The organism is Microtetraspora sp. NBRC 16547 (genome assembly GCF_030268965.1).
Taxonomy (GTDB): domain Bacteria; phylum Actinomycetota; class Actinomycetes; order Streptosporangiales; family Streptosporangiaceae; genus Microtetraspora.
This window is the reverse complement of the sequence record NZ_BSSE01000014.1, coordinates 110,424-163,041: the sequence shown is the minus strand read 5'-3', so window position 1 is coordinate 163,041 and position 52,618 is coordinate 110,424. Positions and strand designations below refer to the sequence as shown.

The following is a 52,618-nucleotide window of genomic DNA, read 5'->3' as shown; positions in this document are numbered from 1 at the left end:
GCTCAGCGATGCCGCCCGCTACCTGTTCGCCTCCGCCATCGTGGTGGTCCTCGGCCTGATCATGGGCTACCGCCCCGACGGCGGCGCGCTGGGCGTGCTCGCCGCGGTCGCCCTGGGCGTCGCCTTCGTGCTCGGCGGCCTGCTCAGCGATGCCGCCCGCTACCTGTTCGCCTCCGCCATCGTGGTGGTCCTCGGCCTGATCATGGGCTACCGCCCCGACGGCGGCGCGCTGGGCGTGCTCGCCGCGGTCGCCCTGGGCGTCGCCTTCGGGCTCTCGCTGTCCCTGCTGTGGGCCGCGGTCGCCCTGGTCATCCACGACCCGGCCGTCGTCATCAGCATCGCCAACGCCGTGCTGATGCCGCTCTCGTTCGCCAGCAACATCTTCGTCCAGCCCAGCACCATGCCCGGCTGGCTCCAGGCCTTCGTCGACGTCAACCCGCTCAGCCACGTCGCGACCGCGGCCCGGGACCTGATGAACGACACCGGCGGCGCCGGCGGCGCGGTCGCCTGGTCCCTCACCGCGACCGCCGTCATCACCCTCGTGTGCGCCCCGATCACGCTCCGCCTCTACAGCAAGCAGGGCTGAGGGGCGATCCAACAGGGATCTGTGCTGAGCCTGACAGGACGGATCGGCACGCTGCGGCATATGAACGTCGACCTTCTTCAGGCAGTCGGCATCCCCCTTGCCTGAGCCTTTCAGCGGAGTTCCCATGCGAGTATCAGCACTTCCGTCCGACCGGAGAGCCAAATGAAATGGGCCGTCCTCGTGTTCTGGATCGGTCTGGTGGTCGTCGGCGGCATGTTCAGCGACAAGTTCAGCAGAACGCCGAGTCGGCCCAGGCCGTCGAACTGGCGAAGAAGTTCACGCCGGACGTCAGCTCGGCGGTCGTTATCTATGAGCGCGCGATGGCGCCGTTTCATCTGGCTACCAGGGCACGCTCGCCGGGCTCGTGGCCGAAGGGCGCAGGGGAGACGCGGTCGAACTCTTCCTGGCCGCGGCCGTGGACATGCCCGCCGAGTACGTGACCCCCATGCGCGAGAGCCCGATCTGGCTGGTCTTCGAAGCCGTCGCGCACACGCTGCCCTACGACGCGGCCGTCATGGGCGACACGATGAGCGGCGACCCGTCGACGCTCAAGAAGTGGGCCTCCGTCACCACGCCCACGATCGTCATCGACGGCGGGGCCAGCCCGGCATGGGCGCGCAACGCCGTACAGGCGCTCGCCGACATCCTCCCGAACGCGCGGCGGCGGACTCTGAACGGCCAGACGCACGACGTGGCCCCGGAGGTCCTGGCACCCGTGCTGGCGGAGTTCTTCACCCGCTGACCTCGCCCGCCGATCCTGAGGACCCCGGACCTCACCTCGGGTGAGGTTCGGGTGAGGTTCGGGGGAAGCGGCGGCGCCGACGTCCGTGGTCGGTCACACCTGGTTCCCGGACAAAGCCAGGCGCAGGCCGAACCCGACCAGAACGGCGCCGGTGACCCGGTCGATGACCCGATGGACCCGCGCTCCCGACAGCCACGCACGCGCCAGATGCGTTCCGAAGATCAGCAGGGTGAACCACGCCATCCCCTCGACGTTGTGCACCAGCGCCAGCAGCAGCCCCGTCAGCAGATGCGGCGCGTCCGCCGGGATGAACTGCGGCAGCATCGCCACATAGAACACGCCGACCTTGGGGTTGAGCAGATTCGTCACCAGGCCGCGCGCCCACGCTCCGCCCGGCCCTGTCACGAGCCCTGTCTCCGGCCCCGTCTCCGGCGAGGTCCCAGGAGCGACGGCTCCACCGGCGGCCTCGGTGCGCCCGGCCTCATCGGTCGTCGTGGTCACCGAATTCGTGGTCACCGCATTGGAAGTCGCGGCCCGGCCGCGCAGCGTGCGCAACACCATGGTCGCACCGAACCAGACGAGATAGGCGGCCCCGGCCAGCCGCAGCACCGTGTACGCCGTCTGCGACGCGGTCAGCAGGGCCGACACTCCCACCGCCGCGCCCGCACCCCACACCAGCACGCCCGTGTTGACGCCCAGCGCGGTCGCGAACGCCTGCCGCCGCCCGCCCGTGATCGCCGACCGGAGGACCAGGGCGGTGTCCAAGCCGGGCACGATCGTCATCAGCCCGGCGACGACGGCGAACGACGCGAGTGCGGAGAACACGGTCATGCGCTACATCCTCGCGAGATCCGTCCGGTGTCGTCCAGTCATGGCCATGTTCGTCCAACGGAACGCCACCGCCGGCTGACTCACCGCTCAGCCGTCCTCGTCCCGGCTGCGATCTCCGACCTCCCGGCTCCGGCGGTCAGCGACGGGCGCCGACCCATCCGCAGACCCATCCGCAGACTCACCCGTCCCGCCGAGCTTCGCCCCATGCGCTCCATCCGCCCCGCCGCGAGGGCCGCGCAGCAGCGGATGCGCCCGCATCGCCACCTCCAGCTCGCCCGGAAGCTCGTCGCGATACCGACCGAGCGTCGACAGGTCACTGTGCCCCAGCACCCGCCGTACCGCGTCCATGTCCGTCCCGTCGGCGAGCAGGTGCGTCGCCGTCGTGTGCCGCAGCCCGTGCGGCGTCACGCTCCGCCGTCGCCCCGGCTCCACCCGCCGCTGCACCCGGTCGATCACCCCCTGCACGTCCCCCCGAGCCAGCCGCCTGCCCCGCCACGACAGCAGCAGCGCCTTCTCCTGACTCGCCGCCCGCACCGCGAGGTAGGCGTCGAACGCCTCGGCGACGTCACGGGGAAGCGGCACGTCCCGCGTCCTGCCACCCTTGCCGAAGATCCGCCAGTAGCGCACACCGTCATTGGTGTAGAAATCCTCGACGTCGGCCCGCACCAGCTCCGACACCCGCGGCCCCACCGTCGCCAACAGCAACACGATCAACGCGTCACGGGCATCGGTCCGCTGATCCCTGCGCCGGGCCGGCTCCTCGGCCGGCGACCGGGCCGCCCCGATCAGCCCCTCGGCCTGCTCCTTCGTCAGCGCCCGCCGCTCGGCCCGCAGACCACCACGCTCCCGCGCCGTGACCGACGCGGCCGCCATCGGATTGAGCTGCACCCACCCCGCCAGCGCCGCATGCTTGAACAGCGCCGACACCGACCGACGGAACCGCCCCTGCGACGCCGCGCTCTGTGTCCCCGCCCCCGTGCCCCCCGTGCCCCCCGTGTTCCTGGTGCCCGCCGCGCCCGGGGACTCCGCCGCGCGGCGGCGCTCGTCCGGCTTGCGGGCGAACGCCAGCAGCACGGCGTCCACGTCCTCGCCCGTGAGATCGTCCAGCACCCGCTCCGGCCCCGCCAGCCGTACGAACGTGGCGACATCCCGCGCGTACAACTCGGCGGTGGCGGGGGACAACGCCCCCGTCGACGTCTTGGCCCGGACCAGCTCCACATAGCGATCCGCGGCCTCCTCCACGGTGAGGCGGTTCAACCGAGCCGGAAGCATGATCCACACCGTATCCGGCCCCACCGACATCCGCGCGGCCGCCCGTACGACTACCCGATCGAGGGATGCGCCCGCCCGGCCCGGCGAAGAGGCTGAGAGATACGCCTTCCGGCACCCGCCGAACGCCGGGAGGACACGGCCACGGCCACGGAAAGAGCACGGGCTGAGCAGGGGAGCGGTGCCGATGGGAGCCGAGCAGCTCAAGGTCGTCCGCACCGGCATCCCCGCCCGCCTGGACCGGCTGCCCTGGTCGCGCTTCCACTGGCGGATCGTCATCGGCCTGGGAACCGTCTGGATCCTCGACGGCATCGAGGTGACCATCGTCGGCACCATCGCACCCCGCATGACAGAACCGGGCAGCGGCATCGACCTGACCGCCGCCGACATCGGCACCGCCGCCGCCGTCTACGTGGCCGGAGCCTGCGTCGGCGCCCTGGTCTTCGGACAGCTCACCGACCGCTACGGACGCAAGAAACTCTTCATGATCACGCTCGCGCTGTACGTCGTCGCGACCGTCGCCACCGCCTTCTCCTTCGCCCCCTGGTACCTGTTCCTGTTCCGCTTCCTCACCGGCATGGGCATCGGAGGAGAGTACGCCGCGATCAACTCGGCCATCGACGAGCTCATCCCGGCACGCAACCGCGGCCAGGTCGACCTCACCATCAACGGCAGCTTCTGGGCCGGATCGGCGCTCGGCAGCGCCGCCGCCCTGGTGCTGCTGTCCAGCCTGTTACCCACCGACATCGGCTGGCGGCTCGCCTTCGGCCTCGGCGGCATGCTCGGCATCGGCATCATGGTCGTACGGCGGCACGTGCCCGAAAGCCCCCGCTGGCTGTTCATCCACGGCCGGGAGAAGGAAGCCGACCACATCGTCGGCACGATCGAGGCCGGCGTCCGCGCGGAGACCGGCCGCGAGCTCGCCCCACCCTACGGGAGCATCACCGTACGGCAGCGCCGGGCGATACCCTTCCGCGAGATCGCCGAGGTCGCGATCAAGCGCTACCCTCGCCGGACGATCCTGGGGCTGGCCCTGTTCATCGGGCAGGCGTTCCTCTACAACGCCGTCACCTTCGACCTCGGCACGATCCTGCACACCTTCTTCGGCGTCGCCTCCGGCGCGGTGCCGTACTTCATGGTGGTCTTCGCGTTCGGGAACTTCCTCGGGCCGCTGCTGCTCGGACGGCTCTTCGACACCGTCGGACGCGTACCGATGATCTCCGGGACCTACCTCGGCTCGGCCGCGCTCGCCGTGGTGCTCGCGCTGCTGCTCATGGACGGCGACCTGACCGCCGTGTCCTTCGTCGCTCTGGTCGCCCTCACATTCTTCGTGGCATCGGCGGGGGCCAGTTCGGCCTACCTCACCGTCAGCGAGATCTTCCCGATGGAGACGAGGGCGCTGGCGATCGCCCTGTTCTACGCCGTCGGCACCGGAATCGGCGGCATCACCGGACCGCTGCTGTTCGGCGGATTCATCGCCACCGGCAATACGACCCTCGTCGCCGTCGGCTTCCTCATCGGCGCCGCCGCCATGGCCCTCGGCGGCATCGCCGAACTCGCCTTCGGCGTACGAGCGGAACAGCAGCCGCTCGAACACATCGCCAAGCCTCTGACCGCCGAATGAGCGCACCCGGGTCCTGGCCATATGTGGCGTTCTTCCAGGTACGGCGCTCGTTCAGCAGTTCAGCAGTTCAGCAGTTCAGCAGTCCGGCAGCGGCGAGCGCACCTGCGGGTGGATAAGCGTTTCACGGACTTTGGGGTGCCGTTAACGAGCAGCGAACGAGGTGACAAGTAACCCGTCAGTAGCTTTCGGATCGAAGGCTGGGCCCAGGAGGGACCTCGTACGGGGGGTTCCCGGCTTGCCGGCGAAGGCGATCGTCGAGGCGTAGGCCACCGCGCGGGCCCCGTCCCACTTCACCTCCGCGCACCAGACCTCGCCGTCTGGCAGCGCCGCCCGCCGCATTAGGAATGCTGGGCTTGCAAGGTCGACCTTCGAAGTATGCTCCTGCCCATCGCGCGTCTGCGCGCAGCCACCGGGCCCTGAAACGCCATGCGCATGGCCCCCTCCGCCGCCCAGGCCCTACCAGCGAAGGTCAGCACATGAAGCTTGAACGGCTCACCGGCGAAGAAACGCTCGTCCGCGCCGCCGAACTCATCGAGATCTACAGCCTCTCGTTCAGCGGCCCACCCTGGTACGAGGACGAGCACGGCACGGCCGGCTTCGCCAACCGGCTGGTCACGGACGCACATCGCCCGGGATTCACAGCGGTGCTTGCCGCGCACGACGGCAACCCCGCAGGATTCGGCACGGCATGGCCGACGCAAGACCCCTTCCCCGCAGGTCGCGCCTACGACCGGGTGCGTGCGGAGGTCGGCGAGCAAGCGGTGAAGCGGCTGGTGGGGGCGTTGGAGGTGGACGAGCTCGCGGTCAGCCCGCACGCCCGCGGACAAGGACTGGCGGGCCGCATTCTCGACCTTCTCTGCGAGGGCGCGCCCGATTGCTGGCTGCTGACGGCGCATGACGCGATCAAGTTCTACGAACGGCTCGGCTGGCAGCGCCTGACCGAACCTGGGGCGACCATCGCGGTGTTCGTCCGCTCGACCTGAAGAGGTGGCGGCGCGGTCAGGCCGATTCCGCGTGGGCGGCCGCCAGCGGGGCGGCCGGCTCCAGGCGCCGGGTCATCCGCCGCTCGAACCACACCGTGACGAACGGCGGCACCGCGCACGCCAGCCCGAGCACCACGGTGCCGCGGCTCCACTGCCCCGAACGCGCGGCGGACAGCACGGCGAGCGCGTAGAGCACGAACAGCACGCCGTGGATCGGCCCGAAGATCCGCACGCCGATCTCGTTGCCGACCACCACGTACTTGAAGAACATGCCGACGAGCAGGCCCGCCCAGGAGAACGCCTCGGCGATCGCGACGGCACGGAACAGGCGGAACGCGGAGGGCATGGGGGCATCACCTTTCACACACGCGGCAGGGGAGGGGATGCCTCGAGCCTACGGGCACCCGGGGCCGCCCCCGCCGCCGGGCCGCCCCGCGAAGCCGACCACTCGGCGACGTCGGCCGCGTCGACGTGGTGCGCCACCTTGCCTCCCATGCTGTGACCGACAACGAAGACCCGCCCCGGATCCACCGCCGGCTGAGCTTGGAGCAGGCGGACGGCGGCCACCGCGTGCGGAACGTACTCGTCCGACATGGTGAACCCGGGCGTGCCCGCCACCCGCTCGCCGCCGGAGGCATCCTCGAGGTCGCCGACGAGCGGCGCGTACGCGGCGCGGTGGAGCGCCGATACCGCCTACGCCAGGACCGAGCGGTGATCGACGCGGAACGGCCGATTCGCTGACGGTCGACGATCACCGGCGCGGGTTCGCCGTGGCGATGGCCGCCCTGCTCGCCGAGTTCAACGCCTATCTGGACCGGGATCGGTCGCGGTCGTGAGCGGCCCGGTGACCATCTACAGGCCGATGCGGCTCTGGCGGAACCGGCGAGCTTCGCGGCCCGTCCAGTGCGGCGGCTCCAGCGCCTTCGCCACGATGCCGCGTCAGGCAACGTTCGCCCCGACGAACCGCGAGTGATGATCTTTGTGATACCTTCGGCGTCGCCGTGCACCACTGCGAATTCAAGGAGGTGAGACCGATCAACACTGCGACAGGTCGGGGCTCCCTCCTTTGCATGGCCTAGGGAGCGCCCGCGCAAGGCATCCCGAAAGGCTTGAAACGCTGATGCGCTTCACCTCCCAGACGTCGTCGAACGGCGTCACCGAGCAGTTCTTCACCCTCGACGAGATCCCCGGCGTGCTGTGGACGCCGGAAGACGCCCGCGGTACTCGTCCCCTGATTCTGCTGGGCCACGGCGGCGGGCAGCACAAGACGGCCCCCGGCGTCGTGTCCCGCGCGCGTCGCTACGCTGCCGAGGGTTTCGCTGTCGTCGCGATCGACGCGCCCAACCACGGCGACCGCCCCAGGGACGAGGAGTTCGGCCGGATCGCGGCCGAGATGCGGGCCGGCATGGCCGCCGGTGAGAATCCGAGCGCGCTGGTCGCCGGCGTGCACAGCTATCTGGCCGGTCAGGCCGTCGCGGACTGGCAGGCGGTCCTGACCGCGGTCCAGCGCCTCGACCAGGTCGGTGTCGGTCCGGTGGGCTACTGCGGCATGTCGATGGGCTGCGGGCTCGGCATCCCGCTCATCGCCGCGGAGCCCCGGATCCGCGCCGCGATGCTGGGCCTGCTCGGCGTGCACGGGCTGGCCGAAGACGCCGCGCGGATCACCGTGCCGGTGCAGTTCCTGGTCCAGTGGGACGACCAGATGGTGCCGCGAGACCAGAGCCTGGCCTTGTTCGACGCCCTGGCCTCGGCTCAGAAGACGCTGCATGCCAACCCCGGCAAGCACGGGGATGTGCCGTCGTGTGAAGTGGACAGCTCACTGAGGTTCTTCGTCCGGCATCTGAGCTGACACGAGATCGCGGGTGCCTGGCGCGCCGACCGGGAGCCGTCCCGGCCGGCGCGTGCGATCCAGACTGTTCGGCACGGCCGAGCGGGTACGGGTGGACACTGCCGACCAACGGCTCCGCGAGGTGGTCGACAGGGCGAACGTCGCCTGACGCGGCACGAGAAGCCGGCGTCCACCTCGCGGCATCGACCGCCGTCGTCGCGGGCGTGCCGGGAGGGCAGCCACCTCGCCCGGCGTGCGGAACGCCGTGTGCGCCATGATGGGCCCGTGGATCTCGAGCCTTACCGGGGTGAGCTGGTGGCGTACTGCTACCGGATGGTCGGCTCGTTCCACGAGGCCGAGGACCTGGTGCAGGAGACGATGCTGCGGGCCTGGAAGGCCCGGGACCGGTACGACCACACGCGCGCGTCCACCCGGACCTGGCTGTATCGGATCGCCACGAACGTCTGCTTGACCGCGCTGGAGGGGCGTGCGCGGCGGCCGTTGCCGTCGGGGTTGGGCGCGCCCAGCCACGACCCCGGGGCACCGCTCACACCGGCCCTCGACGTTCCCTGGCTCCAGCCGTTTCCCGACGCGCGGTTCGACACCGGGACGCGGGCCGACATGCGGCTCGCGCTGGTGGCGGCGATGCAGATCCTGCCTCCGCGGCAGCGGGCGGTGCTCGTGCTCCGTGAGGTATTGGAGTTCAGCGCCGCCGAGGTGGCCGTCCAGCTCGGCACCACGGTCCCGGCCGTCATGCCGAAGCTGGTCGCCTCCCGTACGGTGACCGACACCTCGGCGTGGGCGAACTCCACGGTCATCGACGGCGACCTCGTCGACGTCGTCAAACGCGAGCAGCGTGACGTGATCATCACTGGAAGCCTGAGCGTCGTGCGCGCGCTGATGGCCGAGGACCTGATCGACGAATACCGGCTGCTGACGTTCCCCACGATCCTCGGCACCGGCGAGCGGCTCTTCCCCGCAGGCGGGTCACCCACCTACCTGGAGTGCCTGTCGGCCGAGCGGGTGGGCGCCGCCGTCCTCGCCCGGTACGGGAGGGCGGCACGATGACTGTTCGCTTTCTCGCCCTGTACGAGACACCGACCGATCCTGAGGCGTTCGACCGCCGACGCGGCATGCCTCCAGGAATTCACCGCGGTACGCAGCATGATCTTCACCGTGGATGAAGCATGACGTAGACAAACAGCGGGCTGAGGGCGCGCCGGTCTTCTCCGTTGAGCCACTCGGCCCGCTCACGGTCGCGGAGCTCCGGGCCATCAGGTCAAGACGGAAGGGGGATCGCGAGCGGGGCGCCGGCATGCCACCTGGCGTCGTAATCGCGGTGCGGGGGTCTCCAGCCTCTGCCATCATCGCTCGGTGTCCCGATTTGAAGACCTTGTCGCTGAAGGCGAATCCGTCCCCACCAAGGGCTGGGACTTCTCTTGGTTCACCGGCCGCGCGATTGAAGAACGTCCGTCCTGGGGTTACGCGAAGCTGCTCGCGGACCGGATAGCCAAGGCCGAGGCGGCGCTCGACATCCAGACCGGCGGGGGAGAGGTGCTGGCCTCGGTTCCGGCGGCCCCACCGGTTTTAGCGGCGACGGAATCGTGGCAGCCGAACGTCGGGATCGCCCGGCGCAACCTGGCCAAGTTCGACGCCACGGTCGTCGAGGTCGACGACGAGGCCGACCTGCCGTTCCCGTCGGACCACTTCGACCTGGTGGTCAGCCGTCATCCGGTGATCACCCGCTGGGACGAGGTCCGCCGGGTGCTGCGTCCGAATGGCACGTATCTCTCGCAGCAGGTGGGCTCGGGCTCGGTGCGCGAGCTGACCGAGTTCATGATGGGGGCGCAGGAAGCTCAGGACGCTTCGGTCCACCCGTCTTTGGGGCCGCTGGCGACCACAGCCGGGGCGACCCCGATGGAGGCGACTTTCAGCGCGGAGGCGGCGGGTCTGGAGGTCGTCGACCTTCGTCAGGAAGCACTCCGAATGGAGTTCTACGACATCGCGGCGGTGGTCCACTTCCTCCGCAAGGTGATCTGGATCGTCCCGGACTTCACCGTCGACGCGTACCGCGACCGCCTGGCCGAGCTCCACGATTTCCTCGAGCGTCACGGCCCCTTCGTGGCCTACTCGCAGCGCTTCCTCATCGAGGCTCGGAAGAGCTGAACCTGCTCGGGACGCGGCCGGCGTCGGGGGATACCTCGACTCACCTGACCATGGACGCCCGGACCACGTTGTCCGGGGCGGGGAAGTGCGGTGACGGTCGTTGACCTGGACAGACCTACTGATCAACTCTGGTGAGCGGCCATGAGATTCCTAATCATCGGCGGCAGCGGTTTTCTCGGCGGCGAACTCGCTCGGCAGTGTTCGGCGGCCAGGCATGAGGTGGCCGCGACCTACCTGACCCGACCAGGAGAGACCGCGGGTGTCGAGTGGCTGCCGCTCGATGTGCGCCGATGGGCCATGAGGGGCTCCAGCGTCGGCTGGGTGTGCTCGAAGCCCGCCTCCGTGCACGTACAGCGTGACGCCGTCCTCGGTGGCCGAGCCGCCGGTGGCGACGACCCACTGTCCTGGTCAATCAATGCACGACTGGGGGCCGGCGAAGCCGTCCAGGGCGGCGCGGATTTCCTTGCGCATGGTGTCACTGCCGGTGTGCCCTGAGTCGTCCACAACGACGAGGCGCGCATCAGGCCAAGCCTGGGCCAGCTGCCAGGCGGTCTCCAGCGGCCCACCCAGGTCGAAGCGCCCATGGACGAGCACGCCGGGGATGCCGGCCAGCTTGTGCGCGTTGCGCAGCAGGACGCCCTCCTCCAGCCAGGCGGCGTTCGAAAAGTAGTGCGCGCAGATCCTGACAAAGGCCTGCAGATCAGCGGGCGGCCGGTCACTGTAGGCGTTCGGCTTGCCGTTGACCTCCAAAGAGATCACCGCGTCCTCCCAGGCCGTCCAGTCGTGAGCCGCCTTGGCCCGCACGGCAGGGTCGGGGTCGGACATGAGACGCGCGTAGGCGGCCAGCAGATCGCCATCGCGCTGGTCCTCAGGAACCCCCGCGCGGAAGCGCTGCCATTGTTCGGGAAAGAACCGGCCGACACCGCGAGAGAGCCAGTCGATCTCGGAGCGGCGGGTCATGGTGACGCCGGTGATGACCATCTCCGACACCCGCTCGGGGTGCGCCTCGGCATAGGCGAGCATAAGCGTGGAGCCCCACGACCCGCCGTAGAGCAGCCATCGGTCGACATGGAGATGTTCGCGCAGCCGCTCCATGTCGGCGACAAGATGGTGTGTGGTGTTAGCCGACAGATCAACTTCCGGGTCGCTCGCATGGGGCAGGCTTCGCCCGCAGTTGCGCTGGTCGAACAGGATGATGCGGTAGCGGGCCGGGTCGAAACCACGGCGCTGGCCTGGTGTGCAGCCTGAGCCGGGGCCGCCGTGGACGACGACCGCGGGCTTGCCCTCTGGGTTGCCGCAGACCTCCCAGTAGATGAGATGGCCGTCGCCGGTGTCCAGGCGCCCGCGGTCGTAGGGCTCGATGGGGGAGTACATGATCCGAAAATATAATCATTGGTCAGATGCAGGTTTCCGGCTACGAGAATGGCCCGCGCCCCCAGGAACAGAGTTCCCCACTGAAGTTTCCCCGCAGCCGGATCCGTGACGTGCAGGTCGGTTGACATTCCCCCCGCCCGTCAAGACGGCCGTCCCCGCAATGTGGTCCCCAGAATTACGGATTCCTCAACAAAATGGCCCCGACGCCAACGGGAAACAGCCTGCCAGGCGTCACTTGTCTTCGCCGATCCTGGCCAGGGCCGCGCGGAGACGGGCGGCAAGATCGAGGGCCTGCCGCGCTGACCAGGGGATCACTCCGTTCCCAGTCATCAGAGCGTGGTACTGCTGCTGCTCGTAAGGAGTGCCGGGAGGCAGGGGAGCGATGTGCCAGTGCAGGTGAGTGTTGCCCTGCTGGCTGCCCAGGGATGCGGGGCGCCGCAGAACGGGGGACCGGCGCATCGCAACGAGTACATTCGCGCGTGCGCGGACGGCGCGGACCTCGCCGGTGCTCCACCGGCTGTGGCCGCGGTGATCCGCCGGTACGCACCCGTGGCGGCGATCATGAACGACTTCTACTGGGACCTGTTCGGCACCAGTAGGACGACGCCGTATCCGAGCGAGAAGATCGAACGCGCCATGAGCGCAATGCGCTGATCCCCATCAGACCCGGCAGCACGCACACCAAGGCGACATGCCGCACATCAAGCTCCCGGCACCGTCATGTTGCCGCGCGGAGCCACTTTGGTGAGACGAAATCCCGCGGGGGCCACCTTGATGAGACGGAGGCCAAGTTCGCTGAGGCAGGACAGGCCCCCTTGGCGGAAAGCTGGATAATTCATCCCATACCGGACAGAATTCACCTTCTGTCCGGTATGGGACTTAGTGGGATTTTTCCTGACATTGGAGCGCGAGGCGTGAGCCGGAAACGGCGTCGGCCGTCGCCCTGCGCGAGAAAACGTGTTGCGAGCCGGAAGTCGCCATGACAGTGTTCACGGCAACCCCGGCTCTTTGGAGGTCGAGCATGACGATCATGGTTTCCGGCGAGACTCACGCTTCGACGCGGGAGCCTGTCGCTCTCTGACGCATGACGCGTCCGGCCCCGGTCTTGGGGCCCTTCTCCGGGCGTTGACGAGTCGCCCGTGAAGCGCGGCTCCTCGCGTCGAAGTGATCCGCATGACCGCAGGGATGTCCCTGCCTTCTTGCCCGCATGGCGTCCATGTCCCATGGCGTCATGATTTTGATCACGAGGAGTCTGAGTGTCTTCGCAATCACCCTTCGAGCCTCTGCGTGGGGCCAAGGGCAATCCCACACCGGTGATCCGGCATCGCGACACGGTGCTGCGCCCGGCCGGGCCCTGGACGGAGACCGTCCACGCCCTACTACGACACCTGGAGAATGTCGGCTTCACCGGCAGCCCTCGCCTCGTCGGCGACGGCTACGACGATCAGGGACGCGACGTCGTCACGTACATCGACGGCGAGTTCGTCCACCCGCGCGCCTGGACCGATGAGGGGATCTGGCGGGTCGGCCGCCTGCTACGCGAACTCCACGACGCCACCGCGAGTTTCCGGCCACCGCCGGACGCGGTCTGGCAGTGGTGGCCGTTCCACAGCTCGGCCCCTGAGGCGATCATCAGCCACAGGGACGCGGGGCCGTGGCACACCGTGGCGCGCGACGGTCTGCCGGTCGCCTTCATCGACTGGACGTCCGCCGGGCCGACCGACCGGCTCGACGAGATCGCCGCCACCGCGTGGTGGAACGCACAACTGCACGACGACGACGTTGCCGAGCGGCACCATCTGCTCGGCGCGTCGGCGCGGGCCGCGCAGTTGCGGAACTTCCTGGACGGCTACGGGCTTCCCGCCGCCGAACGGGACGGTTTCGTGTCCCGGATGGTGGAGTACGCCATCCGGGACTGCGCGGCCGAGGCGGTCAAGGGGTGGGTGACGCCCGAGTCCGATGATCCGGCTCCGTTGTGGTCGATGGCCTGGCGGGCCCGGTCGGCGGCGTGGATGCTGCGCCACCGGTCGATGCTCGAGAGTGCCGTCACCGCGCGGAGTTCGTGATTCTCCTGGTCGGGTGTCGTATGCGCGCCTGACCGGGTGAATCACATGGAAGTAAGCCGCCTGGCGCGGCTCGGAGGTGGTCGCCGTCGGCCGTTACGCGCGGCGGGCGGTAGCCACCTCTTCGCGCTGGTCAGGCTTCGTCCTGCATCATGCGGATCCGAGAGGTCGTCCGGCCGTGGAAGGGGCGGAGCGGGGCGTCGAGGCAGGTCAGAGGGCGTTGGTGAACGTCTCGGCTTCGTCCTGTCCCATGCCGGTCTCGCCGCGTACAAGGAAGATCGCCTGTTCGGTGCGGCCGGCGGCCTTCAGCTCGCGCACCCGCGAGGCGAGGTCGCCGCGCGGGGTGGACGGCTCGACGCCGGGGACGGGCCGTCCGGCGTCCAGGGCGTCAACGACGTCCTTGGCTTCCTTGAGGCTGAGCCCGGTTCCGTCTCTGACCGCCTTTACCGCGTGGATCTTCTTGCCATCGGCGCACAGCTCGCGGACGCGTTCCTGGAGGTCGTACGAGATTGGCGGCATGAGCCCCGGCGTCCGCCATGCGAGCCGCGCGCTGGGCCGGGCTCCTGCGCGCGCCGCGACCACGGCGACGATCACCAGCACGATGGCGGCGAGTACGAAGAAGACGACCATCTCGGTTGGTCCCACCATGCCGTGATCGTACGGCCTCGACGGTGCCCCGGAAACCCTCTCCGCATTGCTCGATAATGAACATTATGTCAAGTAAGCCGAAGCCGCCGCAGTCCCCCGGGCTGCTCACGCTGACGCCCTCCGTGAACAGGCGAACGAGCGTCGCCGGTGACTGAGCGAGACTCCAGCCTGGCTTCACCTTCCGCGGGTCCCGTCTCAGCGGAGATGAGACAGCCTCGCTCAGGACGACCATCCTTGGTCACCGCATCTCGCCCGGCACATGATCGCTAGAGTGCTGTCGTCTCGCGGCTGACGCGTCCCACAGGGAGGGATATGATGCCGCCGCCTGATTTGCGGTCCTTCGACCGGTTCGCCCTCGACTACGGCCGCTTCGACAGCCTGCTCTCCGGGCGGGACACACCTGGCTCGCCGGTCTGGGCTTGAAGCGCGAGCGGGCGGGCGGCGCGGTCGTCCCGACGTCGAGACGGCCGCGTTCCTCGACCTGGGCCCGCTCCCCCACGACCGGTCCTGGACGCTCAATGGTCCCATCGCACCCGCTGCGCAGCGGGTGCGATGGGACTCGCCTGCACAGCAGGGCCGGTAGGCGAGTTCCGGGCGTCCGGAGCAGGCGGACGCCGGCCCGTGGTCGCTCAGCTCTTGATCTGGTCGGTGTAGGTCCTCAGCGCATGAGCTGGCTGGCGTCGATCTTTATGTCATATACCTGCCCCGGGATCATGTGTCGGGGGGGGAACGCCCGCCTCGGGATCGCCGCGGCAGCGGGATGGACGGCGCGAGCGGCGCCGAGCCGGGAGGAAAGGCGCCGCACGGTGGCCGGGCCGCGGCTTCCTACGATGAGGAGGGGTATCCGCGTGGTCCAGGGGCGCGGAGAGGGGGATCCCGATGGCTGAGGGACGCTGGCAGTTCTGGATCGACCGGGGCGGCACGTTCACGGACGTCGTCGCACGGCGCCCGGACGGGCGGCTGGTCACGCACAAGCTGCTGTCGGAGAACCCGGCGCGCTATCCGGACGCGGCCGTGGCGGGAATCCGGGCGCTGCTGGGCGTCCCCGGCACGGCGCTGATCTCGGTCGAACTCATCGACACGGTCCGGATGGGGACCACAGTGGCCACCAACGCGCTCCTGGAGCGCACGGGCGAGCGTACGGCGCTGGTCATCACCGAGGGGTTCGGAGACGCGCTGCGCATCGGCTATCAGAACCGCCCGAGGATCTTCGACCGGCACATCGTGCTGCCGGAGATGCTGTACGAGCAGGTGGTCGAGGTGGACGAGCGGATCACCGCCGACGGCACGGTGCTGCGCACGCCCGACCTCGCACGGCTCGCGCCGGCGTTGCGGCGCCTGCGCGAGGAGGGCATCCGCGCGGTGGCCGTGGTCTGCCTGCACAGCCACCTGCACCCGGCGCACGAGCGGGAGATCGGGAGGCTGGCCCGGGAGATCGGCTTCGACCAGGTCTCGTGTTCCAGCGAGGTCAGTCCCCTGATGAAGCTGGTGCCGCGCGGTGACACCACCGTGGTCGACGCGTACCTGTCGCCGGTGCTCGACCGCTACGTGGGGGCGGTGGCGCGGCAACTGCCGGGCGTGCGGCTGATGTTCATGCAGTCGAACGGCGGTCTGGCGGAGGCGGGGCACTTCCGTGGGAAGGACGCGATCCTGTCCGGCCCGGCCGGCGGGATCGTCGGCATGGCCCGCATGTCGCGGCTGGCCGGCTTCGACAAGGTGATCGGCTTTGATATGGGGGGCACCTCGACCGACGTGTCCCACTACGCCGGAGCGTACGAGCGGGTCTTCTCCACCACTGTGGCCGGTGTTCGGCTGCGCGCGCCGATGATCGACATTCACACGGTGGCGGCGGGCGGCGGGTCGATCCTGCGCTTCGACGGTGGACGGTACAGGGTCGGGCCTGACTCGGCGGGAGCCGTCCCCGGTCCGGCCTGCTACCGCAACGGCGGGCCGCTCACGGTCACCGACGCCAACGTCATGCTCGGCCGAATCCAGCCCGCCTGCTTCCCGCGTGTGTTCGGCCCGGAGGGCAACCTGCCACTGGACGCGGATGTTGTGCGGCGGCGGTTCGCCGAACTCGCCGAGGACATCCGCCGCCGGACGGCTGACGATCGCAGCCCGGAGCAGGTCGCCGAGGGGTACCTGCGGGTGGCGGTCGCGAACATCGCCAATGCGGTCAAGCGAATCTCGGTGCAGAAGGGACACGACGTCACGGAGTACGCGCTCACGACGTTCGGGGGCGCGGGCGGGCAGCACGCGTGCGCGGTGGCCGATTCGCTCGGCATCCGTGTCGTGCTGGTGCCGCCGATGGCCGGGGTGCTGTCGGCGCTCGGCATCGGCCTCGCCGACACCACCGTGATGCGGGAGCAGTCGGTGGAGGCGCGCCTGGAACCGGCGGTGTTGGGCCGGCTGGCCCGCGTGGCGGACACGCTGGAGGCGGCCGCGCGCCGGGAGTTGCTGGACGAGCGGATCCCGGCCGAGCGGATCCGGGTGACCCGGCGAGTGCAACTGCGCTACGACGGCACCGACACGGCGGTCCCGGTTGACCTGGCCGGCTTGGAAGCGATGGTGAGCGCTTTCGAGGCCGGGCACCTGCGGACGTACTCGTTTCTGATGGACCGGCCGCTGATCGCCGAGGCGGTCACGGTCGAGGCGGCCGGGCTGTCCGAGCAGCAGGACCTGTCCGTTCTCGGTGACCCTCCGGCGGGAGTGGCGCCGCCGGTGACGGTGCGGCTCCACACCGGCGGGCGGTGGCATGAGGTGCCGTTGCACCGGCGGGAGCGCCTGTGCCCCGGCGACGTGGTGGATGGCCCGGCGATCGTGGCTGAGGCGAACGCGACGACGCTGGTGGACGAGGGCTGGCGGGCGTCGGTGATGCGCTGCGGGCATCTGCTCATGGAGCGGGTCCGGTCCGGCGGGGACTTCTCACGCGCCACGACCGAGGTCGACCCGGTGCTGCTGGAGATCTTCAACAACCTCTTCATGTCGATCGCCGAGCAGATGGGTGCCCGGCTGGGAGCGACCGCCCAGTCGGTGAACATCCGCGAGCGGCAGGACTTCTCCTGCGCGCTGTTCGACCCGGACGGCGATCTGATCGCCAACGCCCCGCACATTCCGGTGCATCTCGGATCGATGGGGGCGAGTGTGAAGGAGGTCGTGCGGCGCCGGGGCTCTGCGCTGAAGCCTGGCGACGTCTACGCGATCAACGATCCGTACCACGGCGGCACCCACCTGCCCGACATCACAGTGATCACCCCCGTCTTCGGCGGCACTCCCCCGGAGATCCTGTTCTTCGTGGCCTCCCGGGGGCACCATGCCGAGATCGGCGGGCTCACTCCTGGCTCCATGCCGGCGAACAGTCGCAGGGTGTGGGAGGAGGGGGTGCTGTTCGACACATGGCTGCTCGCCGAGCACGGCTCCTTCCGGGAGCACGAGACGTGGCGGCTGCTCACCGAGGCGCCGTACCCATCCCGTGCCCCGGCGGTCAACCTGGCGGACCTGCGCGCGCAGATCGCCGCGAACGCCAAGGGCATCGAGGAGGTCGGCAAGATGATCGGCCACTTTGGCCTCGATGTGGTGCAGGCGTACATGCGGCACGTGCAGGACAACGCCGAGAACGCGGTGCGCCAGGTCGTCGACGCGCTCCCGGAGGGTGATTACCGCTACGAGACCGACTCCGGAGCGGTCATCTCGGTACGGGTCGCCGTGGATCGCGTGAGCTGTTCGGCGACGATCGACTTCACCGGCACCTCGCCGCAGCAGGAGACGAACGTCAACGCGCCGTCGGCGGTGGTCAGGGCGGCCGTGCTGTACGTCTTCCGGACGTTGGTGGCCGACGACATCCCGCTGAACGACGGTTGCCTGCGCCCGCTGCGGGTCGTGGTGCCCGAGGGCTCGATGCTGGCGCCGGTGTACCCCGCCCCGGTCGTCGCCGGCAACGTCGAGACGTCACAGGCGATCACCGGAGCGATCTACGCCGCGCTGCGCGTTCAGGCCGAGGGGTCCGGGACGATGAACAATGTCAGCTTCGGCAACGAACGGCACCAGTACTACGAGACCGTCGCCTCCGGATCCGGGGCGGGTGACGGGTTCGACGGGGCGTCTGCGGTGCAGACCCACATGACGAATTCCAGGCTGACCGACCCGGAGGTGTTGGAGTGGCGCTTCCCTGTGCTGGTCGAGCGGTTCGCCGTCCGGCGCGGCAGCGGCGGCGTCGGACGGTGGCGGGGCGGGGATGGCGTCGTCCGTCACATCCGGTTCCGTGAGGCGATGACGGTGAGCACCCTGTCCAGCCACCGCCGTGTGCCGCCGTATGGGATGGCGGGTGGGTCGCCCGGCGCGCTCGGCGTGAATCGGGTGCTCCGGGCGGACGGCGCCGTCGTCCGCCTCGCCGGATTCGATTCGGTCGACGTACGGCCGGGCGACCTGCTGGTGATCGAGACGCCCGGGGGCGGCGGTTACGGCGATCCCGGGGAGCGCCCCGGGACTCGGCGGTGACGGTCGGGCGGCTCAGGGGCGGAGGACGATGCGGCCGGAGGTCTGGCCGTCCTCCAGCATGCGGTGCGCCTCGGCGGCCTGGTCCAGGGGTAGGACCTCGCCGAGGCGTACGCGCAGGCGGCCGGCGGCCAGTAGCCGGTTGACGAGTGCGGCCGCGGCGGCCAGGTCGGCGGTGGTCGCGTTGGAGATCGCGAATCCGAGCAGCCGCGCGTCCCTGGTGTAGAGCGATCCGACGGGGAGTTCGGTGCGTGCGGAGATGCCGGCGGTGAGCAGGATGCGGCCGCCGTGGGCGAGGAGCGGGGTCACTCCGGGGATGTCGTGGTGTCCGGAGGTGTCCCAGTAGAGGTCGATGCCGTCGGGGGCGGCCTTGCCGAGCCGGGTGAGCAGGTGCGGGGTGCGGTAGTCGATGACCTCGGTGGCGCCGAGTTCGTGGCATCGTTCCTCGTCGTCGGGCCGGGCGGTGGCGATGACGCGGGCTCCGGCTGCGGCTGCCATGGTGATGGCGCAGGAGCCGACGGCGCCCGCTCCGCCGCCGATGACGACGGTCTCGCCGGGGTGGATCCGGGCTTCGCGGAAGAGTCCGAGGTAGGCCGTGGCGGCGGGGTGGAGCGCGGCGACGGCTGTGACGGGGTCGATGCCGGGTGGGAGGGGGTAGAGGCGGTCGGCGGGTGTGACGGCGTATTGCGAGAAGGAGCCCTGGCGGCCGCCGTGGCCCAGGCTGTTGCACCACGCCCGGTCGCCTGGGGCGAACGCGGTGACGCCGGGGCCGGTCTCGGTGATGGTGCCGACGAGGTCCCGCCCGATGACGAACGGGAAGGGGGTGGGCGTGTGGTAGAGCCCGGAGCGGATGAACGTGTCGACGTGGTTGGCGGCCACGGTTTCGACCTGGATGAGCACGTCGGTGGGGCCGGGTTGCGGTACGGGGAGCTCGCCCACGTGGATCCGCTCTGCGGGGCCGAGTTCGGTTACGTAGGCGGCCCGCATTTGTCTGGTGCCCATAATTCGAGCGTCTCACGGGCGCGGTGATCTTCTGCGTGTCCCTGTGCTTGTGCCGTATGGGCGGCCGGCACCCCGCGGCCCCGGGGTGCCGGCGGATGACGGATCAGTACTGGTTGGGGCTGATGACCTCGGTGATGATGCCGCCGCTCTTGTTGAACACCCGGACCATCGACGTGTAGGTGCGGCCGGCGATGTACGGCGTCGACACGGCGGTGATACGGCCCAGGGAGCAGCCGCCGCCGGTGCTCTGGACGGTGCTGCCGTTGCTGCGCACGCTGACAGAGGTACGGGAGCAGCCGGAGGGAACTGTGTTGAGGTAGCCGTCAGCCACAACGTTCTTGAGATTGTTCACACTGACGCAGGCTCGTACGGCGCTTCCGTTGCAGCCGCCGCCGGAAACGGCCAGGGCGGGGGTGGCGAGGGTGCTGACCGCGATGCCGGCGATGCCCACGGTCATCGCGGTGGCGAGCGCGAGTCGGATGTTCTTCATCGTTTCTCCTGGATCGTGCCGGATGGTGGGGGGAGGCCGGCGACGGCCGCCGTAGACGATCTTGCGCAGGGAACGTTGACCGTACGCGATCGGTATCCGCACGTGGGTCGAATCAGAGGTGAACAGTGATCTCGTGGTGGGCTCGGGGTCAGCAGATGCGCGGGAGCGGGTCTCCGACGAGGAGGTCGACGATGCGGGTGCCGCCGAAGCAGGTCTTCAGCAGGACGAGGCCGGGCGGGTCGTCGCCGGCCCTTCCGATGATCGCGGCGTCGGAGCCGAGCGGGTGGGCGCGCAGGGCGTTCAGGGCCGCGTCGGCGTGGTCGGCGGCGACGACGGCGACCATGCGGCCTTCGCACGCGACGTAGAGCGGGTCGATGCCCAGGAGCTCGCACGCTCCGCGTACGGCGGGGTGGACGGGGATCGCGTTCTCGTCCAGGACGATGGAGACCTGTGAGGCGGTGGCGATCTCGTTGAGTACGGTGGCCACTCCCCCGCGCGTGGCGTCGCGCAGGCAGCGGACAGCGCCGTGAGCAGCGCCGTGAGCAGGGCCGTCATCGGCACGGTCGCAGGCGGACAGCAGTCGGGCGGTGAGGTCGTGGAGGGGGGCGGTGTCGGAGGTGAGGTGGGCTTCGAGGTCGAGTTCGCCGCGGGCGAGCATGATGGTCATGCCGTGCTCGCCGATGGGGCCGGAGACGATGACGGCGTCTCCGGGGGTGACGGCGGTGGCGCTGAGCGCGGTGTTCCGGTTGAGAGTGCCGACTCCGGCGGTGGTGATGTAGCAGCCGTCTGCCTTGCCGTTCTCGACGACCTTGGTGTCGCCGGTGACGATCCAGACGCCGGCGGCCTGGGCGGCGGCGGCCATGGATGCGGTGATGCGGCGCAGGTCCGCGATGGGGAAGCCTTCTTCGAGGATGAATCCGGCGGACAGGTAGCGAGGGGTGGCGCCGCACATGGCGAGGTCGTTGACGGTGCCGTTGACGGCGAGGTCGCCGATGTCGCCGCCGGGGAAGAACAGTGGCTTGACGACGAAGGAGTCGGTGGTGAGGGCGAGGTCGCCGATGACGGCTCCGTCGCCGAGGGGTTCCAGGAGGGGGTTGCGGAACGATTCCAGGAACACGGCTTCGATGAGGGTGTGGGTGGCCTTGCCTCCGGCGCCGTGCGCGAGGGTGACGAGGTCCTCTCTGATGCGGGCCTTGCCGCGGCGGGCGCGTTCGATCCGTTCCAGTACCTGGTCCTCGCGGGACGGGCGGTGCAGGTGGCCGGCCTCGCGTACGGCGGCCTCCTGTACGGTGGCCTCCTGTGCCGCGGCCTCGCGTACGGCGGTCTCGGCCCAGAGGGCGGTGGCCTCTCCCCCGGGTTGCTCGCCGGGTTCCGGGGTGGTCGTCCTGGTGTGTTCGGTGGTCACCGGCGGGTCGCCTCCTTGACGCGTTCCCGGGAGAAGCGGCCGAAGTTGTAGTAGGCGGCGCAGGCGCCCTCGGAGGAGACCATGCAGGTGCCGATGGGGGTCTCCGGGGTGCAGGCGGTGCCGAAGACCTTGCACTCCCACGGCTTGAGCACGCCTTTGAGGACCTCGCCGCATTGGCAGGCCTTCGGGTCGGCCACGCGTACGCCGGGGATCTGGAAGATCCGTTCGGCGTCGTAGGCAGCGTATTTCTCGGTCATCTTGAGCGCCGAGTGGGAGATGGATCCGAGGCCGCGCCATTCGAAGTAGGGGCGCAACTCCATGACGCGGCTGATGACGTTGAGGGCCTTGGCGTTGCCGTTCCAGGGGACGACGCGGGCGTACTGGTTCTCGACCTGGCTGCGGCCCTCGGCGAGCTGGGTGAGGATCTGGTAGACGGCGCGCAGCACGTCGAGGGGTTCGAACCCGGTGACGACCAGCGGCTTGCCGTAGGTGTGGGCGATGAACTCGTACGGCCGGCAGCCGATGACGGCGGAGACGTGGCCGGGGCCGATGAAGCCGTCCAGGTGCAGGTCGGGTGAGTCGAGGATGGCCTTGATCGCCGGGATGATCGTGACGTGGTTGCAGAAGACCGAGAAGTTGTGGATCCCTTCGGTCTCGGCGCGTAGGACGGTCATGGCGGTCGAGGGTGCGGTGGTCTCGAAGCCGATGGCCATGAAGACGACGCGTTTGCGGGGGTTCTGGCGGGCGATCTTGAGGGCGTCGAGGGGCGAGTAGACCATGCGGATGTCGGCGCCGCGTGCCTTGGCGTCGAGGAAGGAGCCACGTCCTCCGGGGACGCGCATCATGTCGCCGAAGGAGGTCATGATGACGTCGGGCTGCTCGGCGATATGGATGGCGTCGTCGAGCCGTCCCATGGGGATGACGCAGACGGGGCAGCCGGGGCCGTGGATCAGGGTGACGGCGTCGGGGAGGTAGTCCTCGAGGCCGTGTTTGTAGATGGTGTGGGTGTGGCCGCCGCAGACCTCCATGAGCTTGTAGGCGCGGCCGGGGCGGCAGAGGGCGGCCATCTGTGCGGCCAGGGCGCGGGCCTGCCCGGCGTCGCGGTACTCGTCGACGAAACGCATCGGATGTCACCCCTGTTCGATCGTGGATTCGCGGAGGGCGGCGATCTCGTCCTCGTACGGCTCGCCGATGCTCTTGAGGAAGTCGAGCGCGGCGGCGGCCTCCACTTCGTCGATCTTGGACAGGGCGAAGCCGACGTGGATGAGGACCCAGTCGCCCGGCGCGAGGTCCTCGTCTTCGAGCAGGCCGATGTTGATCGCGCGTCGTACGCCGCTGACGTCGACCATGGCGAGCTCAGGAGGGTCCGACAGGATCTCCGCTATCTCGCCGGGGATTCCCAGGCACATTGGTGGCCTCCGCCGTCTGGATGGATTCGAGGATGAGCTCGTCGCCGCCGTCGGTGACGATGTCGATGCCGCCGCAGCCCGCGCAGGTGGCGTAGGCGTCGTCGGACATGGAGACGAGCCGGCAGGTGCGGCAGGTGTGCCTGGCCGGGACGATGACGAGTTCGAGGTGCGCGCCTTCGGCGGGTGAGCCGGCGGAGACCATGGCGAACGCCTGGCTGATCGCGGGTTCGGTGATGCGCAGGAGGGCGCCGGCGCGGACGCGGGCGTGCCGTACGGTCCGGCCCGCGGCGCGTTTCTCGACGGCGTCGAGTATCGCTTCGGCGATCCCGAATTCGTGCACGATGGGTCACCCCGTTCCGGGACGAATGGATTGATTACTGTGCGTAGTCATTCCCGGGTGTGCGGGGGCGCCGTGCACTGATCGGGAAATTTCCGGTCAGGTCCTCTTGATCAGGTGGTGCTCGCGGGCAACGAGGTGCCGAGCGCGTGCTGGGTGAGTTCCCACAGCACGTGGTAGAGCGTGGTCTGCGCCTCCTGGATGCGGTGCACGGACGCTGACGGCACGATGAAGAGGTGGTCGAGCAGGCCGAGCTCGGTGAGCTTGCCGCCGCGGTCGCCGGCCAGGCCGACGGTGAGCATGCCCAGGCGGGAGGCTTCGCGGAACGCCTGGACGACGTTGGCGGAGCCGCCGCTGGTGGACAGGCCGAGGGCGATGTCGCCCGGACGGCCCAGGGCGGCGAGTTGGCGGGCGAAGACCACGTCGAAGCCGACGTCGTTGGACAGGGCGGTGACGACGGCGATGTCGCTGGTGAGCGAGAGCGCGGGCAGCGGCCGGCCGGGGCCCGCGGGGTGGAGGAAGGCGGTGGCGACCTCCTGGGCGTCGGTGCTGCTTCCCCCGTTGCCGAAGGTGAACAGCCGTCCTCCGGAGGCGAAGCGGGTGGCCATCTCCTGGGCGCAGACGATGAGCCGGTCGCCGTCGAGCTCGGCCACCTGGCGGCGTAGCCGTACGATCTCGGCGGCCTTGGCCTCGGTGGAGCGTTGGACTTCGGCGAGTACGGACTCCAGGCGGGCCTGGTCGGGATAGAGGAAGGGGTACAGCCCTCGCATCTCCTCCGACGGTGGTTCGTCAAGGACGGCCACGGTGGGCTCCCTTCATGATGACGGCGATGGCCTCTCCGGCGTGGGTGAGTACGGTGTCGCCGACCGAGGCGTCGACCAGGGCGACGCTGATCTCCTCCGTGCTGATCTCTCCCGTGCCGGTTGCGGTCTCGGCGAGGGCCAGGCCGCTGTGCAGGAGCCGGACGACCGTGGCCGGTGCGGCCTGGTCGGAGCAGGTGACGCAGGCGTCATCGGAGCACTGCGCCGAGTCGCGGGCGGGTACGTCGGCCGGGTCGCTCTCCTGGTCGCCGGCGCGTCCGTCGGTACGGGTGCCGGTGGGGAGGGTGTCAGCGCGGTTGGCGGGGGGGTGTTCCAGGAACAGGTGCGCCAGCTCCCACAGCAGGTGGTAGGTGGTGACGTGGATCTCCTTGACCACGGCCGGGTCGGCGGTGCGGGCGAGCAGGACGTGGTCGGCGACGGTCTCGACGGTCTCGACGGGTTCGGCGGTCTCGGCGGGTTCGGCGGGTTCGGTGTCGCCGAGCAGGGCGACGGTGAGCAACCCGAGGTCGTGGGCGGCGCGAAGGCCGCGCAGCACGTTCGCGCAGCGGCCGTCCCGGGAGACGCCGAGGGCGATGTCGGACGGGGTGGCCCAGCTGGCGAGCTGATGGGCGAAGCTCTCGGCGAGGCCCTCACGGGCGCCGATCGCGGTCATCGTGGGGGCATCGTTGCTCAGTGCCACGGCGGGCAGGGCTCGCTTGCCCACGATGACGGGGTGCATGAACTCGACGGCGATGTGCGCGGCGTCGGCGCCCCCGCCGCCGTTGCCGAAGACGATCAGCTTTCCGCCGCGCCGGAAGCGGTCCGCCATGTCCTGGCAGGCCCGGGCGATCCGCGCCGAGTCCCGTGCGAGCGCGTGGCCCGGGGAGTCCCGTTGGATGAAGGCGTTCCGGAGGGCGAGCTGCATCGTGGTTGCGACAGACATGTGGACGCTCCGTTGTTCCGCGTGGCCGTCAGGCTACGTTCGGTCGTTCCGGCGGAGACGGACCGTGGCGACCGGCCGGGGTAAAGGTCTGCTCACGGGCCGTGGCCTGGTCCGCTGTGCGGGCGTGGCGGCTCGGGCCGCGTGCGGCGCGGGTGGCGAGGATGGCCGTGTGAGCAGCGGGGACCGTACGGACGAGCCGGCGCGGGTCAGGATCCGGGTCGAGGGGATCGTGCAGGGAGTGGGTTTCCGGCCCTATGTGCACTCCCTGGCGCGTCGGCTGGCGCTGTCGGGGTGGGTCGGCAACGACGGCGAGGGCGTGTTCATCGAGGCGGAGGGCGCGGCGGAGGACATCGCGCGGTTCCAGCGTGATCTGCCCAGCCAGGCGCCGCCGCTCGCGGTGATCGACCGGATCTCGGCGACCGTGATCCCCGTGCTCGGCGAGCGAGGCGGGCGGGGGTTCGACATCGCGGGCAGCCGGGGCGGCGGGCGGGCGACGCTGATCTCCCCCGATGTGGCGACGTGCGCGGACTGCCTGTCTGAGCTGTTCGATCCGGCCTGCCGCCGCTATCGGCATCCGTTCGTGAACTGCACGAACTGCGGGCCCCGGTTCACGATCGTCAGGGACGTGCCGTACGACCGGCGGACCACGACGATGGCGTCCTTCCCGATGTGCGACGCGTGCGCGGCCGAGTACCGCGATCCGTACGACCGCAGGTTTCACGCCCAGCCTGTCTGCTGCCTGGACTGCGGCCCGGCTCTGCGGCTGCTGGACCGCCATGGGCGTGCGGTGGAGGGTGATCCCCTCCGGCAGGCGGTCGCGGTGCTGCGGTCGGGAGGCGTCGTGGCGGTCAAGGGGCTGGGGGGTTACCACCTCGCGGTGGATGCGACGGATGCGGCGGCCGTGCGCGTGTTGCGGTCGCGTAAGCACCGGGAGGACAAGCCGTTCGCGGTCATGGTGGCCGATCTGGCCGCCGCGAGGAGGTTGTGCGAGGTCGGCCCGGACGCCGAGCGGCTGCTCACCGGCGCCGCCCGCCCGATCGTGGTCCTGCCGCGCCGGGCGGCTGTGGTGGATCCGCATGGGATCGACCGGACCGGGGTGGGCCTGGACGGGATGGGCGCGGGTGAGGTGGACGCTGTCGCCGTCGAGGTGGCGCCGGGTGAGGACCGCCTGGGGATCATGCTCCCCTACACGCCGCTTCATCATCTGCTCGCCCGGGAGCTGGCTCGGCCGTACGTGCTGACCAGTGGGAACGTCTCCGATGAGCCCATCGCGTACCGGGACGGTGACGCGGTGGACCGGCTGGGCGGGCTGGTGGACGTCTTCCTGACGCACGATCGGGAGATCCACGCGCGCGCGGAGGATTCGGTGATCGTGCTCGCCGGTGGCCGGGAGATCCCGGTGCGCCGATCGCGGGGGTTCGCGCCGGGGCCGCTGCGGCTCCCCCTGACGGCACGGCGTGCGGTGCTCGCGTGCGGCGCGGAGGTGAAGAGCACCTTCTGCCTGGCCAAGGGCGAGCACGCATTCCTGTCGCCGCACATCGGTGACCTGGAGAACTATGAGACGTTGCGCTCGTTCACCGATGGGGTCGCACATTTTCGGCGGCTGTTCGACGTGGCGCCGCGTCTGGTGGCGTACGACGCTCACCCGGAGTACCTGTCGACGAAATACGCGCTGGGCCTGTGCGGGGTGGATCTGGTCGCGGTCCAGCATCACCACGCGCACATCGCGTCCTGCCTGGCCGACGCGGGGGAAGCGGGGCCGGTGATCGGGGTGGCTTTCGACGGCACCGGATACGGTGCCGACGGCACGTTGTGGGGCGGCGAGGTGCTGGTCGCCGACCTGGCCGGGTTCACCCGCGCCGGACACCTGGCGGCGGTGCCGATGCCGGGTGGCGCGGCGGCGGTCAGGCAGCCGTGGCGGATGGCGGCGGCTCATCTGGACGCCGCCTTCGATGGTGCGCCGCCGGAGGGGCTCGCGGTATGGGCCAGGAACGCCTCCCGATGGGACAAGGTGGTGGCGGTGGCCCGGTCGGGGGTGAACTCCCCGCTCACCTCCAGTGTCGGGCGGCTGTTCGACGCCGTGGCGGCGGTGTGCGGGATACGTGACAGCGTCACCTACGAGGGGCAGGCCGCGGTCGCGCTGGAGCGGCTGGCCGACCCGGCGGAAAAGGGCGCGTACCCGGTCCAGGTCGAGGACGCCGCTCCCCTGGTGATCAGGGGCGACGACCTCGTCCGCGGGGTCGTCCGCGACTTGCTTGACGGGGTGGATCCGGCGGTGGTCTCGGCGCGGTTCCACAACGGGCTCGTCGCCGCCACCGTCGCCGTGTGCGTGCTGGTACGCGACGGCGCCGGCCAGGGTTCCGGCCGAGGCGGCGCGGCGGATTCCCGTCCGGGTCCTGGGCCAGGGTGCGGGGTCGGCACCGTGGCGTTGTCGGGTGGTGTCTTCCAGAACGGGCTCCTGCTGGGCCGGCTCGTCAGGGCGCTGGAGGGGCGTGGTTTCCGGGTCCTGACCCATCGCCGCGTACCGCCCAACGATGGGGGCATCAGCTTCGGCCAGGCCGCGGTGGCGGCCGCCCTTGACGCGGTGAGCCCGGACACGGGGACCACGGACACAGCGAGCACGGACACAGCCGGACGATCGGGCATCAGCCGCTCGTGAGGAACGCCTTGTCCCGTCCCTCAGGAGGGATTACTGGCCGGGAGTGACCTTCTTGGGCCAGATGGTGTAGCTCACCGGCCACAGCAGGGCGAACAGCGGCACCTTGGCCGTGCCCAGCATGAACTGCGACAGCGCCTCCGTGCGCGCCGGATCGCCGATCAGCCGGATCATCGCGAGCAGCAGGGCGCAGGTGATGCCGTACGCGGCGGCGATGCGCAGCCATATGCCCCACTCGTAGCGGGCCCGGGCCATCCCGCCCGCCGGAGGCTTCCACGGGCGGGGTCCACCGGCGAAGCGGTGGGAGAACCAGGCGTCGGCCCACTTGATGGTCCGGTGGCCGAACATCACGGAGAACCCCAGGTAGGCGGCGGCGAGCCCGTGCTGCCAGGTGGCGACAGCGCCCCCGCGGATGTCGACCACCGTGGCCACGAGCAGGATGAGATCCAGCAGCGGAACGGCCAGCAGCAGCGTCGCGCCGGTCCGACGCATACGCAGCGCATAACGTGCCAGGAGTCCCAGGGCCAGGAACACCCAGAAGCCCACTTCGCATCCAATGATCACCGCGAGCACCTGCTCACCACCTCCGCGTTCCAGCCTGGGCCGTCGGGGATGTGGGCGGCGTCGTCGGCGATGATGAACGGTCCTACATCCTTCGATGTACGCCGGGGCCGTGCCCGAGGGGGACCGGTGGGGTCGAAGGTCATGGTGGGATGGGGAGATGATGACCCCCACCAGGCAGGACGTGGCGCTGGCGGCCGCCGCGTTCGCCGCGGGCCTGGTCCTGCTCGCGGGAGGGGCCTACACGCACAGGGGTGCGGTGGCGGCGCTTTTCGTGCTCCCTCTGGCCGTGACGTGCCTGGGAGTGGTGCTCCGCAGGCGGGCGCCCGTCCTGGCGCTGGTGCTGGGCGGTGTCGCGCTCATCGGGGACGTCCTGCTCGGCCCCTCGCTGGGGACCGTGCTGATCGTCACGGACAACATCTACGCCGGAGTGCTGTACGGGCCGCGGCCGCTCGGGCGGATCATGCTGTGGATCACCTCGGTCGGGGCGGTCGTGCTCGGCGCGCTCACCGGCCTGGCGATCCAGGACTGGCGGGTGCTGACCGTCGTAGGGATCCAGGCGGCCCTGGTGGGAGTCGTCCCGGTCACGACGGCGATCGTCGTACGCCAGCATCGGGATCAGGCCGTGGCCGAGCGGGCCCGGGCCGATCAGATGGCCCACCTGGCGGAGCTCGACCGGCAGGCCGCCGTGTCCGCTGAGCGCACCCGGATGGCCCGTGAGCTGCACGACATGATCGCCAACCATTTCAGCGCGATCGCCATCCAGTCGAGCGCGATGCTCGCCCGCGCCGATCTGGACGCGGCGGCCACGCGGAAGATCGTGGAGTCGATCAGGGAGAACAGCGTCCAGGGAATGGCGGAGATGCGCACGATGATCGGCTTCCTCAGGCAGGACGGCGAGGAGATCGAGGCCAGGCGGCACCGGCTGTCGGATGTGAAGGCGTTGATCGAGCGGACTGGCTTCCCGGTGGAGCTGTCCGTACGCGGGACACCGCGTGATCTGCCCGCAGCCGTGGACCTCGCGGGTTACCGCATCCTGCAGGAGTCGTTCACGAACGTGCTCAAGCACGGCACCGACCGGGGCGCCCGGGTGCTCGTCGACTACCGGCCGGACCTCGTCTCGCTCACCGTGCTGAGTGACGTCGGCGACCGTCCCTCCGGGCTGCCCGGGGCGGGTGCCGGTCTGGTCGGGATGCGGGAGCGCGCCACGCTGCTCGGCGGGCGGTTCGAGGCCGGGCCGTACGAGAGCGGCTGGCGGGTGCGGGTGGAGCTGCCGACGGATTCGGGCGAACCGTCCGGTCTGTCCTGGCCGCCTGCGCGCACGCGGACGGCGGAGCCGGGTGAAGGGACGCCGAGTAAGCCGAGTAATTCGCTCAGGGATGGGGAGTTGTCGTGATCCGGGTGCTGGTGGCCGACGATCATGCGGCGGTGCGGGCGGGGCTCGTCCTCATCCTGGAGGGCGCGTTCGACATCGAGGTGGTCGGCGAGGCCGGCGACGGGCGGTCGGCGGTGGACATGGCGGTGCGGCTGCGCCCGGACGTCGTCCTGATGGACGTGCGGATGCCCCTCCTGGACGGGATCTCGGCCACCCGCGAGCTGGCCGGCGTGGCGGACGTGCTCATCCTGACGACCTTCGACCTCGACGAGTACGTCTTCGGGGCGTTGCGGGCCGGGGCGGCGGGGTTCCTGCTGAAGAGCACCGATGCGGATTCTCTCGTCGCGGCCGTCCGGCTGGTCGCCCGCGGGGAGGGACTGATCTCGCCGTCCGTCACGCGCAAGCTGATCGCCGCGTTCTCCGGGACTCCGGCCGGTGATCCGGCGGCGCTGGAGTCGCTGACCCCTCGGGAACGCGAGGTGCTGGCCGGTCTGGGCCGGGGACTGTCCAACGCCGAGATCGCCCGGTCGCTCGGCATGGCGGAGGCGACCGCGAAGACTCACGTCAGCCGGGTCCTCGCCAAGCTCGGGCTGCAGAGCAGGGCTCAGGCCGCCGTCTACTGGTTGGGACTCTGACCCCGGGACGGGTTTTCTCGCGGCCGCCTGCCTGCCCATGACACGGCACCGGAGCACTCTCACACCTGTTCCATCTTGCCACTCGGGACTTCGCGGCCGCAGTCAGGAAGGGGCTCGGGCCCGGAGGCGGCGCAGCATCCGGGCATCCTCGAAGCCCACCTCGCGGGCTGCGGTCTCCACTGTCGTGCCGTGGCTGACCAGGTGCTCGGCGCGTTCCAGTCGGAGCGTCTGCTGGTAACGCAGCGGGGTGAGCCCGCCGGTGGCGTGGCTGAACAGCCGGGTCAGGGTGCGTTCGCTCACGCCCACGTGAGCGGCCAGGTATGCGAGCGAGAGTGGTTCGGCGAATCGGGCGTCGATGAGGTCCTGGACGCGGTGGACGGTGTCGTCCAGGTGGGAGCGGTGCCGCAGCATGGCACTGGCTTGCGGCTCGTGGCCGTTGCGCCGGGCGTAGACGACCATGTCCCGCGCCACCTGGGCGGCGAGCGCCGGCCCGTGCCGGACGGCCAGCAGGTGCAGCGCCAGGTCGATGCCGCTGGCGATGCCCGCCGAGGTCACCACCCGGTCGTCGGTGGTGAACAGCACGTCCCGGGCCACGATCGCCCGGGGATGGCGGGCCGCCAGCTCGTCCTGGAGGTGGTGGTGCGTGGTGCACCGGCGCCCGTCCAGCAGCCCCGCCTGGCCCAGCGCCTCAGCTCCTGCGCAGACGCTGGCGACGGTGCCCCCGGCGGCGTGGTGCGCGCGCAGCCGTTCCAGCGTGGCCGGACCAAGCTCCGGCCCGCCACGCAGTGTGGGCGCCCGCCAGCCCGGCACCACGACCAGATCGTCGGGGCCCAGCTCCGGCCACCGGGTGTGCGCGGCCAGCGGCAAGCCCTGGGCGCTGCACACCTGCTCCCGCTCGGCGACGTAGCTGAGCCGGTAGGGCTGCCCGAAGTCCGCCGCCGTACTGAAGACCTGGGCCGGTCCGGCCAGGTCGAGCAGGTGGACTCCGGGCAGCAGGACGAAGACGACCTGGCTCACGCCGCGGACGCTCCCTGCTCTGCCTCCAGCTCGGCCACCGTGGCGATCCGGGCGAACCGGTCGCGGAGGACCGCCTCCGTACGCTCGATGATCGTGGCGGCGCCGAGCTCACCGATCGGATTCGTCGTGGTGGCGTCGGTGACGAAGACCATCCGGTAGCCGAGGTCGCTGCCTACGCGGGTGGTGGTCTCCACGCACTGCTCCGTGCGGATCCCGCAGACCAGCAGCTCACGTACGCCCGCCTCGGTCAGCAGCTGTTGCAGGTTGGTGGTGGTGAAGGCGTTGTGAGAAGTCTTGTACAGTACCGGCTCGCCGGGCTTCGGCTGCTCCAGCGCGTCGAGCAGGCGCACGTGCCCCAGGTCCGGGTCGAACACGTCCCCGCTGCCAGGCTCCACATGCAGCACCCAGACCACCAGGTCGCCGTTGGCGCGGGCGAGGCGGACCAGCCGGTTGACCGGCTCCGCGATCTCCGGGTTGGCGATCTGCGCCCAGATCGGGCGGGCACGGAAGGACTCCTGGACATCGATCACGATCAGCGCTCGGTTCATGCCCCCTATTCTGACCAGCGCCGACGCCGGACTGGCAGGCCCGATCTGGCCCCGTACCGGAACGATCCGGTCAACGGCGTCCCGGGAGGCGTTCTGGCCGGTCAGCTTCTCGTAGAAGGGCAGCGCGGCTTCCAGGTTGTCCACCCGCTGCCGGACGGTGGCCGCCCAGAAGTCCCCCTCCGTTGCGAAGGCGGCGCCGAACTGCTGGTCGCCTGACGTGGCTGTGAGGAACGGCTGGTGAGGCATCTTCCGGCAGAAGTCGGTTATCCCCCATCATCGATGGGCGGCGGGCGCATGGCCACAGATGATTACGGACAGTAACCCCCCTGAGAGGGGGAGGGACCGTGGGACGGGTGGTCATGGCTCGCGTGGTGGCCGTGTCGCTCATGGCGGCCGGCTGCCAGGCCACCTCGGGCGGCGACGGCAGGCCGCCGGTCGCCGCCCCCACCCCGTCGGGATCCCCGTCCGTATTTGTGTCCTCGCCGCGTCCGCCGATGACGCCGCGCCAGTACACGGCCACGGGGAAATTCACCGTCGACCGGGTGGCGGTGACCAGGTCGGACAGCAGTTACGCGGCCGACGGCGTCAACCAGTCCGCGATCCTCGTCTCCAACTCGGGCAAGCTCACCATGAGCAATCCGCAGATCGACAAGAGCGGCGACTCCCCGTCGAACAGCGAGAGCGGCTTCTTCGGCGTCAACGCCGCGGTCCTGGCCCAGTCGGCCGGGGCCGTCGTCATCAAGGGCGGCTCGGTGACGACCGACGGCCAGGGCGCGAGCGGCCTCTTCGCCTACGGTGAGACCTCCTCGGTCTCGATGACCGGGGGCACGATCGAGACGTCCGGCGACAATTCGCACGGCGCGGTGGCGGCGGACAGGGCGAAAGCCACCCTCGCGAGGGTGAAGGTCACGACATCGGGCGCCCACTCCGCCGCGGTGACGGCCGCCCGAGGGGGCGGGGTCGTCACCGTGATAGGCGGCGAGCTGTCCACGTCCGGCCGCCTGTCCCCGGGCGCGTACAGCATGGGCACCGTCACGTGCACCGGGGCTCGCCTCGTTGCCACGCAGGGTGAGGGAGTCGTGGTCGACGGGGCGAGCTCGATCTCCATGAAGGACTGTCTCGTACGGGGCGCGATCGGCGCCCGGCTGTACCGGCTCGGCGGCCGGCACCAGGGGCCGGGCCTGCTGACCGTGGACGGCGGGAGGCTGGTGGCCGACAACGGCGCGACGTTCCTGGTGACCGGCACGACGGCGACGATCACCGTGAAGAGGGGCGCCCGGGTCCAGAACACCGGGCGGCTGCTCGACGCCACCCGGCTCGGGCGGGCGACCCTCGTGGTGGAGGGCACCGGTCTCACCGGCGACGTCGTCACCGACAAGACCAGCGTGGCGTCGGTCGAACTGCGCGCCCGCGCGAGGCTCACCGGGCGGATCTCCAGGGCTGCACTCGCGCTCGGCCGCTCCAGCGGATGGAACGTGACCGACGATTCCACGCTCACCGAGCTCACCGGTGCGGCGGTCAAAGGCGGGGCCGTCGAGAACATCACGGGAAACGGGAACGACGTCCACTACGACCCCCGCCTCCCCGCCAACGGCCCCCTGGCGGGCCGGACCTACTCCCTCACGAAGGGAGGGCGGCTGCTCCCCCGGCGTTGACTCCCCACCCCGCTCCTGGCCCTCGCGTCCGGCGACGGCCGCAAGGGCGTGGTTGTTCGAGGTGCCGGGGTCGGCGAAGCTCGCGAAGTTCCAGTTCGGGCGGGGCTCGCGTCCCGATCCATGTGGGCGCCACTCAGCCCCTGGTTACTACCGAAGTGGCTTAGTGGTCGGCGTTCGAAGTCCTTCGGGGGTTGACGTGAGGTCAGGTGGAGGCGGGTTGAAGGAGGGTTTCGGCTGCGGTGGTGCGGGCGTAGAGGACGGAGCGGCCGACGCGGTGAGCGCTGACCAGGCCGGCTTTGCGTAGCGCGGTGAGGTATTGGGATACCCCGGCCGGGGAGAGTCCGGTGCGGTGGGCCAACTGGGTGGTGGAGGCCGGGGTCTCCAGTTCGGCCAGAAGTAGGGCCCGCGAGCGGCCGAGTACGGCGGAGAGAGTATCGGTCCGGGGAGCGGGCCGGGCCTGCCAGAGCGAGCCGGTACCGCGCGCCGGGTAGGCGAGCTGCGGTGGACCCGGGGGCGTCGTTCGGGTGCGCAGTCCTGGTCCGGTGAAAACCGAGGGGATCAGTAGCAGTCCCGGGCCCGCCGTCGTGCGGGTCAGCGGCTGCTTTCGTCCGGTCATCCGCAGCGCGTTGTCGTCCCAGCTCACGGATGTGTGCAGGTCGTTGAGGAGGCGGCCCGCGCCGTGCTCGGCGGCCAGGCGGGCGCGGTAGAGGATGTCCGCGTCCAGAACTGCCCGGATGCGCGCCCAGTAGGGGGCGAGCGCCAACTCCCAGTAGGTTTCGATCTCTTCAATGACCTTGGCTAGGCGACCGGGCGGGTCGGCGTGCAGGGTGCGCAGTCGGGGGCCGAGGGTTCCCTGATGGCGGGCCAGGTGGTCGAGGTCCTGGCGGACCCGCTCGGCAAGGGAGGCCCGGATCGCGTCCCACTCCTCTCCCGGTGCGGGGGTCGGTCCGGCGGGGGCGGGGTTGAGGAAGTCGGGGACATAGCCGATAGACGGGATCGGGATCAGCTCGGCCAGCCAGCCCCGGTCCAGCCCGGCGGCCACCAGACGCGGCCGCACCTGCTCGACCCAGGGCCGGTGGATCGGATGCGCGATGCCCGCCCTCAGCAGTCGGAAGCTGGGCGCGACCTCCCACATCGGCGAGACCGCGAACCGCACCCGCGCCAGATCTCCCGCCGAGAACGCCAGCTCTGCCAGGACGACCACTCCCCATTCGATTCAAGCATGTCTTAATCAATGGCAGGACACCCTATCGTGCGCACATCATCGCGCCATGACCTCACAGACGACCACCGCAGCGGCGTCCGGCACCTGGACGCTCGGCGACCGCACCGTCAACCGGATCGGCTTCGGCGCGATGCGCCTGACCCAGCACGGCGAAGCCTTCGCAGCCGACGCCCTCCCACGCGACCGCGACCAGGCGATCAGCGTGCTGCGCCGCGCGCTCGACCTGGGCGTGAACCACATTGACACCGCCGCGTTCTACTTCTCGCCCCTGCGCTCGGCCAACGAACTGATCAACCGGGCACTGGCCCCCTACCCGCACGACCTGGTCATCACCACCAAGGTCGGACCGGGCCGCGACCCCTCGGGCCGGTGGCTGCCGCACGCCGCCCCCGGGCAACTGCGCGGCCAGGTCGAGGAGAACCTGCGCCAACTCGGCCGCGACCACCTCGACGTGGTGAACCTGCGCATCGTCGGCACCGACTCCATCGCCGAACGCTTCGGCGCACTCGCCGAACTGCGCACCGCCGGACTCATCCGTCACCTGGGCCTGTCCAACATCCGCCCCCACCACCTGGCCGAGGCCCAGGCCATCGCCCCGGTGGTCTGCGTCCAGAACATGTACGGCCTCGGCGCATCACCCGAGCAGCAGGAGCTCCTGGACCACTGCGGCGAGCAGCACATCGCGTTCGTGCCGTTCTACGCGATCGCCGGCACCGGACGCACCGCTGGCGCGATCACCGACCACAGCCGGGAAGTGCACGCGATCGCCCGCGCCCACGGCGTGAGCGCGGCCCAGATCCGGCTGGCCTGGACGCTGCACCAGGGCTCCCACGTCCTGGCCATCCCCGGCACCGGTGATCTCGACCACCTCGCCCAGAACGTCGCTGCCGGCTCTCTGCGCCTGTCGCAGGAAGAACTCGCCGCGCTGGACCCCTCCACCACGGGACGGCCTGAGTAAGACCCCCATGGCATCGTGATCCACTTCTGCTGATCGGCTTGTTTGCCTTGCCTGTTCCTGCCGCCCGGCTCATCGTCCTCACTGCCGCCGAGCGGCAGCGGTTGAAGAAGGCGGCCTACGGTCACAAGACTCCGCACCAGTCCAGGGTCCGGTCACGGATCGTGCTCCTGGCGGTCCGGGGCAGGTCCAACGCCCGGATCGCGGCCGAGGTGGGCGTGCACGTGGACACCGTGCGCACAGCCGTTCCAATGGAGGTTCACCACCTCCGACCTGGACGATCTGCTGGCCCGGCTCGACCGACACACATCCGCCGACCGACACCAAGAATCCTCCATCGCCCTGGCAGCCTGATCAACCCCCGAAGGACTTCGAACGCCGACCACTTAGGCTTCGGCGGGCCCGGCCACCGCCGAGGCCGAACAGGTGCTGCGGCGCTTCACCCGCGGTGGACCCAAGCACCCCACCTACCAGGCCCTTGCTCAAGCGTGATTCACGATGCGACGTACTGGTCGTGCTTGGCATACAGCTCAGTCCATTCCTCCTCGGTGAGCTGGCGGCCGGAAGCGACGATTTCGGCGAGTTCCTGGAAGTACGCCTCCCGGGGTGCACCCGGCGTGAACAGCACCAGCATGGAAGCAGGTGCATCGGAATTGTTACTGAAAGCGTGGATCCCGCCCGGCGGCACGTACAGGAAGTCGCCCGGTGTCGCGTCCAGCCATCGCTCGCCGTTGTACAGCGAGACGGTGCCCTCCAGGACGAAGAACGACTCGGAAATGGTCCTGTGAAAATGGGCGCCGGGGCCGTTTGGGATCGCGGCCATGTCCCAGCGGTAGAGACCGAATTGGCCATCCGTGCTGGCCCCAGTGGCCAGATAGCCGACCCGGGACTTGACTCCGATCGTGAGGTCGGGTGGTGCGTCGGCCGACCGGAAGGTTGCGCTGGCGATCCCGTGATCCTTCAAGTATCGCGGCGGCGGATAAGACATCGTTACGGGCTCCTAGCGGTGGATCGATCTGAGCGGCATGACCCTGGACGACGAAGTGGCTCCGTCGGGAGATCCAATTCCTGCCTGTCTAATTGAGCCAAGATCCGGCGTGCTCCGGTGCAGCCGAAGTCCAAGGGGTTGCTGTAGTCCTGGGGAAATTTTGGTCGGATTTCGCCTGCGATGATTCAGCCCCCTATGAGTGAAGGTATCGGTTCGCTTACGGTGTGGACTCCGAGGTATGCGCGTCCGCCAGGGCCTCGTGGGCGGTGGAGCGGCCGATCTTCAATGTGCGGGCGGCCTCGGTGACGCTGACGCCGTCGGCGACCAGGCTGCGCAGCGTGGGCCAGCACGGTGGGGGCGATCAAATGGGGCCGGCCGACCCTCGCACCCACCCGCCTGGCTGGCGCTCGGCCAAGCCGTGCTCGGCGAGCGTGCGGAGCCCGGTGGAGACGGCGGTCGCAGAGATCCCGGCGAGCTGGCCGATGTCCCCGGTGCGGGTCGGCTCGCCGGTGAGCTGCTCGTACAGGAGGGGTGCGACCGGAATACGGCGGACGCGGCCCGTTTCCGCCGTATCCCGGTGGCACCCCCGCGACGTCCTGCGGGGCCTGCAACGCCGCGCCGCCGCCACCGACCCCGCGCAACGCGAAAGTGAACACAGCTTTGCCCGCCGGCGTCATCGACCGCGCCCCACGACAGGTACACGAACCGGCCGTCCGGCCTGCCCTGCACAAACGGGCCCCGAAGATCCCATCCGGGCTCCCTGCGGGTCGCGGTCACCTCCAGCTCCCAGACCGCCGAGGGGGCATACGACACCCAGCTGACGTCGTGGCGTAACCACGTGGACGTCGACGTGATCGGCGAGATCGACACCGCCGAGAAGCCGATGAACCAGGCCGACGTCAACTGCCGGGTGAACTAATGTGAGGACGTCGCAGCTGCGAGACAAAGGGAGAACACAGCGTGCCGGAGCGCGACGTCACAGCACAGCCGGGCATGGTGCCCGCGGACCGTCGGACGGCGGGCACCATGTTCGCCGCCCTCTACGGCAAGCTGGTCCCGCACCCCTGGCACGATCCTGAGCACGACGCTTACCAATTGTTCTACCAGCGGTCGCTCGCCATGGGCTGGCTCGACGAGGCAGCCGTGGTGGGAGGGGACGACAGGCTCGGCGCCTCCGGCCTGTGGGGCATGAACGACGCCGGGTGGAACCACCCCCTTGCCGCTCCCGGGGCGGGGCTGATCTCGTGGTTCCAGGTGGAGGCAAGCGCGGTGGCCGGTGACCGGCCGCTTCCCGTGCAGCCGTTCCTGCGGTGCGCTATGGACGCGACGGCACGGGCCGGCACGCCGCACCTCTCCGCGATACAGATCCTCATACCGGTTCAGGGTCTCGACGCTTCCACTCGTCCGCCGTACGCGGCCGTACCGTCGATGCTGACAATCGATTGGTTCGCCGAGTGCGACCCGGGGGCGAGGACACCAGTGGAGGTCGGCGTCAACAGCGGCCGGGACCCGTCGATCCCCGCTGTCGCGGGATGGCTCACCGACCGCCTCGGTCACCTAGAGCAGGACGTTTTCGTTTACGGGTCTCACGATGTCACCGGCCGGGATGACGTCCTTCCTCCGCCGTTCGATGACGGTTTCTGGAACGGTCCGCCCCTGCACGGCGTGGTGCTGCGCGGGGCGCTCTCCGAGTGGTCGTGTGACGCGGTCGGGTGGCTGGCAGAGGTCATCGCCGACTCCGCCGCCCACCTCGGTGTCCGTTCACCACTGCTGATCACGATCACGCGAGCCCTCCCTCCGGAGGCAGGCCTGATCGAGAGCGTGCAGGGCCGGGGAACGTTCGCCACTCGGCACCGCGGCGAAGGTACCGGCGACTGAAAGGAGCGGGCGATGAGCTACACGGCCCAGCGATCTCAGTTCAACCAGCATCACTGAGCTGGGCGAACGGGCTTAGCGTACGTTTTCGTTCCCCCACACTCTGAGCCCCGACTCAGGGGCGCGGTGGCTCAGGCGAGCTCGTAGTCCAGGACGAAGGTGTGCTTGCCGTCCTCCACTTCGATCCTGCCCTCGCCGCGCAGGCCGGTGAGTTCGCCGGTGCCCGAGGTGGGGACGATCAGCCAGCGCATCCACTGGACGTCGTTCTCGCTGCCGGCGCTGTGTTGCAGGACGAAGGTGCCCTTGCGTCCGCCCAGCGTGCCCTCGACATGCTCGATCCCGGTGTACGCCGCGGGACCCGCATCGGTCGCGACGGTGAGGATCTCGGTGGTGCTGGTCCCCTCGATGTCGCCCTGGAAGGTCTTGGTGATGCGCACCCGGCTGATCGTCGCGCCCTCACGCTGGTCCGTGGCCATCTCGTCCCAGCCGGTGATGTCGAATGTGCCGGTCGCGTGCGTGGTCATCGTGGTCATCTCGCTCATGGAAGTCGGTGAAGCCTGGACACCCGAGAGCCTGCCGGTCATACCTGTCACCCTCTGTCAGGTAGGCGGAGTCACCTTTCACGAGCCGGCTGGACGCGCGGTGTCGTCGTAGGCCACCCCGGAGATGGCGAATATCCGTACGCGCTGAGCCGGCAGGCCGATGTCAGCGGCTGCCTGGGGCAGGGGTGAGCCGGTCGCGGAGGTCGTCGACGTCGGAGACGAACCAGAGATGCGTGCCTCGGTTGCTTTCTCGGACGAAGTCCCGCAGCGCGGTGCTGGTGGCGGTGTGCCGGGAGATGTCGCCGATGACGGCGATGCCGATCCGGTAGTTGACGAACTTCTGGACGATCTCGCCGGCGACGCGGGTGCGCAGCCGGAAGAAGTCGTCCTCGAAGCGGTCGGCCGGGACGGCGACCCACGAGGCGCCGTGGTGGAATGCCTCGCCGATGAGGTCGACCGCGTCGCGTTCGTCGCGCAGCGGCTCACCGTCGGCGTCGCACACGAGGACAGGTATGCCGTTGATGTGCTGGAGGATGTCAGGCATGAGGGCGTGCTTCTTTCGGTGAGCGCAGGAAGTCGAGGATGACCAGCGTCGGCATCCGCAGGCCGCGCAGGGCGTCGTCGCCGAGCACCGGCAGCTTCTCCAGGAACGCGCGGTATCGCTGCACGAGGATGCGCGCGCCATCGGCGGAGGTGTAGATGTCGTTCACTGTCGTTCCTCGGTCAAAGCCGTGATGATCTTGAGGAGTTGTGCGGTGCTGTCCAGGCCGCCCAGGATGATGATTTTCAGGCTGGCCCGTTCCTCGTCGTAGACGGTCTCGACGCGCAGGCGTTCGCCGGCGGGCGGAGGGGCCGCGGCGGCGGCTATGACCGTGTTGGTCAGGCGGATCGTCTCCTCGGGGCTGATCGCGTCGATCTGCACGATGCTGGAAACCTCGGTGTGGCGACTGGTCCGGACGGGCGAGGGAGCCGGCATGCCGGTGAACGCCTCCAGGTCCTCGCGCGTGATCCGGTATTGCTTGCCGATCCGGGTCGCCTTCAGCCGACCGTCGCGGACATACGCGCGCACAGTCTTCACGTGCAAGCCCAGCAACTCCGCCACCTGGTCCACCGAGTACGGCTGTTGCGACACGGGACTCCCCTCCGAAGCGCAGTCGCGATTCTTCCGCGATAACTTTCCCTATTACTCCCAAAACTACCATCCAACAAGGAGAGATAGATAACGATAGGGAATGCATCACAGAGCTGCGGTGGAGGTGGAACGCGACCTGGTCCAGGGCGATGCCTGGGACCGCCCGGCGCGTTTTCGGGCACCATGGGCGCCACCACGGCGCCCTTGATCACCCGCGGCCGGTCGTCCCGTCGGTGGCCCTCGACAACGGGTTCGAGTCGCCGGCGTGATGTCACGGGTGCTCTCGCTGCCATGTTCGATGGGAAGACGCCCGGCGAGGGACGCCTTCTCTCCTGGAGTGAGGAATTTCCTCCGATCTCGTCAAGGAGGTACCGCCGGGGCGGGCGCTGGCACATGATCTGTGTCATGCGTTTTCCGCGATTGCTCCCCCGGACCGATCATGAGCCGATGCCGTCGGCGCTCGCCCGCCGCGCGGTTCGCGGAACGTTCCCCGAATGCTGACATCTCCGTTTCCGGCGCACGGTGACGGGAAGGCGGCCGACCGGGTGTTCGGCTCGACCGCCACCACCCCGCGCCAGGCGCGTGCCTTCGCCCGGAGCCAGCTCGCCACGTGGGAGCTGCCGCAGCTGGCCGACACGGTCGAGCTGCTCACGTCCGAGCTGGTCACCAACGCCATCCGAGCCACGGAGGCGGTGTCCAGCCTGCCGGTGGCCTCGTCGGTGTTCCCCGTCGCCCTGCGGATGATCGCGCTGCGGCTGCTGCTGTCCTCCGACAGCCTCGTGATCGAGGTCTGGGACGTCAGCACCCAGATGCCGGCCACCGAGCGGACCGACTCCCCGGACAAGTTGCGGGAGGGCGGCCGCGGGCTGGCGCTGGTCGGAGCGCTGTCCACGATGTGGGGACACCGCACCGCTCCCGACCGCGGCAAGATCGTCTGGTGCGAGGTGGCCATTCCCGCCGCCCGCACCCCCGCCCCGCCCGTGCGCGGGCCGAGGGCGGCCCTTCCCCGGCGCCTGCGTCACCCGGGCATCGCCGACCGCGCCGACGGGCCGGACGCGCGGACGCTCCAAGGCGTGCTCGACGGCCTGCGCGGGCTCGACTGATCCCGGCCGCCGACCAGTGGCGGACGACGCCCACTGGGAGGCATGACGGCACATCACGGAGGCGTCACGGCCGGGAATGTCAAGGTGTCCACCAAACCCGTGCAGGGACCTGGCCACGATCCGCGGCCCGAGTGTTAGCCGCGCGTCCCGGGGGCACAGTGGGCCTCTGTGGGGAGCGGCCCCAAGGAGCGGCCGCGAGGCCCGCTGGGACACCGCCGGGAGGCGACCATGGATGCTCGGATCACGTTGCGGGTGGACGGCCGGGACAGATCGTTGACGGTCGACACCCGCACCACTCTGCTCGACGCGCTGCGCGACCACCTGTCGGTCACATCTCCGAAGAAGGGCTGTGACCACGGGCAGTGCGGTTCGTGCACCGTGTTGCTCGACGGGCGGCGGGTGGTCAGCTGCCTGACGTTCGCGGTGGCACACGACGGCGCCGACGTCACCACAGCCGAGGGACTGGTCCAGGAGGGCGAGCCGCACCCGGTGCAGCGGGCCTTCCTCGAGGAGGACGGCTTCCAGTGCGGTTTCTGCACGCCCGGGCAGATCTGTTCCGCGGTCGGCATGCTGGAAGAGGTCAAGGCCGGGCATCCCAGCCGCGTCACCGACGACCTCACCGGCCCGGTCACGCTCGACGACGAGGAGATCCGGGAACGGCTGAGCGGCAACCTGTGCCGCTGCGGCGCGTACGTCAACATCGTCGCGGCCCTTCGCGAGGAGGCGGACTCGTGATCCCCTTCGAGTATCTGCGGGCCGGTGATCCCGCCGAGGCCGTCGCGGCCGTGGCCGGGCGGCCCGGCGCGGCCTTCCTCGGCGGCGGCACCAACCTGGTGGACCACATGAAGCTCGGCGTCGCCCGGCCGGACCTCCTGGTCGACGTGTCGCGGCTGCCGTTGGACCGGGTGGAGGAGACAGGCAGCGGCCTTCGGATCGGCGCCGCCGTACGCAACAGCGACCTGGCCGCGCATCCGCTGGTGCGCGAGCGCTACCCGGTGCTGGCGCGGGCTCTGCTGTCCGGCGCCTCCGGGCAGTTGCGCAACGCCGCCACCACCGCGGGGAACCTCCTGCAACGGACCCGCTGCCCCTATTTCCAGGACGTCACCACGCCGTGCAACAAGCGGGATCCCGGCTCCGGATGCTCGGCGATCGGCGGCTACACCCGCTACCACGCCATCCTCGGAGCGTCCGAGCACTGCGTCGCGGTGCACCCGTCCGACATGGCGGTGGCGATGCTGGCGCTGGACGCCGTGGTGATCGTGCTCGGCCCCGCGGGCGAGCGCGCGCTGCCACTGGCGGACCTCCACCGGCTTCCCGGCGACACGCCGCAGCGTGACACGGTGCTGGAGCACGGCGAGCTGATCACGGCCGTCGAGCTGCCGGACCTTCCGTTCGCGCGCCGCTCGGCCTACCGGAAGGTGCGCGACCGCGTCTCCTACAGTTTCGCGCTGGTCTCCGTGGCGGCGTGCCTCGACCTCGACGGCGGCGCCGTCCGCGACGTACGGCTGGCGCTGGGCGGCGTGGCGCACAAGCCGTGGCGTGCCGCGCTGGCCGAGGAGGCGCTGCTGGGCGCGACGGTCACCGAGGAGGCCTTCCGCCGGGCCGCCGAAGCCGAACTCGCCGCCGCGCGGCCGCTGCACGGCAACGAGTTCAAGGTGCCGATGGTCCGCAACGCCATCGTCGCGACGCTGCGCGACCTCGCCGAGGAGGGACGATGACCGCCGAGGAGACCGCCGAGGAGACCGCCGAGGAGACCGCCCAGGTGAGCGCACAGGGCCGAGCGGTGGGCACGCCGTCGCCGCGCGTCGACGGCCGGGCCAAGGTGACCGGGAGCGCGGCGTACGCCTACGACCGGCCGGTGGACGATCCGGTGTACGCGCACCCGTTGCAGGCCACGATCGCGCGCGGCCGCGTCATCGCGATCGACACGGTGGCGGCGGCCGGCGTCGACGGCGTCCTGGCCGTGGTCACCCACCGTGACGCCGCCCGCCTGGCCGACACCGAGGACGCCGAGCTGTCCGTCCTGCAGTCCGACGCGGTCGCGTTCCGCGGGCAGTTCATCGGGGTGGTGCTCGGCGAGACGCCCGAGATCGCCCGGTACGCCGCCGGTCTGGTGCGGGTGGAGTACGAGGAGGAGCCCCACGACACGGAGCTGCGGGCCGACCGAACCGATCTTTACCGGCCGGAACGGGTCAACGAGGGGTTCGCCACCGACACCGACGAAGGCGACGTGGACGCCGCGATGGAGGCGGCGGCGGTGACGGTCGACCAGATCTACACCACGCCGATGGAGCACAACAACCCGATGGAGCCGCACACCACCGTGGCGGTGTGGGATCCGGGCGGCGGCTTCCTCGGCGACGCGCGGCTGTCGCTGTTCGACTCGACGCAGAGCGTGCACGCCGTACGGTCGACGCTCGCGCGGGTCTTCGGCCTGCGGCCGGATCAGGTGCGGGTGATGTCGCCGTATGTGGGCGGGGGCTTCGGATCCAAGGGGATGCCGCACGCGCACAACGTGCTCGCGGTGCTGGGCGCGCGGGCCGTGCCGGGGCGCCCGGTCAAGCTGGCGCTGACCCGCCACCAGATGTTCTCGCTGGCCGGCCACCGCACGCCCACGATCCAGCGCGTACGGCTGGGCGCCGACGAGGGCGGACGGCTGACGGCCGTCGCGCACGAGGCGGTGGAGCACACCTCGAGGATCAAGGAGTACGCGGAGCAGACCGCGGCCGGGACGCGGATGATGTACGCGGCGCCGAACCGGCGGACGGCGCACCGGCTGGCCGCGCTGGATGTGCCCGTTCCGTCGTGGATGCGCGCGCCGGGCGAGGCGCCGGGGTTCTTCGGCCTGGAGGTGGCGATGGACGAGCTCGCCGTGGCCTGCGGGCTGGATCCGGTCGAGCTGCGGGTGCGCAACGAGCCCGAGGTCGACCCGGAGTCCGGCAGGCCGTGGTCGGGCCGTCACCTGGTGCGCTGCCTGCGCGAGGGGGCGGTCCGCTTCGGCTGGGAAGGCCGACCGGCAGTGCCCGGCACGCGCAGGGAGGGGCGCGAGTTGGTGGGCTTGGGGGTGGCGAGCTCGACCTACCCGTACTACCGGATCCCCGGCTCGCGGGCCGTGGTGGCCTACGACGGACGCGGCCGCTATACGGTGCGCATCGGCGCGGCCGACATCGGCACCGGTGCGTGGACGGTCCTGACGCAGATCGCGGCCGACGCGCTGGGATGTCCTCTCGGCGCGGTGAGTGTGGAGATCGGGGACAGCGACCTGCCCCGGGCCACCGTCGCGGGTGGGTCCTCGGGCACCGCGAGCTGGGGTTCGACGATCGTGGCCGCGTGCCGCGCCTTCCGCCACGCGTACGGAGAGGACCCGCCGCGGGGTGCGGAGGCAGGTGGGGAGATGCCTCGGGACCCGGACGCGAAGCGGTTCTCGATGCACTCCTTCGGCGCGCAGTTCGCCGAGGTCAGGGTGGATGCCGACACCGGCGAGATCCGGGTGCCGCGGATGCTCGGGGTGTTCTCGGTGGGGCGCGTCATCAATCCCCGCACCGCGCGCTCGCAGTTCATCGGGGGGATGACGATGGGGTTGTCGATGGCGCTGCACGAGCGCAGCGTCCTGGACCACCGCACCGGGCACGTGATCAACCACGACTTCGCGGAGTATCACATCGCCACCAGCGCCGACGTGATGGACGTCGACGCCGTCTGGCTGGACGAGGAGGACGTCCACGCCGGTCCGCTGGGGGCCAGGGGCATCGGCGAGATCGGCATCGTCGGCGCTCCGGCGGCGATCGCCAACGCGGTTCACAACGCCACCGGGATCCGCGTACGGGATCTCCCCATCACACCGGACCTGCTCCTGCACTGAACCCGAGCCGCGGGAACTCGGCGACATCCGGCCCGACGTCGAGGTGCACTCGTGGGTCCCGCAGCGGGCGCTACGGGCGGCCCTGAACGACCTGGTCACCGACCCGGAGGTCGCCCGCCGCTCGGCACTGCTGCGCGCCGACACACGGGCCGAGGGCGGCATCCCGCGTGCCGCCGACCTCATCGAGAACATGCTGCCCTGAGCCTTGCCCGCCACCGCGGCGCCCACAGGCTCGGTGGGCGCCGGCTGGCACGCCAACCCGAACACGGCGCGCTCAGCACAACTCCTGGATGCGGACCAGGTTGCCCGCAGGGTCGCGGAAAGCGCAGTCGCGCACCCCGTACGGCTGCTCGGTCGGCTCCTGGACGACCTCGGCGCCGCTGGCCTCCACCTTCTCGAAGGTGCCGTTGAGATCGGAGGTGGCCAGCAGGATCCAGCCGTAGGTGCCCTTGGCCATCATCTCGGCGATGGTGCGGCGCTCGTCGTCGGTGATGCCGGGGTCGGCGGCCGGCGGCGCCAGGAGGATGGACGTGCCGGGCTGGCCGGCGGGGCCGACCGTGATCCAGCGCATCTTGCCGTTTCCGACGTCGCTGCGGACCTCGAAGCCGAGGATGTCGCGGTAGAAGGCCAGGGAGGCCTCCGGGTCGTCGTGCGGGAGGAAGCTCGTGTGAATGGTGATATCCATGACGGTCACGCTAGTTGCTGCTCCGCGACTGTTGCTTCTCGATTCCTGATGGCTCTGGTCACCTGCTTCGCCACGCACGACGCCCTCGCGCCCGCCACCTGGTGCCGATAGGCGCTGGGCGGCACACCGACCAACTCGGTGAAGCGAGTGCTGAAGGTGCCCAGCGACGAGCAGCCGACCGCGAAACAGACCTCGGTGACGCTGAGGTCGCCAAAACACAGCAACGCCATCGCACGCTCGATGCGCCGCCTCATCAGATAGGAGTACGGCGACTCGCCGTAGGCGAGCCGGAACTGGCGGCTGAGGTGCCCTGCCGACATGTTCACGCCGCGGGCCAGCGCCTCGACGTCCAGCGGCTGCGCGTACTCCCGGCCGATCCGGTCCCGAACGCGGCGCAGCCGCGCGAGGTCGCTCAGGCGCTGCGCCGCGGTTAGTGCGCGCGCCCACGAAGGGTGACACATGTGAGAACTCCTTTCCGGCGGAGGCCGGTGCGGCCGCGCCACCCGGCTCAAAGCGACGCGGTCTCCCACGCGAACCCGTCCGGGTCGGTGAAGGACCCGGCATCACTGCCAATCGTGATCCGGTGCGATCCGGTGCCGTCGGCGGAGACGCCGGCGTCCTTGGCAAGGGCACGGCGCCCGTAGAGCGCCAGTTTGACGGGACTCGACCCCGTGGCGAACTCGACGTACTTGCGGCCGAAGCTCTTCGCCACGGCCAGGCCACGGTCAAGGTAGAACCGCTTGCTCGCGGCCACGTCCGCCACTCCCAGCAGCAGCACGATCTCGTCGATCTGCCGGGTGGCGGGGCCGGTGTCCTTCTTCGCCGAGGTCGCGACCTTCCAGATCGTCCCGTCCGGGGCTTGGACGACGCCGCCGTAGCCCCAGAACGACTTCGTGACCGGCTTCACCGGCGATGCGCCGGCGTCCAGAGCGGCGCCGATGAGACTGTTGACGTTGGCCGGCTGGGACACCGTGAGCGACAGCGTGAACCCACGGAACCCGGTCGTCGGTGCCTCCGAGGCCCGCAGGCGCACCTGCGAGCCCAAACCGAAGGCGGCGGTGTAGAAGCGTCTGACGGCGGTGGGGTCGGCCACCTCAAGGGTGACGGATTCGATGAAAGCCATGGCGATGACGCTAGTTGCGGCTCTGTGACCGGCGCTTCTCGATTCCTGATCGGTCTGGTCACCTGCTTCGCGACATTCGCCGCCCGTCGGGACTCGCTCCACGCGGCTCACGGGGCGGGGTTGAGCGAACGCAGTCCGCTGGGCATTTCCGACGCCTGGTCATTGATCCCTTCCACCGGATCGACCGGTGGTTCCCCTCATCCCGAACTGTGCTCCGATTGCGGAGCACTCGCCGGGATGATTCACAGTGGCGTCTGAGGTCATGGACGGACCGGCCCGGGAGATGCGGCACCGCAAGGCCTCGGATGGCGGCTGGTGGCATGTCCCCTCATGCCCCCTGCCACGACGTCAGGCGCGGAAGAGTCGCCAGAACGCCAAAGTCACCTCCGCGGCGGGGGCCGGGCGCTCGCCGGTGACCCAGTGGGAGATCACGCCGGTGAGGGCGCCGGCCAGGTAGGTGGCGTGCAGTTCGGCCGGGACATCGTCGAAGCCCTCGGGACGTGACCCGCCGGTAAAGCGCGTGGCCAACTCGGCGGTCAGCCGTTCGCGCATGCGAGCGGCGAACAGCGCGCTGCCCTGGGCACCCAGCATCCGCCGGTACAGGGTGGCCCGGGCGGCCACGTGCTCGAACAGGCCGACCAGCGGCTCGGGCGCCCGGTCTCGGGGCGCGTCGCGCGGGCACAGGGCGGCGGCCCGCGCGACCTGGGCGACCGTCTCCTCCATGGCGTCGGTCACGAGCGCGTCCATGTCGGGGAAGTGCAGGTAGACCGTCGCCCGGTTCACCCCAGCGCGCCTGGCCACCTCCGCCATGGTGATGGAGCCCAGCTCCTTGTCGGCCGCCAGGTCGAGTATCGCGGCCCGCAGACGGGCCCGGGTGCGTTGCGCGCGGGGATCATCCGGGTTCACGACCCCGACTATACGACAAATGTTGCTTAGTCGACAGCTGTCGCATAGATTGCCTGGCATGCGAATCGAGGTCTGGGCGGACGTGGTCTGCGGGTGGGCGTACATCGGCAAACGGCGACTGGAGGCGGCCCTGGCCGACCCGGCCTTCGACGACGCCGCCGTCGAGGTCGTGTGGCGGCCGTTCCGGATCGACCCCACCGCCCCGGCGCGGGCCGTCCCGCTCGAGGAGGAGTACCGCGATCCGATGGTGGACACCGCGCTGCGCCGGTGCGCGCCCGGCCTGTCACCAGCGGAGAACCGGGTGCGCGTCTCCGAGATCGCCGCCGAGGAAGGGCTGGGGCCCCGCTGGGGCGCGGCCTGGCGGGCCGACGCCCACGACGCCCACCGGCTGCTCGCCCTGGCGTTCGAGCATGGCGGGGCCGGGCGGCAGAACGCCGTGGCCGAGCAGGTGATGCGGGCGCACTTCATCGAGGGTCGCGACATCAGCGACCGCGAGGTGCTCGCGGACGTCGCCGCCGAGGCCGGCTTCGCCGACGGCGCCGCGTTGCTCGACACGGACGCGGGCGATGACCTGGTGCGGGAGCTGCTGCTCACCGGCAAGGCCAGGGGCGTGGCCACCTCGCCGACGATCGTCGTCGGCGATCGCGCGCTCGCGGGCGCCCAGCCCGCCGATGTGATCAAGGACTTCCTGCTGCAGGGCGGCCGGCGGCGCGAGCTGCCCGAGGAGGTGGAACGCCTGCGGCTCGCCGAGTCCCTGCTCGACAAGCGCGATCCGTTCGGGGCGCTGGCCCTGCTGCGTCCCCTCCTTGACGTGCACGGAGACGACCGCAACGTCCGCATGCTCGCCGCCCGCGCCTATTTCGCCTCGGCGCAGCTCGGGCGGGCCCGCGCCACGCTGGAGCGGCTGGTGGCCGAGTCGCCGGACGACTCCTACGCCCGGCATCTGCTCGGCCGTACGCTCCAGCGGCAGGGACTGGCCGAGCAGGCCGCCCCGCATCTGGCCATGGCCGCCGTCATGACACCGGAGTACGACTGAGCGCGATGACCCGGTCTGTCCGTATGCCGTGACTCATGCCGTGACCCTTAGCCGTGGATCGCGAAGGACGCCTGGAACGCCAGACGTTCGTCCGCCTCGTCGCCGATGCGGGAGAGGACTTCGTCGAGCGCAACGAACTCCTCCCATGCCGCCCGGCCGGTGGCCTCGGCCAGCCGAGCCACAACGAGATCCTCCAGGTCCGGAACGCGCTTGTTCTTCCAGATCTTGTCGGCGAGACTCACCAGGAGGTCTTCCAGACCGGCACTCGGCTCCGTCCACGATGCGTGTGTTGCGGCGAAGCGGGCGAGCCCCGGGCTGACGCCGCGGCCGAGCAGAAGAGTCCGCCCAGCCTGCTCGTGCGCCCCGCCAGGCTCGGAAAGCTCGGAAACGTGCACGGTCTTACCTATGTCGTGCGTCGCGGCCCCGAAGAGCACTGCCTCGCGGTCAAAGAACAAGGCGGGGTAGCACATCTCCACCCAGTCGACCAGCTGGTGTGCGACATCGTGGACGGCTCGCAGGTGGGCCGCCAGCCGCGGCGGGCACTCCAGCTCGGACATAAGCTCCGCGACGCGATCCGGCAGCGGGAGCAGAGGTGGGTCGACGTTGCCACTCATGGCCCTCGACAACAAGGCGGTGTCGGTCGTCACCGCGTCAGGGTACTGACCGCGGCGTCCTTTGTGTCCGTTAGGGGAACCCCCACCGAACAATCGTGATCTTGACCGGTTGGGAGGATCTACCTGCGCTGACGGCGTCTCATTTAGGGTGTCCGGTGATCTGTGCACTGAGCGGGGGCTTACCGTACGCTCCGGGCATGAGCGACCGCGTCGGCTACGCGAGATGCGGCCTGGACAAGCAGGACCTCACCGCCCAGCGCGAGATCCTGCTCAGCCTGGATGTCCCGGAGGACCGGATCTACCTGGACCACGGACTGACCGGAACCAACCGCGACCGGCCCGGCCTGGCCCAGGCCCTCGCGGCCGTGCGCGCCGGCGACACCCTCGTCGTCCCGAAGCTCGACCGCCTCGCCCACCAGACCCCAGCAGCAGCGCCTTCGACCTCCGGCGGGCAGTGACGTGCTGCCTTACGTCTACCAGGTCACCAAGTACGACCCTGCCGACCGCGATCAGCACGGCCACTATGCCGGTGCCGAGCCCGCGACCAGTGACCATGGGCCGGTCGAAGCCGCATACCTGCAGGCCATCGCGGCCTTCGCCGAAGAGACCGGTGTCGACCAGTTGACCATCCGCGAGCCGTAGATCGGCGGCTTCGCCCACTTCGGCCTGGAACCACCGGTCAACGGCTACGGCCTGGCCGACCTCTTCCCAGCTGGCCTCACCGGGTTCCACGACGGTGCCCTGGTACCGATGGCCGCCGGCCTGGAACTCGTCCGGGCCATGCTCCGCGACAGCGGCGCCTGGTGCCGTCTGGAGGCGGAGGGAGCATTCACCGTGCACGTCGGCTGGGACCAGTACCTCTACGTCGGCAGCAGCCGCCCCTGCGAAGCGGCGCTGGCCCGCACCCGCTCGCTCGGACTTTTCCCGGAACGCCTGGACACATCGCCGTACGACTTCGCCCCCGACGGCCCACTGCGCGTACAGCGCCCGGCCGACGCCGACTTCTGGGCCCGCCTGCACTGGGCGGTCAGTGCCCACCGCGCCACGTTCCTGGAGGAGACCTACGCCGCGAACGCCTCCCGTTGGCACCGCCTCACCCGCGACAACATCGAGGCGGTGCGCTCCCAGCTGACCCCTCGCGCACAGCTGGCGGTCTGGCCGGACCTGCTCACCGACGTAGACGCGGCCATGGGCTCTCTGCCCGAGGAGGGCCTGGTGGAAGTCCTCTGGGAGGACGAGGACGGGCGGATCACCAGCATGGTCGTGGACGAGACCCAATTCGAGGCAGTGACCTCCCAGATCACCAGCGCGCGTGCTGCCGGCGTCGTATCCCTGGCTACCGATGAGCGGCACCCGCTGTTCACCGCTGTGCTACCGGACAGCGATGGGGTTCTCCGCGCACGCTGGCAGACCGAGCCGACGCCCAGCGACCGGGGCTGGGCGTTCCTGAAAACCCTGCGGCGCGGCCAGGTCGTCACCGGCACGGTCACGACCATCGCCAGCTTCGGCGTCACTTTCGTGGACATCGGCGGCTTCACCGCAATGATTAACATTCCGGAGCTGTCCTGGCGTCCGATCAACCACCCGTCTGATGTCGTCAGCGTCGGCCAGGAGATCACAGCCGAGGTCCTCGACGTCGATATGGTTCGGGAACGAGTGCCGCTGTCGCTCCGAGCAGTGCAGGAAGACCCGTGGCCGCAGGTCGCACAGCGAATCGGGCAGGTGGTCACCGGACCGGTCACCAAGATCGTCCCGTTCGGGGTCTTCGTCCGCATCGAAGACCGAGAGGACGGCTTCGAGGGGCTGGTGCACACCAGCGAGCTGAATGAATCGTCCGAGAACGACATCGAGGTCGGTGACGCCCTCACCGTGAAGATCATTGATGTCGATATCGCGCGCCGCCGCATTGCCTTGTCGCATACCCAGGCCCGCACAACCCGCCCTGGGGGCGGCAGTAAGGGTGGATCGGCATGAAGAGCCAGAAGGCCGAGCTCGACCGGGACATAGCCGCGCTTCTGGCGGCCATGGCGTTCACCGAGATCCGCCATCTGGCCGGAGGCGCACAGCGCGTGGCGCAGAGCAACTCCCCTGAGGAGGCTCTGGACCGCATCAGGTTCCTGGCCAACTTGAGCCACAATCTTCCGGGCGTCGCACGGCCACGCCCCAGGAAGCCGTCCCGTCGGGGCAAGTCCCTCGGGAGCTTCGATCAGGCGATGGCCGCATCCTGGCCTTGTGGAGCAGGCAGGCGATCACCGTGATGCGCTTGGTTTCCGCGTAGTCCTGCAGCGCGGCCCATTTATGAGAATCACTGTTCCCTGCGAACACGCGGTCACTGGTCCAGGTCTCAGCGCCGGTGGAAGATCAGCTCGGGGACGGACCGAGTCGCCGCACCAGAGGCAGGTACACCTCGTCGACGATCTCGACGAGGACGTCGTCGGGTGCGGTAGGGACCCCGCGCACGACGAACTCGTTGCGCAGCAGGACGATGGCCACGGTGGCGACCCGTGGATGGAGCGCTTCGGGGGCTGCTTCACCGCGTGCGACCGCGCGCCCCAGAGTGGTCAACCAGGGGGCGGCCGCGGCGTCGCCGGGCTGCTCTTGCAGCTGTGCCAGGAGTTCCGACGTGCCGCCTGCTGCGGAGAGTAGTTCGCGCAGGATCGCGCCGAGGGGGGAGCTCCAGTGGCGGTTCGCCTGGCGGAGCAGCTCGAGGACGTCTCCGCGCAGACTGCCGGTGTCGGGGGGTGGGACCGTCGTGGCGAGCTGCCGATATGCGGCGATGCCGAGCGCGAGGCGGTTCGGCCAGCGGCGGTAGATGGCGTTCTTGTTGGTGCCGGCGCGAGCGGCGACCTTGTCCATGGTCAACCCGGCGTATCCGGACTCGGTGAGTTCGTCCACCGCAGCGCGCAGGATCGCCTCCTCCAGGGCAGCGCCACGTCGCCGCGTCTGCCCAGCACCTGGCTGCCTCATCGGATTCTCCGCCATGGCCCCTTCCCGCAAGCGGTACCGATCGTACCTTCCCATTTTGGTTGTCATCCCTGAGCTACAGCAATTAAGGTACGGCGAGTACCGTAAATCCCGCACTGGAAGAGGGCGCGACACATGCGAGCCAAAGGCATCAGCTATGACACCGG

Annotated in this window: 58 protein-coding genes (1 of these 58 running past the window's edge); 28 read left to right on the top strand and 30 right to left on the bottom strand. The window is 70.0% G+C overall.

The features are described from left to right. A partial coding sequence (locus QSK17_RS20365; protein ID WP_285706521.1) for an ABC transporter permease occupies positions 1–586 on the top strand: 586 nt, incomplete at its 5' end. Positions 587–950: 364 nt separating this feature from the next. Next, the gene (locus QSK17_RS20360) at positions 951–1,328 is read left to right on the top strand and encodes an alpha/beta fold hydrolase (protein ID WP_285706520.1); all 378 of its coding nucleotides are present in this window, start codon (positions 951–953) and stop codon (positions 1,326–1,328) included. A gap of 93 nt (positions 1,329–1,421) precedes the next feature. Here the strand turns inward: QSK17_RS20360 and QSK17_RS20355 are convergent, their stop codons facing one another. Together QSK17_RS20355 and QSK17_RS20350 are read right to left on the bottom strand one after the other, a co-directional pair. Next, positions 1,422–2,159 carry a LysE family translocator gene (locus QSK17_RS20355; protein ID WP_285706518.1) on the bottom strand — a complete coding sequence of 246 codons (738 nt, stop codon included), beginning with the start codon at positions 2,157–2,159 and terminating at the stop codon, positions 1,422–1,424. Positions 2,160–2,246: 87 nt separating this feature from the next. Then, positions 2,247–3,431, bottom strand: a complete 1,185-nt coding sequence (locus QSK17_RS20350; RefSeq protein WP_285706517.1) for a tyrosine-type recombinase/integrase — start codon at positions 3,429–3,431, stop codon at positions 2,247–2,249. Positions 3,432–3,615: 184 nt separating this feature from the next. Between QSK17_RS20350 and QSK17_RS20345 the strand changes: the two genes are divergently transcribed. Together QSK17_RS20345 and QSK17_RS20340 are read left to right on the top strand one after the other, a co-directional pair. Then, entirely contained in the window at positions 3,616–5,052 is a 1,437-nt protein-coding gene (locus QSK17_RS20345; RefSeq protein ID WP_285706516.1) for an MFS transporter, read from the top strand. Between the two features lie 476 nt (positions 5,053–5,528). Next, complete coding sequence (locus QSK17_RS20340) at positions 5,529–6,035, top strand: GNAT family N-acetyltransferase (RefSeq protein WP_285706515.1); 507 nt, start codon at positions 5,529–5,531, stop codon at positions 6,033–6,035. 16 nt (positions 6,036–6,051) lie between these two features. Here the strand turns inward: QSK17_RS20340 and QSK17_RS20335 are convergent, their stop codons facing one another. Together QSK17_RS20335 and QSK17_RS20330 are read right to left on the bottom strand one after the other, a co-directional pair. After that, positions 6,052–6,381, bottom strand: a complete 330-nt coding sequence (locus tag QSK17_RS20335) for a DUF3817 domain-containing protein (protein ID WP_285706514.1) — start codon at positions 6,379–6,381, stop codon at positions 6,052–6,054. Between the two features lie 14 nt (positions 6,382–6,395). Beyond that, positions 6,396–6,629, bottom strand: coding sequence for an alpha/beta hydrolase family protein (locus QSK17_RS20330; protein WP_285706567.1), 234 nt, complete (start codon positions 6,627–6,629; stop codon positions 6,396–6,398). Here QSK17_RS20330 and QSK17_RS20325 point away from each other — a divergent pair. The 4 genes from QSK17_RS20325 to QSK17_RS20310 all read left to right on the top strand — a co-directional run bounded on the left by QSK17_RS20325 (position 6,534) and on the right by QSK17_RS20310 (position 10,029). Next, positions 6,534–6,776: a hypothetical protein gene (locus QSK17_RS20325; RefSeq protein WP_285706568.1), complete on the top strand. Its 243-nt coding sequence runs from the start codon at positions 6,534–6,536 to the stop codon at positions 6,774–6,776. The genes QSK17_RS20330 and QSK17_RS20325 overlap by 96 nt on opposite strands. A 379-nt stretch (positions 6,777–7,155) precedes the next feature. Beyond that, entirely contained in the window at positions 7,156–7,884 is a 729-nt protein-coding gene (locus tag QSK17_RS20320) for a dienelactone hydrolase family protein (RefSeq protein WP_285706513.1), read from the top strand. Positions 7,885–8,196: 312 nt separating this feature from the next. Further along, positions 8,197–8,931, top strand: a complete 735-nt coding sequence (locus tag QSK17_RS20315) for a sigma-70 family RNA polymerase sigma factor (RefSeq protein WP_502889249.1) — start codon at positions 8,197–8,199, stop codon at positions 8,929–8,931. Positions 8,932–9,237: 306 nt separating this feature from the next. Continuing rightward, positions 9,238–10,029: a class I SAM-dependent methyltransferase gene (locus tag QSK17_RS20310; RefSeq protein ID WP_285706511.1), complete on the top strand. Its 792-nt coding sequence runs from the start codon at positions 9,238–9,240 to the stop codon at positions 10,027–10,029. Between the two features lie 408 nt (positions 10,030–10,437). Here QSK17_RS20310 and pip read toward each other — a convergent pair whose 3' ends face one another. Then, positions 10,438–11,403, bottom strand: coding sequence for a prolyl aminopeptidase (gene pip / locus QSK17_RS20305; RefSeq protein ID WP_285706510.1), 966 nt, complete (start codon positions 11,401–11,403; stop codon positions 10,438–10,440). A 384-nt stretch (positions 11,404–11,787) separates the two neighbouring features. Between pip and QSK17_RS20300 the strand changes: the two genes are divergently transcribed. Next, on the top strand, positions 11,788–12,057 hold the full coding sequence (locus QSK17_RS20300; RefSeq protein ID WP_285706509.1) for a hypothetical protein: 270 nt from the start codon (positions 11,788–11,790) through the stop codon (positions 12,055–12,057). A 602-nt stretch (positions 12,058–12,659) separates the two neighbouring features. Continuing rightward, entirely contained in the window at positions 12,660–13,469 is an 810-nt protein-coding gene (locus QSK17_RS20295; protein WP_285706508.1) for an aminoglycoside phosphotransferase/kinase family protein, read from the top strand. Between the two features lie 207 nt (positions 13,470–13,676). On the opposite strand, the gene QSK17_RS20290 is transcribed toward QSK17_RS20295, so the two are convergent. Continuing rightward, positions 13,677–14,114, bottom strand: a complete 438-nt coding sequence (locus tag QSK17_RS20290) for a ribosomal protein L7/L12 (protein WP_285706507.1) — start codon at positions 14,112–14,114, stop codon at positions 13,677–13,679. An 879-nt stretch (positions 14,115–14,993) separates the two neighbouring features. Here QSK17_RS20290 and QSK17_RS20285 point away from each other — a divergent pair. After that, entirely contained in the window at positions 14,994–18,611 is a 3,618-nt protein-coding gene (locus QSK17_RS20285) for a hydantoinase B/oxoprolinase family protein (protein ID WP_285706506.1), read from the top strand. 12 nt (positions 18,612–18,623) lie between these two features. On the opposite strand, the gene QSK17_RS20280 is transcribed toward QSK17_RS20285, so the two are convergent. From QSK17_RS20280 to QSK17_RS20245, 8 genes are all read right to left on the bottom strand, one after another. Next, positions 18,624–19,610 carry an NADPH:quinone reductase gene (locus QSK17_RS20280; protein ID WP_285706505.1) on the bottom strand — a complete coding sequence of 329 codons (987 nt, stop codon included), beginning with the start codon at positions 19,608–19,610 and terminating at the stop codon, positions 18,624–18,626. 103 nt (positions 19,611–19,713) lie between these two features. Continuing rightward, the gene (locus QSK17_RS20275; protein WP_285706504.1) at positions 19,714–20,100 is read right to left on the bottom strand and encodes a hypothetical protein; all 387 of its coding nucleotides are present in this window, start codon (positions 20,098–20,100) and stop codon (positions 19,714–19,716) included. A 148-nt stretch (positions 20,101–20,248) separates the two neighbouring features. Continuing rightward, entirely contained in the window at positions 20,249–21,505 is a 1,257-nt protein-coding gene (hypE, locus tag QSK17_RS20270) for a hydrogenase expression/formation protein HypE (RefSeq protein WP_285706503.1), read from the bottom strand. Beyond that, positions 21,502–22,629, bottom strand: a complete 1,128-nt coding sequence (hypD, locus tag QSK17_RS20265; RefSeq protein WP_285706502.1) for a hydrogenase formation protein HypD — start codon at positions 22,627–22,629, stop codon at positions 21,502–21,504. Before hypD ends, hypE begins: the two co-directional genes overlap by 4 nt. Positions 22,630–22,635: 6 nt before the next feature. Beyond that, positions 22,636–22,854: a HypC/HybG/HupF family hydrogenase formation chaperone gene (locus QSK17_RS20260; protein ID WP_285706501.1), complete on the bottom strand. Its 219-nt coding sequence runs from the start codon at positions 22,852–22,854 to the stop codon at positions 22,636–22,638. A 7-nt stretch (positions 22,855–22,861) separates the two neighbouring features. Then, positions 22,862–23,254: a hydrogenase maturation nickel metallochaperone HypA/HybF gene (locus tag QSK17_RS20255; RefSeq protein WP_285706500.1), complete on the bottom strand. Its 393-nt coding sequence runs from the start codon at positions 23,252–23,254 to the stop codon at positions 22,862–22,864. Positions 23,255–23,364: 110 nt separating this feature from the next. Further along, positions 23,365–24,054, bottom strand: coding sequence for a D-sedoheptulose-7-phosphate isomerase (locus tag QSK17_RS20250; protein WP_285706499.1), 690 nt, complete (start codon positions 24,052–24,054; stop codon positions 23,365–23,367). Next, the gene (locus QSK17_RS20245; protein ID WP_285706498.1) at positions 24,041–24,994 is read right to left on the bottom strand and encodes an SIS domain-containing protein; all 954 of its coding nucleotides are present in this window, start codon (positions 24,992–24,994) and stop codon (positions 24,041–24,043) included. The genes QSK17_RS20250 and QSK17_RS20245 overlap by 14 nt, the downstream gene beginning before the upstream one ends. Positions 24,995–25,163: 169 nt before the next feature. Between QSK17_RS20245 and QSK17_RS20240 the strand changes: the two genes are divergently transcribed. Then, entirely contained in the window at positions 25,164–27,653 is a 2,490-nt protein-coding gene (locus QSK17_RS20240) for a carbamoyltransferase HypF (RefSeq protein WP_285706497.1), read from the top strand. A 30-nt stretch (positions 27,654–27,683) separates the two neighbouring features. Here the strand turns inward: QSK17_RS20240 and QSK17_RS20235 are convergent, their stop codons facing one another. Further along, complete coding sequence (locus tag QSK17_RS20235) at positions 27,684–28,214, bottom strand: hypothetical protein (RefSeq protein ID WP_285706496.1); 531 nt, start codon at positions 28,212–28,214, stop codon at positions 27,684–27,686. A 160-nt stretch (positions 28,215–28,374) separates the two neighbouring features. Here QSK17_RS20235 and QSK17_RS20230 point away from each other — a divergent pair, with 160 nt between their 5' ends. After that, positions 28,375–29,607 carry a sensor histidine kinase gene (locus QSK17_RS20230; RefSeq protein ID WP_285706495.1) on the top strand — a complete coding sequence of 411 codons (1,233 nt, stop codon included), beginning with the start codon at positions 28,375–28,377 and terminating at the stop codon, positions 29,605–29,607. Further along, positions 29,604–30,221 carry a response regulator gene (locus QSK17_RS20225; RefSeq protein ID WP_285706494.1) on the top strand — a complete coding sequence of 206 codons (618 nt, stop codon included), beginning with the start codon at positions 29,604–29,606 and terminating at the stop codon, positions 30,219–30,221. The genes QSK17_RS20230 and QSK17_RS20225 overlap by 4 nt, the downstream gene beginning before the upstream one ends. A 102-nt stretch (positions 30,222–30,323) precedes the next feature. Here the strand turns inward: QSK17_RS20225 and QSK17_RS20220 are convergent, their stop codons facing one another. Continuing rightward, positions 30,324–31,238, bottom strand: a complete 915-nt coding sequence (locus QSK17_RS20220) for a GlxA family transcriptional regulator (RefSeq protein WP_285706493.1) — start codon at positions 31,236–31,238, stop codon at positions 30,324–30,326. Beyond that, positions 31,235–32,032, bottom strand: a complete 798-nt coding sequence (locus QSK17_RS20215) for a cysteine hydrolase family protein (protein ID WP_285706492.1) — start codon at positions 32,030–32,032, stop codon at positions 31,235–31,237. Before QSK17_RS20215 ends, QSK17_RS20220 begins: the two co-directional genes overlap by 4 nt. Positions 32,033–32,130: 98 nt before the next feature. On the opposite strand from QSK17_RS20215, the gene QSK17_RS20210 reads away from it, so the two are divergent. After that, complete coding sequence (locus QSK17_RS20210) at positions 32,131–33,441, top strand: hypothetical protein (protein ID WP_285706490.1); 1,311 nt, start codon at positions 32,131–32,133, stop codon at positions 33,439–33,441. A 202-nt stretch (positions 33,442–33,643) separates the two neighbouring features. Here QSK17_RS20210 and QSK17_RS20205 read toward each other — a convergent pair whose 3' ends face one another. After that, positions 33,644–34,645, bottom strand: a complete 1,002-nt coding sequence (locus QSK17_RS20205) for an ArsR/SmtB family transcription factor (RefSeq protein WP_285706489.1) — start codon at positions 34,643–34,645, stop codon at positions 33,644–33,646. A gap of 67 nt (positions 34,646–34,712) precedes the next feature. On the opposite strand from QSK17_RS20205, the gene QSK17_RS20200 reads away from it, so the two are divergent. Next, positions 34,713–35,624 (top strand): aldo/keto reductase, encoded by a 912-nt coding sequence (locus QSK17_RS20200; RefSeq protein ID WP_285706487.1) that lies wholly within the window; start codon positions 34,713–34,715, stop codon positions 35,622–35,624. Between the two features lie 490 nt (positions 35,625–36,114). Here QSK17_RS20200 and QSK17_RS20195 read toward each other — a convergent pair whose 3' ends face one another. Together QSK17_RS20195 and QSK17_RS36225 are read right to left on the bottom strand one after the other, a co-directional pair. Then, on the bottom strand, positions 36,115–36,609 hold the full coding sequence (locus tag QSK17_RS20195; protein ID WP_285706485.1) for a cupin domain-containing protein: 495 nt from the start codon (positions 36,607–36,609) through the stop codon (positions 36,115–36,117). A gap of 282 nt (positions 36,610–36,891) precedes the next feature. Beyond that, positions 36,892–37,422 (bottom strand): DUF5990 family protein, encoded by a 531-nt coding sequence (locus QSK17_RS36225; RefSeq protein WP_352231821.1) that lies wholly within the window; start codon positions 37,420–37,422, stop codon positions 36,892–36,894. Positions 37,423–37,569: 147 nt separating this feature from the next. Here QSK17_RS36225 and QSK17_RS20190 point away from each other — a divergent pair, with 147 nt between their 5' ends. Next, entirely contained in the window at positions 37,570–38,487 is a 918-nt protein-coding gene (locus QSK17_RS20190; protein ID WP_285706484.1) for a hypothetical protein, read from the top strand. Positions 38,488–38,615: 128 nt separating this feature from the next. On the opposite strand, the gene QSK17_RS20185 is transcribed toward QSK17_RS20190, so the two are convergent. The 4 genes from QSK17_RS20185 to QSK17_RS20170 form a co-directional block, all read right to left on the bottom strand. After that, positions 38,616–39,017 carry a DUF3224 domain-containing protein gene (locus QSK17_RS20185; protein ID WP_285706483.1) on the bottom strand — a complete coding sequence of 134 codons (402 nt, stop codon included), beginning with the start codon at positions 39,015–39,017 and terminating at the stop codon, positions 38,616–38,618. A gap of 172 nt (positions 39,018–39,189) precedes the next feature. Then, positions 39,190–39,570: a DUF4180 domain-containing protein gene (locus tag QSK17_RS20180; protein WP_285706482.1), complete on the bottom strand. Its 381-nt coding sequence runs from the start codon at positions 39,568–39,570 to the stop codon at positions 39,190–39,192. Continuing rightward, positions 39,563–39,736 (bottom strand): hypothetical protein, encoded by a 174-nt coding sequence (locus QSK17_RS20175; protein WP_285706481.1) that lies wholly within the window; start codon positions 39,734–39,736, stop codon positions 39,563–39,565. The genes QSK17_RS20180 and QSK17_RS20175 overlap by 8 nt, the downstream gene beginning before the upstream one ends. Then, positions 39,733–40,158 (bottom strand): helix-turn-helix domain-containing protein, encoded by a 426-nt coding sequence (locus QSK17_RS20170; RefSeq protein WP_285706479.1) that lies wholly within the window; start codon positions 40,156–40,158, stop codon positions 39,733–39,735. Before QSK17_RS20170 ends, QSK17_RS20175 begins: the two co-directional genes overlap by 4 nt. Positions 40,159–40,652: 494 nt before the next feature. Here QSK17_RS20170 and QSK17_RS20165 point away from each other — a divergent pair, with 494 nt between their 5' ends. The 5 genes from QSK17_RS20165 (at position 40,653) to QSK17_RS20145 (ending at position 45,325) form a co-directional block, all read left to right on the top strand. Next, complete coding sequence (locus QSK17_RS20165; RefSeq protein WP_285706478.1) at positions 40,653–41,261, top strand: ATP-binding protein; 609 nt, start codon at positions 40,653–40,655, stop codon at positions 41,259–41,261. 228 nt (positions 41,262–41,489) lie between these two features. Continuing rightward, positions 41,490–41,996 (top strand): 2Fe-2S iron-sulfur cluster-binding protein, encoded by a 507-nt coding sequence (locus tag QSK17_RS20160; RefSeq protein WP_285706477.1) that lies wholly within the window; start codon positions 41,490–41,492, stop codon positions 41,994–41,996. Further along, positions 41,993–42,979, top strand: coding sequence for an FAD binding domain-containing protein (locus tag QSK17_RS20155; RefSeq protein WP_285706476.1), 987 nt, complete (start codon positions 41,993–41,995; stop codon positions 42,977–42,979). The genes QSK17_RS20160 and QSK17_RS20155 overlap by 4 nt, the downstream gene beginning before the upstream one ends. Further along, positions 42,976–45,123 carry a xanthine dehydrogenase family protein molybdopterin-binding subunit gene (locus tag QSK17_RS20150; RefSeq protein ID WP_285706475.1) on the top strand — a complete coding sequence of 716 codons (2,148 nt, stop codon included), beginning with the start codon at positions 42,976–42,978 and terminating at the stop codon, positions 45,121–45,123. Before QSK17_RS20155 ends, QSK17_RS20150 begins: the two co-directional genes overlap by 4 nt. Before the next feature lie 43 nt (positions 45,124–45,166). Continuing rightward, positions 45,167–45,325, top strand: coding sequence for a hypothetical protein (locus tag QSK17_RS20145; protein ID WP_285706474.1), 159 nt, complete (start codon positions 45,167–45,169; stop codon positions 45,323–45,325). Positions 45,326–45,397: 72 nt separating this feature from the next. Here the strand turns inward: QSK17_RS20145 and QSK17_RS20140 are convergent, their stop codons facing one another. The 4 genes from QSK17_RS20140 to QSK17_RS20125 all read right to left on the bottom strand — a co-directional run bounded on the left by QSK17_RS20140 (position 45,398) and on the right by QSK17_RS20125 (position 47,837). Continuing rightward, positions 45,398–45,808, bottom strand: coding sequence for a VOC family protein (locus QSK17_RS20140; protein ID WP_285706473.1), 411 nt, complete (start codon positions 45,806–45,808; stop codon positions 45,398–45,400). A 5-nt stretch (positions 45,809–45,813) separates the two neighbouring features. Then, positions 45,814–46,269 (bottom strand): helix-turn-helix transcriptional regulator, encoded by a 456-nt coding sequence (locus QSK17_RS20135; protein ID WP_285706472.1) that lies wholly within the window; start codon positions 46,267–46,269, stop codon positions 45,814–45,816. A gap of 47 nt (positions 46,270–46,316) precedes the next feature. Next, complete coding sequence (locus QSK17_RS20130; protein ID WP_285706471.1) at positions 46,317–46,931, bottom strand: VOC family protein; 615 nt, start codon at positions 46,929–46,931, stop codon at positions 46,317–46,319. A gap of 348 nt (positions 46,932–47,279) precedes the next feature. Beyond that, complete coding sequence (locus tag QSK17_RS20125) at positions 47,280–47,837, bottom strand: TetR/AcrR family transcriptional regulator (protein WP_285706470.1); 558 nt, start codon at positions 47,835–47,837, stop codon at positions 47,280–47,282. A 58-nt stretch (positions 47,838–47,895) separates the two neighbouring features. Here QSK17_RS20125 and QSK17_RS20120 point away from each other — a divergent pair, with 58 nt between their 5' ends. Beyond that, positions 47,896–48,873, top strand: a complete 978-nt coding sequence (locus QSK17_RS20120; protein WP_285706468.1) for a DsbA family protein — start codon at positions 47,896–47,898, stop codon at positions 48,871–48,873. 47 nt (positions 48,874–48,920) lie between these two features. Here the strand turns inward: QSK17_RS20120 and QSK17_RS20115 are convergent, their stop codons facing one another. Then, complete coding sequence (locus QSK17_RS20115; RefSeq protein WP_285706467.1) at positions 48,921–49,520, bottom strand: HD domain-containing protein; 600 nt, start codon at positions 49,518–49,520, stop codon at positions 48,921–48,923. A gap of 164 nt (positions 49,521–49,684) precedes the next feature. On the opposite strand from QSK17_RS20115, the gene QSK17_RS20110 reads away from it, so the two are divergent. The 4 genes from QSK17_RS20110 to QSK17_RS20095 all read left to right on the top strand — a co-directional run bounded on the left by QSK17_RS20110 (position 49,685) and on the right by QSK17_RS20095 (position 51,745). Further along, on the top strand, positions 49,685–49,945 hold the full coding sequence (locus QSK17_RS20110; protein WP_285706466.1) for a recombinase family protein: 261 nt from the start codon (positions 49,685–49,687) through the stop codon (positions 49,943–49,945). A gap of 1 nt (position 49,946) precedes the next feature. Next, on the top strand, positions 49,947–50,129 hold the full coding sequence (locus tag QSK17_RS20105) for a hypothetical protein (RefSeq protein ID WP_285706465.1): 183 nt from the start codon (positions 49,947–49,949) through the stop codon (positions 50,127–50,129). A gap of 108 nt (positions 50,130–50,237) precedes the next feature. Then, complete coding sequence (locus QSK17_RS20100) at positions 50,238–51,461, top strand: S1 RNA-binding domain-containing protein (protein ID WP_285706464.1); 1,224 nt, start codon at positions 50,238–50,240, stop codon at positions 51,459–51,461. After that, positions 51,458–51,745 (top strand): hypothetical protein, encoded by a 288-nt coding sequence (locus QSK17_RS20095; RefSeq protein WP_285706463.1) that lies wholly within the window; start codon positions 51,458–51,460, stop codon positions 51,743–51,745. Before QSK17_RS20100 ends, QSK17_RS20095 begins: the two co-directional genes overlap by 4 nt. 103 nt (positions 51,746–51,848) lie before the next feature. Here QSK17_RS20095 and QSK17_RS20090 read toward each other — a convergent pair whose 3' ends face one another. Beyond that, a complete protein-coding gene (locus QSK17_RS20090; protein WP_285706462.1) occupies positions 51,849–52,454 on the bottom strand; it encodes a TetR/AcrR family transcriptional regulator in 606 nt (201 codons plus the stop codon). 132 nt (positions 52,455–52,586) lie between these two features. Between QSK17_RS20090 and QSK17_RS20085 the strand changes: the two genes are divergently transcribed. After that, positions 52,587–52,618, top strand: partial view of a glycoside hydrolase family 113 protein gene (locus tag QSK17_RS20085; protein ID WP_285706461.1) — the 5' portion only. It continues 991 nt past the right edge of the window; only the first 32 of its 1,023 coding nucleotides appear in the window; it begins with the start codon at positions 52,587–52,589; its stop codon lies beyond the right edge, outside the window.

Coding starts and splice junctions, on each gene's coding strand:
- QSK17_RS20350 (WP_285706517.1), bottom strand. CDS start 3,431: ATGCTTCCGGCTCGGTTGAACCGCCTCACCGTGGAGGAGGCCGCGGAT.
- QSK17_RS20185 (WP_285706483.1), bottom strand. CDS start 39,017: ATGACCACGATGACCACGCACGCGACCGGCACATTCGACATCACCGGC.
- QSK17_RS20285 (WP_285706506.1), top strand. CDS start 14,994: ATGGCTGAGGGACGCTGGCAGTTCTGGATCGACCGGGGCGGCACGTTC.
- QSK17_RS20320 (WP_285706513.1), top strand. CDS start 7,156: ATGCGCTTCACCTCCCAGACGTCGTCGAACGGCGTCACCGAGCAGTTC.
- QSK17_RS20335 (WP_285706514.1), bottom strand. CDS start 6,381: ATGCCCTCCGCGTTCCGCCTGTTCCGTGCCGTCGCGATCGCCGAGGCG.
- QSK17_RS20110 (WP_285706466.1), top strand. CDS start 49,685: ATGAGCGACCGCGTCGGCTACGCGAGATGCGGCCTGGACAAGCAGGAC.
- QSK17_RS20355 (WP_285706518.1), bottom strand. CDS start 2,159: ATGACCGTGTTCTCCGCACTCGCGTCGTTCGCCGTCGTCGCCGGGCTG.
- QSK17_RS20130 (WP_285706471.1), bottom strand. CDS start 46,931: ATGGCTTTCATCGAATCCGTCACCCTTGAGGTGGCCGACCCCACCGCC.
- QSK17_RS20140 (WP_285706473.1), bottom strand. CDS start 45,808: ATGGATATCACCATTCACACGAGCTTCCTCCCGCACGACGACCCGGAG.
- QSK17_RS20180 (WP_285706482.1), bottom strand. CDS start 39,570: ATGCCTGACATCCTCCAGCACATCAACGGCATACCTGTCCTCGTGTGC.
- QSK17_RS20280 (WP_285706505.1), bottom strand. CDS start 19,610: ATGGGCACCAGACAAATGCGGGCCGCCTACGTAACCGAACTCGGCCCC.
- QSK17_RS20245 (WP_285706498.1), bottom strand. CDS start 24,994: ATGTCTGTCGCAACCACGATGCAGCTCGCCCTCCGGAACGCCTTCATC.
- hypD (WP_285706502.1), bottom strand. CDS start 22,629: ATGCGTTTCGTCGACGAGTACCGCGACGCCGGGCAGGCCCGCGCCCTG.
- pip (WP_285706510.1), bottom strand. CDS start 11,403: ATGTACTCCCCCATCGAGCCCTACGACCGCGGGCGCCTGGACACCGGC.
- QSK17_RS20200 (WP_285706487.1), top strand. CDS start 34,713: ATGACCTCACAGACGACCACCGCAGCGGCGTCCGGCACCTGGACGCTC.
- QSK17_RS20165 (WP_285706478.1), top strand. CDS start 40,653: ATGCTGACATCTCCGTTTCCGGCGCACGGTGACGGGAAGGCGGCCGAC.
- QSK17_RS20160 (WP_285706477.1), top strand. CDS start 41,490: ATGGATGCTCGGATCACGTTGCGGGTGGACGGCCGGGACAGATCGTTG.
- QSK17_RS20290 (WP_285706507.1), bottom strand. CDS start 14,114: ATGGTGGGACCAACCGAGATGGTCGTCTTCTTCGTACTCGCCGCCATC.
- QSK17_RS20135 (WP_285706472.1), bottom strand. CDS start 46,269: ATGTGTCACCCTTCGTGGGCGCGCGCACTAACCGCGGCGCAGCGCCTG.
- QSK17_RS20330 (WP_285706567.1), bottom strand. CDS start 6,629: ATGTCGGACGAGTACGTTCCGCACGCGGTGGCCGCCGTCCGCCTGCTC.
- QSK17_RS20195 (WP_285706485.1), bottom strand. CDS start 36,609: ATGTCTTATCCGCCGCCGCGATACTTGAAGGATCACGGGATCGCCAGC.
- QSK17_RS20345 (WP_285706516.1), top strand. CDS start 3,616: ATGGGAGCCGAGCAGCTCAAGGTCGTCCGCACCGGCATCCCCGCCCGC.
- QSK17_RS20340 (WP_285706515.1), top strand. CDS start 5,529: ATGAAGCTTGAACGGCTCACCGGCGAAGAAACGCTCGTCCGCGCCGCC.
- QSK17_RS20120 (WP_285706468.1), top strand. CDS start 47,896: ATGCGAATCGAGGTCTGGGCGGACGTGGTCTGCGGGTGGGCGTACATC.
- QSK17_RS20260 (WP_285706501.1), bottom strand. CDS start 22,854: ATGGTCGACGTCAGCGGCGTACGACGCGCGATCAACATCGGCCTGCTC.
- QSK17_RS20230 (WP_285706495.1), top strand. CDS start 28,375: ATGACCCCCACCAGGCAGGACGTGGCGCTGGCGGCCGCCGCGTTCGCC.
- QSK17_RS20090 (WP_285706462.1), bottom strand. CDS start 52,454: ATGAGGCAGCCAGGTGCTGGGCAGACGCGGCGACGTGGCGCTGCCCTG.
- QSK17_RS20150 (WP_285706475.1), top strand. CDS start 42,976: ATGACCGCCGAGGAGACCGCCGAGGAGACCGCCGAGGAGACCGCCCAG.
- QSK17_RS20095 (WP_285706463.1), top strand. CDS start 51,458: ATGAAGAGCCAGAAGGCCGAGCTCGACCGGGACATAGCCGCGCTTCTG.
- QSK17_RS20215 (WP_285706492.1), bottom strand. CDS start 32,032: ATGCCTCACCAGCCGTTCCTCACAGCCACGTCAGGCGACCAGCAGTTC.
- QSK17_RS20315 (WP_502889249.1), top strand. CDS start 8,197: ATGGTCGGCTCGTTCCACGAGGCCGAGGACCTGGTGCAGGAGACGATG.
- QSK17_RS20275 (WP_285706504.1), bottom strand. CDS start 20,100: ATGAAGAACATCCGACTCGCGCTCGCCACCGCGATGACCGTGGGCATC.
- QSK17_RS20100 (WP_285706464.1), top strand. CDS start 50,238: ATGGCCGCCGGCCTGGAACTCGTCCGGGCCATGCTCCGCGACAGCGGC.